Source organism: Pseudomonas sp. 01L34 (assembly GCF_056400265.1).
The window spans coordinates 972,011-1,022,101 of sequence record NZ_JBFTSX010000001.1 but is presented as its reverse complement, the minus strand read 5'-3'; the positions used below and the strand labels follow the sequence as shown (position 1 = coordinate 1,022,101).

Here is a 50,091-nt window from a genome sequence, read left to right as displayed (position 1 = left end):
GTCAGGGTTGGCTCCGTGCCAGTGGTGCTGATGCTCGGTCCGTCGTCCTTGAACACCAGGTTCTGTCCAATATTCAGGGTCGTATGAGCGCTGTCGCCATCCTTGTCGGTGATGGTTGCGGTCAGGGTCACCAGATTGTCCGAGGTCAGACTGGTCGAATCGTCCGGATTGGTTGGGTCTGGATGTACTACGGCCCGTTGCTGGTCGAGAGTGACGTCACCGTTGGCGGCGACACTGACGGTGAACACCAGCAGGTTGGTGGTGGCGGTGCGGCCTTCGACCACGGTGCCGTTGAGCGACAGGTTGACGGCCTCACCGGTGGCCGTATCGGTCAGTCCGGAGGCACCGGCTACCACGCCCAGCGCATAAGTCAGCGTGCCCGCACCGTCAGCGCCAAATGCCGAGCTGAAGTTAGCCGCGAAGCTCTGGGTGGCGTCGGTGGTCAGTACCGTTTCATCGACCGTCAGGGTTGGCTCCGTGCCAGTGCTGCTGATGCTCGGTCCGTCGTCCTTGAACACCAGGTTCTGCCCGATGTTCAGCGTGGCATGGGCACTGTCGCCGTCCTTGTCGGTGATGGTGGCGGTCAGCGTCACCAGGTTGTCCGAGGTCAGACTGGTCGAATCGTCCGGATTGGTTGGGTCTGGATGTACTACGGCCCGTTGCTGGTCGAGAGTGACGTCACCGTTGGCGGCCACACTGACAGTGAACACCAGCAGGTTGGTGATGGCGGTGCGGCCTTCGACCACGGTGCCGTTGAGCGACAGGTTGACGGCTTCACCGGTGGCCGTATCCGTCAGCCCGGAACCGCCTGCTACTACGCCTAGGGCATAGGTCAATGTGCCCGCGCCATCAGCGCCAAACGCCGAGCTGAAGTTGGCGGCGAAGTTCTGGGTGGCGTCGGTGGTCAGTACCGTTTCGTCAACCGTCAGGGTTGGCTCCGTGCCGGTGCTGCTGATGCTTGGCCCGTCATCCTTGAACACCAGGTTCTGCCCGATGTTCAGCGTGGCATGGGCACTGTCGCCGTCCTTGTCGGTGATGGTGGCCGTCAGGGTCACCAGATTGTCCGAGGTCAGCGTCTTCGAATCATCCGGATTGGTCGCGTCGGGATGCACCACGGCGCGGATCTGGTCGAGGGTGACGTCACCGTTGGCGGCGACACTGACAGTGAACACCAGCAGGTTGGTGATGGCGGTGCGGCCTTCGACCACGGTGCCGTTGAGCGATAGGTTGACGGCCTCACCGGTGGCCGTATCCGTCAGCCCGGAACCGCCTGCTACTACGCCTAGGGCATAGGTCAATGTGCCCGCGCCATCGGCGCCAAACGCCGAGCTGAAGTTGGCGGCAAAGTTCTGGGTGGCGTCGGTGGTCAGTACTGTTTCATCGACCGTCAGCGTGGGTTCCGTTCCGGTCGCACTGACGCTCGGCCCGTCGTCTTCGAAGATCATCTTGGAGCCGATTTCGGCGGTCGCGCTAGAGGCTTGGCGCAGCGAGAAGCCGCCGATATCAAAATCGGCGTGGTTATCGCCTCTGGCGTCGAGGGCCGCGCCGTTCTCGACGAGCACGCGGTTGTGATCCGATGTCGTGGTGTATTCAATCTGGTAGCCGGCTTTAACGCCGGTAATGGTCGCAACCCCACCCGTGATGCTGATGGTGATGGTCGGATCATTCACCGAACCGTCGGAATTTTCGATCACCAGCCCGGTACTATTGTTGATGACTTGAACATTGGTGATGGCAACCGGCGTGTCATTCGCATAGCCGTTGACGAAATTCGCGCCAGGTTCAGCTGCGGTGTTGAATGCGCTGACTTTTACCACGGCACTCTTGCCGCTTTGCAACTGCACGATGTCGAAATTGGCCGATGTCGTGTTGTAGACGCTGGTAAAGTCGATGTTGGACTCAACATCGGCTTCGGTCTGACTGAGGTTGGGAACGGTCACATCCTGCCGGGCACCGGTGACGAACGAAAAGCGGATGCCTTCCTGTTCCGTAATCATCTGGTTGTTGGTACCGATGGTGGTCGGCCCACCGCCCTGGCTGGTATTGATCGTGTCGCCAGTGTTTATCTTGGCGCCGCTTGACTCGTCTGCGGGGTCCTTGCCGGTGGCGATGATGGTGGGATCGGTGATCCGCATGACACCACCATCATTGACAACGGTCGGGTTCGCTTTCGTGAACATCAGGAAGAGGTTCTGACCGGAGGGCGCACCGGCCAGGCTGAATCCCAGGTCCTGAGTGACTCCGATGAACACCTTATCCTGCAGATTGAGCGAATCATCGGGGTTCGTTGCATCTGGATGCTTGAGCGGTTGGTACTCCACGGTCCAGATCTTGCCGCCCGAGACCGGTGATCCGGTTTCTTCGATATAGCCAGCGAACACTATCGCGCCGGCTGGGCCCCCGGCGCGGCCCACCACGATGTTATTATTGCTCGTATCCGTATAGAGAAGGATGCTGGTGCCATCGAGGGTATCCAGTCCGCTATCCAGGCCATTGAGCGGTGCGCCAGTGCTGTCGACGAAGCGGATATCGGTAACCCCGGACGCGTTGGTGAGGGTGAATGCATTGCTGCCGGTGTTGCCCGCGGCACCTGTATAGCCGCTCAAGGCCGCACCCGTTGCGGTACCTGCACCCAGTGCGGTCAAACGGGTAGAGAAGGCCGAGGGCAGAGACGCCAGCAGAATGTCGTTGTCGTCAGCGTCTCCCGCGGGGCTTGGCGTGGCGGTGAGGTTCTGCAGCCCGGCCGTTTCGTCCAGCGTAACGTTTGCGCCGGGCGTCACGCTCAGGGCGTTGGCTGTAATCGACGTTAAGTTGAGGGAGGTCGGATCGCTCGTTAGCGATGAGTTTTGCTCGCGAATAGTCATGACGTTCTCCTGAGCAATTACGGTCATCGAGGCCTGACCATTGACCTCTACAACTATGACTAAGCGCTGGAGATTGAACATTGGCCGATACTCCCATGCGGGATAGGAGTTTCGGCCTAGCTGTCCTCGTTGGTGGCCTGCTGCATGTCGTTCTCGTTGTTTTCTGCCGTGTTTAAGCCTTGTGGTGTTTGAGAGCCCACAGCGAATTCGATCCGTGCCGATCTCATTTTGGCACTGCAAAAACAATGCGAGGGTGGTTTTCGCCACCCTCGCATTCTTTTACGCGCACGCGCTGCCTCAGGCGCTGCCATGGACAATGTCGGTATTCAGAACATCAACCCCGACCAAGGTGATGGTCGTGATTTGTCCGCCCGTTTCGGCAATCGTCACGACGCTGTTGGCACCGCTGTTGTCGATCGACTGCACAACGGCGCTCTGGTCGCCGTTGAGCACCAGCGTGTCGCGCAGCCCTGCGCTCGCATCGAAGCCGGTGATCTGGTACTTGTTCTGGGTGAGTGACAAATCGACGTTGAAGGCATCCCGCTCACCGCTTGTGCCCACCAGCGTGAAGTCGAAGGTGGCGCCCAAGTCGTTGGCGAACAGGTTGGCGTCGAAACCACTCGTCGCCGAGTCCCCATCCTTGTCCGTCAGCGTCGCGTTGAATGCCAGCTTGATATCGCTGGCCAGGCTTTCGGTCGGCTGAATGAACTCGATCACCGGGATCTTGACATCGCCTCGGCCCATCGTGAGCTGAACCGCGTCAATCAACTTCGTGCCTTGTTGCTGAACGAGGAAGGACACCTGTCCGCCGGCCTCCGGTGTCACGGTGTTCACCTCGATCAGGTTCGAGAACGTGCCATCCTCGTAGTAGGCCCTGTAGTACAGGTCTTCGGTTGCCGTGTTGTAACCTCCCACGGAGTTATCGATGAAGATCTTCATGCCCGCCAGCAGGGTCTCCGGATTGATCACGAAACTTTCATCGGCAGCGCTGATGGCCACCAGGTTGTCTCCCTGGAGAATGTTATTGCCGACGCCGATGCCGGACGTGCTGACGTTCATGGCAGCCGGGTCGATGTACGAGGGCAGGGGGGTGGTCTGTAGCTGGGCTTCGGTGGGGTCGGGTTTCCCGACCCCGATGCCGGTCAGGATGTCCGAAGTCGACGCCGTCGCCTTCGCGGAAAAGAACACAATCTCCTCGGATGGCGAAGGAATGGTCGGCGGATTCTGCGGTGGGATCAACAATGTGCGCACTGGATCCGGGCCGCCGGCACTGAGTGAGCCGTCGGCACTGCTCAGCACGATCTGCGAACTGAAGCCTTGCACCAGATCCAGTGTATAGGTGCCATTGGTATAGGCGGTCAGCGTGTAGTCGACGCTGGTATTCGCGGTGGCGGCGTTGTTGTCGAAATCACCGGTCAACGTGCCTGCGAAATGGTAGGCGCCATTGACGTCCGGTGAGGGCGACTGCTCGGTGAGCGTGCCGGTCCCGGTGGTGGTCGTGTTGTCTGGCCGGACGAGGGTGAACTGGTTATTCACCAACGAAATATCCAGCCCGGTTGCCCCCAGCCCGTCGGCTCCGTTTGAATGATCCCAGTACCCTTGTTGTGGAAGGATGCTACCGGTCCCGATCAGGTTGCCGAAGGCAAGTGTAGGGCCATCGTCCTTGAACACCAGGTTCTGGCCGATGTTCAGGGTGGCCTGGGCGCTGTCGCCGTCCCCATCGGTCTTGGTCGCTATCAGCGTCACCAGGTTGTCCGCCGACAGCGTCGTCGAATCATCGGGATTGCTGGCGTTGGGATGCACCACCGCGCGGAGTTGGTCGAGGGTGACGTCGCCATTGGCGGCGACGCTGGCCGTGAACACCAGCAAGTTGCTGGTGGCCGTGCGGCCTTCGACCACGCCGCCGTTGAGCGACAGGTTCACCGCCTGGCCGCTGGCCGTGTCGGTCAGCCCGGAGGCCCCCACCACCACGCCCAGCGCATAGGTCAACGTGCCCGCACCGTCGGCGCCAAACGCCGAACTGAAGTTGGCGGCAAAGCTCTTGGTATCGTTGGTTGCCAGCACCGTTTCGTCCACCGTCAACGTAGGCTCCGTGCCGGTGGTGCTGATACTCGGACCGTCGTCCTTGAATACCAGGTTTTGTCCGATGTTCAGGCTTGCCTGGGCGCTGTCGCCGTCCTTGTCGGTGATGGTTGCCGTCAGGGTCACCAGATTGTCCGCGGTCAGGGTCTTCGAATCATCGGGATTGCTGGTGTTGGGATGCACCACGGCGCGGATCTGGTCGAGGGTGACCTCACCGTTGGCGGCGACGCTAGCGGTGAACACCAGCAGGTTGGTGGTGGCCGTGCGGCCTTCCACCACGCCGCCGTTAACCGACAAGTTCACTGCCTCACCGGTGGCCGTATCGGTCAGCCCGGAGGCACCCACCACCACGCCCAGTGCGTAGGTCAGCGTACCCGCACCGTCGGCGCCAAACGCCGAACTGAAGTTGGCGGCGAAGCTCTTGGTATCGTTGGTCGCCAGTACCGTTTCGTCGACTGTCAGCGTTGGCTCGGTGCCGGTGGTGCTGATGCTGGGGGCGTCATCCTTGAACACCAGGTTCTGCCCGATATTGAGGGTGGCATGGACGCTGTCGCCGTCCCCATCGGTCTTGGTCGCCGTCAGCGTCACCAGGCTGTCCGAGGTCAGGGTCTTCGAATCATCGGGATTGGTCGCGTCGGGATGCACCACGGCGCGGATCTGGTCGAGGGTGACGTCGCCATTGGCGGCGACGCTGACGGTGAACACCAGCAGGTTGCTGGTGGCCGTGCGACCTTCGACCACGGTGCCGTTGAGCGACAGGTTGACTGCCTCACCGGTGGCCGTGTCGGTCAGCCCGGAGCCACCCGCGACCACGCCCAGGGCATAGGTCAGCGTGCCCGCACCGTCAGCGCCAAACGCCGAGGTGAAGTTGGCGGCAAAGCTCTTGGTATCGTTGGTCGCCAGTACCGTTTCGTCCACCGTCAGGGTCGGTTCCGTGCCGGTGGTGCTGATGCTCGGCCCATCATCCTCGAAGATCATCTTGGAGCCGATTTCGGCGGTTGAGGTGCTGGACTGCAGCACCTTGAAGCCGCCAATGTCGAAGTCAGCATGCGTCTTGTCGCCGTTCTTGTCGGTCAGCAACCCGGCGTTCTCGATCATCACGCGGTTGTGGTCGGTCGCCGTGCTGTAGGTGATCTGCGAGTCGGTCGGAACACCGGTGATCAGCACCGTGCCGTCGGCGTTGTAGGTGATGACGGCGCCGCTGACGGTGGCGCCCGCGAACGTCTTGACGGTGACACTGCCGTTGATGATCGCGACCTTTTCGGTGCTGTCGTTGGCGTAGCTGTTGACGAAGTTGACACCGCTCTGCGACCCGCTGACGTTGTCGGCGTTCTTGACGGCGGTGAGCAAGAGCTTCGCGGTGGTGCCGCCGGTCTCCTGCACGATCTTGAAGGTCGCGGAGCGGGCGCCGAAGTACTGGGTGAAGTCGATGTTCTGTTCGACACCCGCTTCGCCCGGGCTCAGGTTGGGGACTGTGAAGTCCGCCTTGGCACCGGTGACGAAGCTGAAGCGCAGGCCTTCCTGTTCGGTGATCGCCTGGTTGTTGGTGCCCAGGGTTGTGCTGCCGCCGCCCTGGCTGCTGTTGACCGTGTCGGCGCTGGTGATGGCAGCACTGCTTGCCGACTGATCCAGTGGATCCCTGCCGGTGACGACGATCGAGACACCGGGAATCCGACCGTTCGCATCGGCCGTCGCGCCCGCGGTCGTGAACATCAGGAACAACTGCTGGCCCGACGGCGCTTTGTCCAGACTGAATTCCGCGTCCTGACCGGCGCCGATGAACACCTTGTTCAGCAGATTGACCGCATCGTCGGGGTTCGTCGCATCTGGATGCTTGAGCGGTTGGTACTCCACGGTCCAGATCTTGCCGCCCGACAGCGGCGACCCGGTTTCTTCGATATAGGCTGCGAACACGATTGCGCCGGTTGCGCTCCCGGCTCGGCCCACCAGGATGTTGTCGTTGCTCGTATCCGTATAGAGAAGGATGCTGGTGCCATCGAGGGTGTCCAGTCCGCTGTCCACACCATTGAGCAGTGCGCCAGTGCTGTCGACGAAGCTGACGTTGGTAATGGTTGCTCCGGGGTCAGCGCTGACGCTGAACGCATTGCTGCCGGTATTGCCCACGGCGCCGGTATAGCCACTCAAGGCCGCACCCATTGCGGTACCTGCCCCCAGTGCGGTCAAACGGGTAGAGAAAGTCGAGGGCAGGGAGGCCAGCAAAATGTCATTGTCGTCAGCGTCTCCCGCGGGGCTTGGCGTGGCGGTGCTGTTTTGCAACCCGGCCGTTTCGTCCAGCGTAACGCTCGCGCCAGAGGTCACAACGCTGAGAGCGTTGACCACTGAGTCGAGGGTCGGAATGTATAGGGGGGTCGGATCGCCCGTTAGCGATGAATTTTGCTCGCCGGTAGCCATGACTTTCTCCAGAGCAATTGCGGTCATCGAGGCCTGACCGTTGACCTTTGGTCGCAACTATGGAGAAGCGCCGGGGAATGCGCATCGTCCGAAACTCCCACGCGGAGTGGGAGTTTCAGACTACTTGGGAGGGGAAAGGGGAGGAGGGCGCGAAGGAGTAGCGTCGCATATTACGTTTGTGAATGAGCACAAGACGGCGGCGTTCTAAGGCCGCCCAGGCGTTAACCGTGGGCGCGCCGAGCTGAGTTTGAGTCAGCTCGGTCGGCCGGGATCACGCAATGACACGGGTATGCCGCCAGCGTCATTCAAATCTAATCCTTGTTCATGGAGGCAGGCGAACTCATGAGCTGGTTCCTCCCCGCCGAATCACGATGGGCTGCTCGATCAGCCGCAGTTCGAGCTCGCCCGAGGCCGGTACGAAGCGCGGGCCAGTGCTTTCAGGCGTTGCCCGCAACCTCCAGGTGCGCTGCACCTTCGCCAGTTTGGCGACTCCCGACGCCACGGACCAGCGCCGGCAGACCTTCTCCAGTTTGAGCGGGTAGATGGTGAGTTGGTCGCCGTTGAAGTGCATGCGCAGAAAGCATTTGTGGTCGGCGATGCGTTGCGAGGAAAAAACCACTTCGCTATGTAGCCCCCATAAAGTGTTGGCCATGACCATCCAGGCACCGAATAGCAGGCCTCCCAAACTACCACCGAGCACCAGTGTCCCCACCAGGAACAACAAGACCTGGAGCAGGTTTTCTACCTCGAACTGCAAGTAGTGGATGTTGATACGGCCCATGAGCCACAGCAGCCCGATCGCCAGTCCCAGGTGAAGCAACCCGTGAACGGCCCCGACGCCATAGGCAAGCTTTCGGGTGCGTTTGACCCCGGCGGCTGAGAGCACTGCGCAGCCCAGCACAATGGTCACGGCGAGCATCACCGACGAAGGACTGTGTGCCAGGACCAGGACCAGCTGTCGCCATACCTCGCGCAGGTTGGGAATAGAGGCTTCGAGGCCAGACAATACCTCGACCAGGCTGCGATTATCGCGCGCCGGATGGGGCACCTTGCTGGCGCTTTCTACCATCCAGTCGAACAGCAAGTACAAGATCGCCAGCATGCCGCAGAACGAGAGGTTGTGGGTGGGTAGCCGCCATGCCCGGTTACGCAGCTGCTCGGAGGTTTTTTTATCCGGGTAGGTTGCCGCCAGCTCGTAGTGCTGCGGCGTTCCGCCGACGCTGATCGGCTCCGGCGGATCTGGAAGTTGATGAGTGCCATGCAGGAAGGCGCCACCGCCTCCGCAGGTGATGCGTTGCGGTGCCTGGCTGCCGGCTTTTGGCTGGTAGCGCGCGTAGTGGTGCGAGTCTCCGGCCAGGACCACCGCCAAGTGGTCACCCAAGAGCTGTTCGATCTCGCGCAGACTGCTGAAGCGCAGGGTCTGGGTCTCGATCGAGGGCAGGGTCTTGCGCCCCACGCGTGCGAGTCGTTCGGCCTCATCCACCCAGCTCGGCTCGGGTGTACAGAGGATCACGCGGTCGCCTGGCTGCAGTTTGGCGCGCATCTCTTCGAAGTACTGCTTCTGCTGTCGGTCGATCATCGACTCCAATTGCAGGTCCAGGCCCCAGATCCACCAGCCATTGGGCAGCTGCAGCACGTAGTAACTGGTGTGTTGACGGGTTTCCCAGCCGCCGATGGGCTTCTGCTCGCAAAACAGTTGGGAGAACCCGCGCAGGCCGTCATACCAATCGTGGTTGCCGGGCGTCGCCACTATCCACGGTGCACCTGGCTGCGGCACGGGCTGGTCCTGCTCATTCGGGCGTACCTTGGGGACCGGCGCGGGAAAGGCAGCGCGGAAGGGATCGAGGAAGCGGGTGCGATAGCCGGATTGGGCCGGTGTAGGGTAGACCTGATCGCCGCCGAGCAGCAGCACGTCGCCGCGCGGCAGCGTGAGCTTCGGCAACTTGACATCCTGGCTGACGCACAGCGCCATGGAATAGGTGGAGTCCCAGCCATCGCCGGTATCCGCCAGATAGTCGATCCACACGTCACCGTCGGCAGCCACCTGGATGGGCGGGTTAGAGTCCCGGGGGTTGAGCATGGCCAACACATCGCGTGGGTCTGCGAAGGCACCCATGGTGGTGGCCGCGGCCGATTGCATGCCCGTGCGCATGAGCTGAAACGGGCCTAACCAGTTGACCATCGACTCCTGGGTGTAGAGCTCGATGCGGCTATTGGTCGTGGAAGATTGGGTGGCGTGGGTCATGGCGAGGAGCGCAGAGTGCCCCTCTTCAAAGTGTCCCTCTCCAGGGCGGAACTCAATCGATTGCTCCTTCATCGCCTAGCCTCCATTGCTGTAAAGAGTCCGGGTACATCAGGTGGGGTTTGACTTCTTGTCGGTTGATTCAGAATAGGTCAGTTATGCGATAACCGCCGGTTCATGGCAAGACGATAAAAACGATGGACCCGCCAGTATGACGGGTCCGGAAGGGGGATCAGAGTGTCGGCAACTGCCCGATGCGACCCATCATCTCGGTCACGATCTGCAGGTCCAGCAGGAACTGGTCGACGGTCTTGAACTCGTTGTCGTTGTGGCCGGTGTATTTGAGCTCGGGCCTTGCCAAGCCGAACTGCACACCGTTGGGCAGCTCATGGACCGAAGTGGCGCCGGCTGAGGTACCGAACTTGTGTTCCATGCCAAGGTTCTCGCTGGCCACCGCCAACAGTGCCTTGACCCATTCACCTTCGGGGTTGCGGTACATCGGCTCGGCGATCTTGTAGTCGAAAGCCACTGCAATGTGAGTCTTCTTGCTCCAGGCACCCAGCCTTTCGGCTATTTCAGCCTTGAGCGCTTCCGGGGACTTGCCCTTCGGCACGCGCAGGTTGACCGCAAGCTTGAAGGCTTTTTCATCCATCCCGACATAGGTCAGGGAGGTGGTCAGCGGCCCCATGAAGGCATCGGAAAAACCGACCCCCAACTTGCCGCCCAGGTAGTCCAGTCCCCAGTTGTCGACGGCATAACGGGCGGCGTCGGTAATGTGGTTGCGCTTGAGCGCGACCTTGCCGTCGAGGCTGTTGATGAAGCCCAGCATCCGTGCCACCGGATTGATGCCTGACTCGGGCTCGGAGGAGTGGGCGGAAACGCCGGTGACCGTGAGCTTGACGTCCTTGCCGACGACCTTGGCGGTCACCTCGAAGTTGCCGCCATTGCGCTTGGCATAATCGCTACCTGCCTTCTGCAGGCTGGCGGCCAGTTCGGCGGGCTTGTCAGTCACAAGGGTAGCGACCGACGTTGACGGAATCTGGTTGGTTGCCAGGCCGCCCGTCATTGAGGTGATTTCGACGCCCTTGCCCTGAGCGCTCCGCAGGGCAAAGTTCGCCATGACGGTGCCATAGCCTTTCTCGGCAATCACCACCGGGTAGCCGCCATCCAGCGCCAGGTTGTAGTTGGGTGTCGGGTTGTGTTCGAAGTAATAGGGGATGGCGTCGCCGGTGGTTTCCTCGGTGGTGTCTACCAGCAGCTTGAAATGGCGAGCCAGCGGCAGCTTCTCTTCCTTGATGATCTTCATGGCGTAGAGCGCGACCACGATGCCGTTTTTGTCATCCTCGGTGCCTCGGCCATACATACGGTCGCCGACCAGGGTGACCTTGAACGGGTCGAGGCGGGTGCCGTCTTTCAAGACCCAGTTCTCCGGCGTCACGGGCACCACATCGGCATGTGCGTGAATGCCCACGATTTCGTCGCCAGCCCCTTCGAGGGATATTTCATAGACTCGGTTGTCGATATTGCGAAAGTTCAGGTTGAAGGCCTGGGCCAGGCCCTTGAGCTTGTCGCCGATCTTGATGAATTCAGGGTTGTCGTGTTGGGCCACGCCGTCCACGCGGAAGGTCGGGATGGCCACCAGTTCGCGCAAGGTCTCGGTAGCAGCGTTGCCGTACTTCACCCGCGCATAGAGGCCAAGCAGGCGATGAATCTCGTTCTGCTGTTCAGCGGAAAGGGGCTTGTTGCCCTGGAAAGCACTGATTGCCGGGCCGAGGTTGCCGGTTTTGGCAAGCTCGCTCTTGGCCAGGCGTTCCAGGAACTGCCTGAAATCCGTTACCGATGCATCGCTGAAGGTCTTGAGGATGGTCGCGCTCTGTTGCGGGGTAATGTTGGCGTGCGCTGAGGTGGTGAACGACGAAAGGCTGGCCAGCATCAGGGTTGTCGCGGCCAGTTGCTTAAGTGAAAAGTCCATTGCTGGGGGCATTCCTTTGCAGGTGGTTGGTAGGAAATATCTGATTGATTAGTCAGAAACTTTTCCAAACTAACACCAAGAGGGAGTAGTACGGGAGTACCTGAAGTGCGATCTGTCGCACAGAAATGCAAAAGCGACGCAGAAATGAAAAAGCCTACCAACGCAACTCGAAGGCATTTTGCGCGCCCGTCTGGAGGCTGCTGCCCAAGCGTTTGCACTCGCGAGAAAGGGTGTCTTGCAGCCATTGACGGTCATCCCCTTCGGCGTGACAGAGGCGAAAGCGCTGCAGGCGAGTGGGTATCAACTCCAGCGTCTCCAGGCGTCCGTCCGGGGCCAGCGAGACAAAGTACAGAAGCCCCAGGTCGCCGCGATAATCTGCGTGGCCCTCGATGCCTTCGTAATCGTTCAGCAGATCCCCGCAGCCATAGAGAATCAGGCGCTCGCGGTACACCTCGATGCCTTTGACGTGGTGCGAGGAATGGCCATGCACCACGTCAACTCCGGCCTCATCGATCAGGGCATGGGCGAACCGGACCTGCTCCTGCGGGATCTCGAACCCCCAGTTGCCGCCCCAATGAATGGAGGCCAGCACCCGATCCCCCGGATTTTTGTACTTGAGAATCCGTTCGGCCACAGGGCGCAGGCTTTGCATCGACAGATCTTCCAGCCGCGCGACGCCCGCGCGGCTATCCGTGGCGGCCCACTGCGGTGGAATGCCGCTGTCGGGAGCGCCGAGGCCAAACACCAGCAAGCGCTGTCCGCCAGACAACGGCAGCACGGCGGGCGCTTCGGCAGATTGTCGGTTGAGCCCGGCGCCGGCACTGCACATGCCGTTGTTCGCCAGGGTGGCCAGCGTATCGGCCAGGCCAGGCACGCCCCAGTCCAACACATGGTTGTTGGCCAGCACGCAGCAATCGATGTCGGCGGCACTGATGGCCGGGAAGTTCTCCGGGCTCATGCGGTAATTGATGCCCTTTGGCTCCGGTCGTCCGCGGCGGGACACCGCTGTTTCCAGGTTGATGATGCGTGCGTGTGGCTGGCGAAGTTCGAACTCATCCAGCGCAACGCCCCAGATATAGGTGAAATCGACCGGGCGGGGAATCGGGCCATTGTGTCGTTCTGCCAACCGGACGTAATCGCCGGCTTTCTTGACGTAGTCTTCGTAAAGCCGTGGATCGCCAGGATGCGGCAGCACTGCGTCGATGCCTCGGGCGGTCATGACATCGCCGGTGAGAAACAGCTTCAGCGTATCGGTAACGGCTGCCATGGCACCCTCCGGATATCCCGAATAGCCTGGATCAACAGTAAATCTCTGTTTTAAAACAAATTAGTTTGTTTTTGGGCTTCCCAGATGCAGCGAAAGTTGATAAATTTCCGCGCGTTCTTGCAGAGGCCCTTACGGGGCTTGCAGCGTAGGGACGCAGCAGCTCGATATTGCTCGCAAGCTGCACATTCAGAAAGAGAGTGCCAGGCACTCATCGCAACAGCTACAGGGGCGTCGCCAAGCGGTAAGGCAGCAGGTTTTGATCCTGCCATGCGTTGGTTCGAATCCAGCCGCCCCTGCCATTTTCCTTACACCTATCCAGATATGACTCAGCCGGCAGTATTGCGCGAGTCCAGGATGGTCGTGTTTACGAGAAACGCCAGTGCCGATTCGGCCTGGCGTTTTTTTGTGTCGGTTAAATACCCCTCTTGGTGTAATGCTGTTCACTTAAGCAATTTCAGCCGCGACGCATTCCTTGTAGCAGCTGCCGAGCTCGCGAGGCTGCGAAGCAGTCGTAAACCCTGAATGCACGGTGCGCCTGACGGACCGCAGTGCCTGATTTTACGACTGCTGCGCAGCCGAACGCAGGCTTCGGCAGCTGCTACAGATCGCATTACGGATTAAGTGAACAGCGAGCGCGACGCCGTGGCGGCGCGCTCGCCCGTCACTCAGTGGGGCGCGCGAGGGATGGTCTTGAGCAGGTCTTCAGGGCTGATGTGCCCGACAACCTGCTGCACGCTGCCCGGTTGCGGCAGACCAAGGATGTGCCCCTTCATCTTGCCGATCACGTGCATCTCGCAAGGCTTGCAGTCGAACTTCAACGTCAATACCTCGTCACCGTGCACCAGCTGCATCGGCGCGACCTTGGTGCGCACGCCGGTGACGCCCTTGGCCTGCTTGGGGCAGAGGTTGAAGGAGAAGCGCAGGCAGTGCTTGGTGATCATCACCGGCACCTCGCCGGTCTCCTCGTGAGCCTCATAGGCCGCGTCGATCAGCTTGACGCCGTGACGGTGATAGAAGTCGCGGGCTTTCTGGTTGTAGACGTTGGCCAGGAACGACAGGTGGGACTCCGGGTACACCGGTGGTGGATTGGTCTCGGCCTTGCGACCACCCCGTGGGTGGGCTTCGATGCGGGCCGCGGTCAGCGCTTCGATGACTTCGCGGCGCAAAGCCTTGAGCTGCGAGTTCGGGATGAAATACGCCTGCGGTGCATCCAGCTTGATATCCGTGGCGTGGTATTGCGTGGTGCCCAACTGGCCGAGCAAGTCGTGCAGTTGCTCCAGGGCCTGTTCCGGCTTGTTGGCCAGGCCGAATGGACCGTCGAGGGCGACATTGGCGCTGACACCTTCCTCGCTGGTGGCGGTCAGTTCCAGGCGATCCTCACGCAGGCGAGCGACCCAGGCCAGACCCACCCGGCGCTCGGCGGAGGTCTTGAGCAGGGCTTGCTGCCAGTTGTGGTCGAGGTTGCGGCTCAGCGGGTGATTCGGCCGCAACTGGTGCAGCCCCTTCGGCATTTCGTTGGGCTCGACACGGTAGCGGTAGCGCTTTTCACCGTCCTCTTCGAACTCGCCTTTCGGCTCGGCGATGTTGGTACGCCAGCCCACCACCTCGCGCTTGACCAGCACATTGAGGCCGTCGCCGTTGGACAGCGGTTCGTGGGTGACCACCAGCAGGTCGCGCTTGCCGACTTTCTCCACCACGCCCACCGGCAGGCCGGTGAAGGTCGGCGAGTCGAAGGCGCCGATATCGATCTTGCGCTCGCTGACGAAGTAGTCGGTGCTGCCGCGATGGAAAGTCTTGTCCGGATCGGGCAGGAAGAAGTGCGCGGTGCGGCCGCTGGAAGCGCGAGCCAGGTCCGGACGGTCTTCGAGGACGTCGTCCAGGCGCTGGCGATAGTAGGCGGTGATGTTCTTCACATAGCCCATGTCCTTGTAGCGCCCCTCGATCTTGAACGAGCGTACACCGGCTTCCACCAGCGCGCGGATGTTGGCGCTCTGGTTATTGTCCTTCATCGACAGCAGGTGTTTTTCGTAGGCGATCACACCGCCTTTTTCGTCCTTGAGGGTGTAGGGCAGGCGGCAGGCCTGGGAGCAGTCGCCACGGTTGGCGCTACGGCCGGTCTGCGCATGGGAGATGTTGCACTGGCCGGAGAACGCCACGCACAGCGCGCCATGGATGAAAAACTCGATGGCCGCGTCGGTCTCGTCGGCAATCGCGCGGATCTCCTGGAGGTTCAGCTCGCGGGCCAGTACCAGCTGCGAGAAACCGGCCTGATCGAGGAACTTTGCCCGCGCCAGGGTGCGGATGTCGGTCTGGGTGCTGGCGTGCAGCTCGATCGGCGGAATGTCCAGCTCCATCACGCCCAGGTCCTGGACGATCAGCGCATCGACGCCAGCGTCATACAACTGGTGGATCAGCTTGCGCGCCGGCTCCAGCTCGTTGTCATGCAGGATTGTGTTGATGGTGGTGAACACCCGCGCGTGATAGCGACGGGCGAATTCCACCAATTGGGCGATATCGCTCACCTCGTTACAGGCGTTGTGGCGGGCGCCGAAGCTCGGGCCGCCGATGTACACCGCGTCGGCGCCATGCAGGATGGCCTCGCGGGCGATGGCCACGTCGCGGGCGGGGCTGAGCAATTCCAGGTGATGCTTGGGTAGGGACATGTTTTTTTAGTCTGGCTTGTCACGGTCAAGGTGCGCATTGTAGCGGCGAAACGCCTGACCGGCACCCATGTGCTGCCCGATGGCGTTTGTCCGCTGAGCAACACGAATAACCATCGGCTTCATCCCTTGGCCGAATCCGATGGCTGATGTAGTGAATCTGCCGCTGAGCAAGGATGGAAGGGGAAGGATCAAATTCAAAGACGCTGGATCAAGACCCGGCTATCGACCGCGCCGCCACACCTTGAGGTAGTCCACGCTGAAAGTGGAGGGCAGATCGGCGTCGTCGACAACGCCGAACCAATTCCACATGGCCTCGCTGTCAAAGTTGATTTGCATCGGGAAGAACCAGTGGGTGTTCTTGGCCTCTCGCACCAGGACGCCGTCTACGTACCAGCGCAAGGTGTCGGGTTGCCAGTCAAAACCGTAGACATGAAAGTCGCTGGCCAGGCGCCACGGGGCGATCCAGCTGCTGCCGTCGCTGAGGTGGGCGGTGCTCTGTGGCGTGGCCCAGACATGGGCGTTCATGTTGTATAGGCGGTCGAAGGCGGCGCCCTTGGTCTTGCCGCCGATCTCGAATATGTCGATCTCCGTGGCATTGTCGGCAAGCCCCGTCCACGCTAGCCAGAAGGCGCTGGAACCCGCCGATTCCATGGGTTTGGCGCGGGCTTCGTAGTAGCCGTAAAAACTGCGCTCGATCGTGCGGACCATCGCCGAGCTATAGCCTTGGTAACCCAGCCGAACGTACTTTTGCGGCACGTTTTCCTTGCGGAAAACGATGTTCAGATTGCCATCACTCAGGTAGGCATTGTTCGGCGTGAACAGCGCCGGTTTACGCCCGAGCGATTCGGTGCCCATAGCATTGTTGACGTGCCAGCGACTGGTGTTAAGGGTCGCACCGTTGAAGTCGTCGGAAAATTGGCTGTCCACCCTCCATTGGCCGACATTGGCCTGATCGGACAACGGCAGTTCGGCATTGATCCGCTGCGGTACAGCGTCCAGGGGGCCGATACGGGTCCAGGAATTGGCAGCCTTGGGGATAGCGAGGGACCACTTTTGCGCCAGATACTGAAACACGCGCTGCCGTTCCTCCAGAGAGGCCAGGTGACGGTCATACACCAACACTTCCGCGATGTCGCCACGCAAGTCTTCAGTGCTACCGACCACATTGCGCCCCACCGCAAACGGGCCTATAGGTACGTCGTTGAGTTCCAGAACAAACAGGGTTGGATCGTAGGCGGTGGGCTGTTGCACGCTGATCGCGAAATTCGGTGCCACGTTGTCGTTTTCAGCGATCCACGGGCGCGAGCTGAACAGCCGCTGCCAGGTCTCGCCGCCGCTTTGCCCGTTCACTCTGCGTGACACGATCAATAAGGTCATGGGGCCTTTTGCGGCACGAATTGTCTTGCCAAGGAACGCTGACGAGCCACTCAAACGCACCACCGAATGGCCATTCATGGCGTCCTCCACACGCAGCGGAAGTGCGGCGCCTGCGGCATCGTCTACGGTAACGTCATTGGATTTGCCGGACTTGTCGTGCCACCGCAGGAGGTGGTTCTGGGCATCGAAGGTCATTTTTGAAGCATCGGCAGCATCGAGCCACAGCACCAGGCCGTTGGCCAGCGGCGGGGGAGTGCCCCCCGACGCGTAGCACACAACCGATACCAGGGCTGCCAAAAGGATGTACCTGCTCATACCCATTGCTTTAACACAATCGATGCGGCCAATCCGGGTTGGGAGCGGTATCCGTGCGGATTACACATTTGCCATCGCCAAGTGTCGATGATCATCTGCATCAGGTCGCGCTGTGCGTACCAGCCCAGATCACGCCCTGCCTTGGTGGGGTCGGCCCAGCATTCGGCGATATCGCCGACACGGCGCGGCGCGAACCGGAACGGGATGGTAATACCGGTAATGTCCTCGAAGCTGCGGATGATTTGCAGCACGCTGTGGCCAATGCCTGTTCCCAGGTTCCAGACGTGGATACCGTTTCTGTTCTGCAACGCCCGCAACGCTTTGAGATGGCCTTCGGCAAGGTCGACCACATGGACGTAATCGCGCACGCACGTTCCGTCGACGGTGGGATAGTCGCTGCCGTATACGGTGAGTTCGGGCATTTGCCTCATCGCGACTCGTGTCAGGCAAGGCAGCAGATTGTTGGGCTTGCCATTGGGGTTTTCCCCGATCAGCCCGCTATCGTGAGCACCAATCGGGTTGAAGTAGCGCAGCACCGCAATGCTCCACTGCGGATCGGACAGGCACAAGTCGGTGAGCAACTCTTCGATCAGCAGCTTGGTGCGACCATAGGGATTGATCGGTTTGCCTGTGCCCAGATCTTCAATGAGCGGTATCTGTCGGGGAATGCCATACACGGTGGCCGATGAGCTGAACACCAGTTTGAAGACCTCGAATCGGGCCATCGCATGGCAAAGATTGAGCGTACCAATGACATTGTTGGCGTAATAGTCGAGCGGCTTTCGAATGCTTTCCTCCACGGATTTGAGACCGGCAAAGTGCACCACGGCATCGATGTCGTAGCGGCTGAAGATATCATCGAGCAGGTGGTTATCGCGGATATCACCTTCAATGAAGTCGACTCGCTTGCGAGTCAGATACTCCAGGCGCGCGAGCGATTCGCGGCAGCTGTTACACAAGTTATCGAGGACCAGCACCTGTTGACCGGCGTCAATCAGGGTCAGGGTGGTATGCGAGCCGATGTATCCGGCCCCGCCGGTAATCAACGTGGTTTTGTGCATGATGAGGCGTTCCTGTCACAAGGAAATTGCGCGAGTCAGGAGAATGTGGTCCGGGTAGGAGAAAGGTTGTCGGGTGCGTCCTCTCAGCGGGTGGTGAAAACCGATTTGAATTCTTGCAGCCAGCGCGGATGCATCACGCTGTACGCCACGGCATAGCTCAGCGCGCCAACCACGATGCTGCAGAACAGGTGCAGGTAGCCTTGAACACTCAATCGGGAAGAAACCATCAGGACGATCGCAGCCATGACCAACGAGGCAACCACGCTGCGATAGTTGGTTTCGAAAAACAGCCGCCAGTCATAGCCGATTGCGCGGTTCAATCCGCGGATTTGCAGTGGCGTGATGATCGCCATCCGGGCTAGCAGGGCGAGGGCGGCGGCCATGCCGCCATAAAGGCTGCCGAAGCTATAGACCAGCGCCAGTGCCAGTACGGAGGTTGCCACTTCGGCCTTGATGGTCAGGTGGCTGCAATTGACCGCGACCAGTGCGGTTGTGGCGTACATGGCGGTATTGCCGATGGCTGCCGTGCACGCAAGCACTTGCAGCAGGGGAATGGCCTCGGTCCATTTGGCGCCGAAGATCAACAGGATCAGGTCATGCGCCGTGAGTGCGATGCCGATGAACAGGGGCGTCAGCAGGAAGCCGCTGACGGCGGTCGAATCGCTGATGATCGCGCGCAACCGCGAGGGATCGGCGCTGCGCCGGGCAAACACCGGCAGCGCATAGCTGATCAGGCCGTGATAGATCGCCGTGCGCGGCAGATCGATGATGCGCATCGCCATGTTGAACATGCCTACCGCGTTGCTACCGGCCGTCATGCCCAGGATGACGGTGACCCCGCGCTGTAGCGTTTGCGAACTCAGCGCGTTGATGGCAACCGGTGCGCCGGCCTTCAACAGTTCGCGCAGGAGCGGGCCGTCAATGCAAAAGGCAATGCGGCGCGGGTCTGCACGCATCAATACGACAATGGACACGAACTCCATGATCAGTACCTGGGCAATGACCGCCCAGGCCCCCAACCCCCAAAGCGCGACAGCGATGCCACCTACGCCACCACACACTTTGCCCAGTAACGTGCGCGACGCCAACATCCTGAAGTTGCCGCTACGGCGCATTTGCGCCACATAGACCCGCGCCATCATGGTGAACAGGATTTTCACCGAGGCCACCGCCGTCATCCATCGCAGCACCGGGTCGGGTGTGTACAGCGTTACCGCGCCCGAGATGACGACGATGGACAGCAGGCTGACGAGTACCGACGCCCAGAAGGCTGTGGCGATGTGTTTGTCTTCCAGTCGTTCGAGTCGTACCAGCGGGTCTTCCAGAACCGAGGAATAAATCATCCCGATCAACTCGACGACGGCAATGATGACCGTGCCCACACCCAACTCTGTGGGCGACAGCAGCCTGGCATACGCGACAAAGGTAATCATCGACAGGAAAATCAGGCCGAATTTCTCGGTGAAAATCCAGATCAATTTAACCAGACGATGATTGGCCATGGCGGATGCCGGCTCAATGAGCGGTGGTGGACGCAGGTGCCTTGCGCAATGATTGGACGCATGCATAGAGGAAGCGCAATGTCGGTTTGCCGTTCCTGAAGATCAGCGCTTGCCAGGAATACTCCAGCATTCGCCGGTACACACCGATCACTTGGGTGTGCTCGCCTCTGCGGGAAAACAGTTCGAGAAAGTCGGAGAGGCTGCCCAGCGCGAAATCGATCCGTTGCTGCTTGCTGAGCTGCGCGCCAAAGTGGGCGAGGAACGCTTCGATGAACTTGATCTTGTACGGGTAGTACCGTGTCGGTTGCGCGGTCATGTTGGCGCTGTTGACCATGCGCTGCAGCAGCACCTCTGGCACCGTATGGACCTCCCAGTGTTCGGCGATCCGGGTCCACATGAAGCGGTCTTCGGAGTAACGCAGGCTGGCATTGAAGCCGCCGAGTTGCATGATCACGTCGCGTTTGACCATCGCGGAGGACACGCCATTGAGGACGTTGGCGCGGATGAAATCGTCGAAATGCCTACCGTTTTTTTGCCGGTCTTCCAGTATTCGCCTGCCATCGCTGTAGTCGTTATGCACGTAGCAATCTATCAGCCCCACCGGCCGTCCCTGACGATCCAGTTCTTCAAACAGTGCCACTTGTTGCTCCAGCTTTCGCGGATACCATCTGTCATCGGCATCGAGAAACGCCACAAGAGTCTCTTCAGTGTGCTGCAGTCCGTGGTTGCGGGCGCTGGCCTGGCCTTCGTTGGCTTGATGCAACAGCGTCAGGCGAAACGGCGCCGCGAAGTCCCTGACCCGTTGGGGTCCATCATCGGTGGAACCATCGTCGATGACGATGACGTGATCGGGCAGTCGCGTTTGCCCGGCCACGGACGCCAGTGTTTGCTCAATGCTGTCGGCGCCGTTGTACATCGCGATTATGACGCACACGGTATTGGGTGAAGGGTGGGCTTGGTCTGGCATGGTTATTTCTCCTTTCGTTACGCCTTGGCTGAATCGCGCGGCAATGCCTCGCCGGACGGACGCTGACGCAGGGTTGCTGCTGACAACACGGGGTATTTCGCGTGGTGATGCCGAAAGGACAGGGCCAGGACGCAGAACACCAGAAACTCCGCCGAGCGGTAGTTGGGCACGACATACGCTACATAGTTGGTGAGCATGAATGATCCGACGATGACCATCGCGCTGACATGAAACCGTGCCGATTGGTCCGCCATCACGGCCCGATAGTGTTTTAGCAGTGCCTCGATCAGCATGAGGAGCAGCGCTATCAACTGAACGATACCGCCGTTCAGCAAGGTTTCGATGTAGCCGTTGTGGGCATTACCGATGTAACCCCAGCGGCTGATAAAGACCTCGGCGCTGGGGCTGGACCAGAAGGCGCCGAAGCCGTAACCCTTGAGGAACTCGGCGTCGATCAGCGGTGTGAGCAGGTCCCAGATCAACGTGCGGTCGGTGAGTGATGGATCGCGACCGGTCAGCTCCAGCAGCAGCGTGTAGTTGCCGTAGAGAAAGAAACAGATCAGCAAATAGACGATCGTCGTGCCGAGGAATGCGGGCCATGAACGGTTGATGTGCAAACGGATCAGCGTGAGGAAGTACCAGTAGCTCACGGTGCCGGCAACAATCAGTGCTGTGGCGGTGGCGGATTGGGCCAGTGCAATCGCGATCAGCGAGAACAACGAGCAGATGATGGCCCAGGGATTGCCCTGACGGATCATCGGCAGCAGTAGCAAAATGGCGATCGCGTTGATCCGGGCGCCGGCATTTTTATCCGGGAAAATCCCTTTGAATGCACCCTCGCGAACACCGCCGTTAATGAAGGCGACATCGGGCCTGACAAGCGCCAGTATCAAGCCGAACAACGCAGCGGCGCCGATGAGACAGCCGAGCATGAAGGCGATTTTCTCGAGGCTGTAGTTGTAGGCGATGAAACCCGCAAAGAAGACCACGCTGATCAGCGCCACAAAACGTTTGAAACTTAACATCGGGTCGTGGGACCAACTGATCGATACCGCCAGGCAGAGCATGAACACCAGCAAGAAGGCGTTGTTCCTGTAAAAGCTTTTGCTGAGGAAGACCTTGTTGCGGATGAAGAAGAACAGCGGTACCAGCAGGGTGATCAGACCGCAAATCTGATTGACCGCGTTGCCTTCGAGGTCTTTTTCGGCCAAGTCCAGATTTGACGTATCCGCCAGCCCGGAAAAAAATCCGATCACCTGGATGTAGAACAGCACACCGAACAGCGTGAAGGCGTTGCGCAGCGTGCTGTACCTGACTTCCAGTGTGTTCATGACGACTGGCTCCCGAGTAGCGCATCGAGATAAGTTTTCGCCGCGCAAGCGCTCACGAAACGGGCGGCGGCATCGATGCGGGCCTGGCGATTTACATCACGCGGCAACGTCAGCTGCATCGTGATGGCCTGCGCCAGCGCGTCAGGGTCGTCGACGGCCACCAGCGGAGCGATCGCGCCATTATCGAGAATCTCTTGCGGCCCATAGGGGCAGTGAGTCGATACCACCGGAGTGCCAGTGGCCATGGCCTCGACCAGTGCGTTGGGGCTGCCCTCGAAACGCGACGACAGGACAAAGCAATCGGCCGCCGCCACTTCTGCCATCGGATCACTGGTATAGCCTGGTAAATCGAACCGGTCGGCCACGCCCACAGCAACCGCTTGTTCGAGCAATTGGGCCCTGAGCGCGCCTTCGCCGAAAATGATCAATCGGGCACTGGGATCGGGCAGTCGGGCGAAGGCGTCGATCAATACGTCAAAGCCTTTTTGTCGCGCCAGGCGGCCCACGGCGACAATCACCGGGGTGGACTTTTCCTGCAGCCAGCGGTGGTTTGGACGCGCCGGTGCCTTGTCGCGAAAATCGTTGTCGAGCACCGGATTGTCGGCGATGGTGACATCCTGGGGGCGGGTTATGGTGGTGTCGATCAGATCCTGGGCGACGCCGCGCGAGACGCAGATCACCGGATTAGGGATCAGTCGATACAGCAATGGTGCCAGCAGATACGCTGTGCGCACCTTCAACGCAGGGTTGACATATTTGTCATGGGAAAACGCGTTGCGCTCGCTGACATGCAGGCGCGCCAGCGTACCTGACAGCGCGGCGGCAGCGATGGCCACGACGTTGACGTGGGTGAGGGCGGCCAGTAGCGCGTCGAAGCGATTGTGGCGAAGAAAACGTGCCAGCGCCGGCACGGCCCTGGAGCTGCGCACGCTGTGCAACTCGACCTGTTTTACCCGTGGGTCGAGGTGCGCCGAGTTCACGCCGGCGCCAGTGAGCATCAGTAAAGTCACGTCATTGCCAGCATCAGTCAGCGCTCCAGCGAGGCGTGCCATCATTTTTTCGGCACCGCCTCCGCCCAAGTCCTGCAGAATAATCAGCAATTTTTTCATTGATTCCATACCTGGTAATACGCCTGCGCGGCGTATTGACTGGTGTACTGGCGGACTGCATCAGCGGCCACTTGTGCGTTTGGCGCAGCCTGGTCTTGCGAGGCCAGGCTGCGCAGCATTCCTTCGGCCAGCGCCGGTACATCATTGACCTTGACCAGTTGGCCGAGTCGGCCGTTATCAAGCAGCTCCCTGGGCCCGGTCTCGCAGTCGCAGGCCAGCACGGGCGTACCCAGCGCCAGGGCCTCGATCAGGACGGTCGGCAAGCCTTCATGAAAGGAACTCAGGATCAGCAGTCGTGCATGCCTGATCAATGGGTAGGGATTGCTCAGGAAACCAGTGAAATGCACACGGTCCTCGATGCCCAGGTGGTTTGCCTGCAATGTCAGCGCGGCGAGTTGCGGACCATCGCCAATGATCACCAGATCCGGCAGCGCGGCGCTGCTCAAGGCCATGGCATAGGCATCGAGCAGCAAATGGAAGCCCTTCGGTTCCACCAGCCGGCCCACTGCCAACCAGAACTCGGTCGGCAACCCTCTGAGCAGGGGCGTCTGCGCGGCGCTGAGCAGTTGTTCGGTGACCACCGCATTGGGGCAATAACGGATACGCTGGCGACCCCAGGGCACCAGATCGGCGAGGGCCTGATGCAGGCCTTTGGATACCGCCACCACCTGATCGTTGCCGCAGAGGTACAACCCATAGAGCAGGCGCAGGGTAGTGAGGCCTATTCTCTGCTCGCCGCAATCCAGTGCCGCGTGACGGGCGTAGATGACCTTGCATGAGCGACCCAGGGTGGCAAACCAGGTGCAGAGGTTGGCCTGTTCCTTGGCGGCGATAAGGTGGGTCACACGCTCGCGGCGGATAAGGCGACGCAGCACTCCGATCGACTTGAGCAGACCGAAGAATCCATTGCCGCCACCATTGAAGGTGGCCGCTTCTTCGTCGTCCGCGGTATCGCCGTTCATGACGAAGTAACTGACCCGCTGGCCATCCTTGAGAAACTGCCGGGCCAGGCGCTGCTGGACACGCTCCAGGCCGCCATCGGGCTTGAAGTCCTTGAGGATGAACAGGATATGCATGGTTGGCGCTCAGGGATAAGTGATATGGATCGTCACTTGGCGCCGGACGATCATCGCCAGCAGATGAACAAAATTGGTCGGGTAATCGACCAGGTAGCGCTTGATGGTGTGGGGTTCGCGGTACATCCGATAGAACGCGCGCAGATGCAGACGGTTGATCAGCTCAGGGTAGTAATGGTGTGTGGCCGTCGCCTCTTGGCGTATGAAGCCGCCACAGGTGAATGCCACACCGTTGAAGCCGGCACGCAGGGCATCCTGTTCGAACTGCTCTTGAAGCCCGGCGCCCAGACCGACGATCAGGATGTTGGCTTCACTGCGGCAGATGTCCGCCTGAATGCACGCGGCCTGCGGTGCATCGAAATAGCCGTTGTGATGACCGGCGATAAGCAACGCCGGGTAGCGCCCCTTGATCTTGTTGATGAACAGGTCCAGTTCGGTTTGCCTGGCACCGACAAAATAGATTCGCTTGCCTTGTTTCTCGGCACAACTGAAGACAGCGTCGGCGATGGACGTGAAGTCGAAGCTGACCCGACCGATCGTCCGGCCGGTGATGCGCGACATGAAGGTAGACATCAACATTCCATCGCAAAAATAGGCGATGGACGTCGGACTCCGATCGAACAGACTGCCGATGGACGCAAAGTTAATGAAGGAAAATGCTTTGTTGGCGTCCAGCAGGTTCGGTGCGAAATGCCCGATCAGTTCCAGATCTATCATGGCTGACTCCTTAATAAATGTCCTTTGAGAACAACGTGAAAGGGGTCTTGACGAGAATCTTGATGTCCAGCCACAGCGACCATTGGTTGATGTAGTTGAGGTCCTGGGCGACGCGTTGCTGCATTTTTTCCAGCGTCTGGGTTTCACCGCGATGCCCGGTGATCTGGGCCAGCCCGGTGATGCCTGGCTTGAGGCGATGACGGGCCATGTAGGCGCGTACTTTGCCGGTGTAGTAAATATTGTGAGTGACCGCGTGCGGTCGCGGGCCGACAAGGGCCATTTCACCGAACAGCACGTTGAAGAGCTGCGGTAGCTCATCGATCGAACTACGGCGCAAAAAGCGCCCGAGCGGGGTGATGCGTTCATCTTCGCGAGAGGCTTGGCGCACTTCGCTGTCGTCATGCACATGCATCGAGCGGAACTTCCAGACCTTGATCACCTCGGCGTTACAGCCGTAACGATCTTGTTTGAACAACACCGGGCCGGGCGAAGAGAGCTTGACCGCTGCCGCCACGATCAGTAGCAAGGGGCTAAGCACAATAATGGCCACGGCGGCCAGGCTACGTTCGAACAGCTCTTTGCAGAGCAGGCTGCCGGGGTGCGAACTGATGAGGCTTTCATTGAGGTAGATGGCCGGCATTCGCTCTATTTCCGAGATCGATTGATTGAGCAACACCATGCTGCCGAAATCAGGAATCCAGACCACGTCGACATTCATGTCCAGAAGGTCGATGTACAGGGCTTCAATGATGGCTGCCTGCGCCAACGGCAGGACGATGTAGACCCGGCGTACGTGCAGGTGGGTGATGATTTCGCGAATTTCGTCGATGCGGCCCAGCAGCGGCAAAATGCTCGGTGCCGGGCCGGTATGTTCGGCGGTCGCGATAAACCCCAGTACGGGTACGCGGTTCGGTCTGGACAGTTTCCTTGCAAGCCGGCATGCGGTCGGGCAAGTACCGATGATTACCGCGCGGCGTTCGTTACAGAGCTTGCGCGAGTGCAATCGAGCCAGGTAATGCAAGGGCAGGAAGCTTGCAGCCTGGATCAGGTAACCCAACACGGTCCAGACGATGATCACTTGACGCGAAAAAATCGCGCTGGTCTGGGTGACAAAGGCGATGCTGATCAGAACGGCCAGCAGAATCAGCCAGGCCGCCAGCAAACGACCGAGCCCCGACAACCATTCATGACGCTTGTGGTAAACCTGCATGACGCTGTAGATCGGAATCGAGCCGAGCACAGTGAGAACCATCAGGATGCGGTATTCACTGGTCAGGCTGCCGATCCTCCAATGCACCAGCAATATCAATAGCAGGTTGACCAGGCTGAGCGCACACACCCATTGGCCCCAGAAAGTCAGACCTCGCCGGTGCATCATTTGAGCGGTATATAGCGATGTCATCGGCTCAACCTCCAGGCATGGGTTGGACATCGGCGTCGAATTCTGCACGCCCTCGTTCCCGCACGCTGGTATCGATCGACTGGGATGAAGCAGTTTTTGGTGGTTGTTGGAAAGAAGCTACTCAAGAGACAGGCGCAAGGGTTTACCGGGTCAGATAGTCGTAGTTCTGGAACGTATCGCTATGGCTGTAGCCCTGCTTGCGCGCCTTGCGCAGGTCAACCTGATTGAGCACTACACCGAACACCGGCGCGTGGCTCTGTTGCAGAATGGCGAGGCATTTCTGCACCTGGCTGACCGGTGTGCTTTCGGCTTTGATCACGTAGATCACCGCGTCCGAATGCTTGGCCAGCAATAGCGCGTCGCTGACCATTTGCGCAGGCGGGGAGTCGATGATGATGCGCTGGTAACGCGACTTCAGCGCTTCGAGCAGGGGCGCCAGGCACGGCGAGCTAAGTAGATCAAGCGGCGGGGGCGCAAGCTTGCCGGCCGGCAACATGTCTAGATTGCCGACAGTCCGGATACAATCTTCGAGTCGGGCGGTACCTGCCAGGACATTGGCCAGCCCCGGGCTGTCTGCCGGAAAATCGAAATTGAGCGAAAGGCTGGATCGGCGCATGTCGGCATCGATCAACAGGACCCGCTCCAGCAATGCAAGCGAGTAAGCCAGGTTGTTGGCAATGGTGCTTTTACCCTCATCGGCCATGGTCGAGGCAACGAGCACTACCTGTGACGGCTTTTCTCCACTGTGCAACATCAGCCAGGTGCGCAAGTTGCGAATGGTCTCGCAAAAACGCGGATGCTCGTTGTCGTCGAACAATCGCGCCAGTTGCCGGCGGCTTCTCTTCGTGACCAGCGGCACCACACTGAGCAGGGGGATATTAAGCATGCTTTCGACCGCTTCGTCGGTCTTGAAGGTTTTGTTCCGGGCTTCGGATATTAATGCCAGCGCCATGCCGATCAGCGCGGCCGCGATGGCGACAATCACCATGATCAGTGTTTTACGGGGTTTGCTCGGTTCCAAAGGCACAATCGCTGGGTCGACGATACGCGCTTTGGTGGAATCCATGTCTGAGGTGGCCGCAGTTTCCTTCAAGCGAGTGATGAAGGTCTCATACAACGCGCGACTGCTGTCGACTTCTCGCTGTAACTCACGCAGCTGGAACTCCTTGCGCGAGATATCCTGTATCTGCGTCTTGTTGCTGTTGAATGATTTATGCAGTGAGCTTTCACTGGCCTTGGCTAGCTGGTAATCCTGTTCGATGCTGGCAACCACCTGTCGAACCTGTAGACGCAAACTGTCGGTGGCCGTACGCAACTCGGCGAGGGCGGCGATCAGGGTCGGATGTTTTGGACCGTAACGCCCGGACAATTCTTCGACCTTGGCTTGAGCCTTGGCCTGTTGTGCCTGGAATTTCTGCACCAAAGCGTTGCTCAAGACGGCGGGCACACTGGAGAGTCTGCTCAGATCGCCATTGCTCAGGGCCTGGACCTGACGGTACCGGCTCTCGGCTTCCGCCAGGTTACGGCGGGCATCGATCATGCGGTTGCCGGTCATTTCCAGTTCGTTGGCGCTGATGGTGGCGACACCGCCGACATCGACCAGGCCTTGTTCTTCCCGATAAGCCTGAAGCTTGTCTTCGGCAATGCGCAGGTTATTGCGCAATTCGACCAGGCGTGAATTCATCCAACTGGCGTTGGTCTGCGAGGACTTCAGGCTATTGTCGAACTGGCTATCAATGAAGCCTTGGGCAATCGCATTGGCGGTTGCGGCCGCCAGGTCAGGGTCGGGCAGCAACACCTCTATGTTGAGCAGTTGGCTCTTGCCGACGAATTTGACGTCGGTGCGCTTCATGAGGTTCTGCGTGACCTCATTGAAAATGTCGGTTTCAGTGGGCGTTACCTGTTGGGGTATCAAAAAGTCCAGTGCCGGCCACCACTGGCCAAGATCAAGGTTTGCCAACCATTCGCGTGGCGTAAACCATGACTGCGGTTGCTGGCGGGGATCGGTCACCGGGTTAGTGGTGAGGTTGAGCTTTTTGACGGCGCGTTCGGCCAAGTCCCGCGATTGCAGAAGCGCCAATTGCGTCTGCAAGTAATCGACGGTACCGGAGCTTGAGTCCGTGACTTGCTGGAAGGTCAGCAGTGGTGGCGTTTTTTCTTTGATCAGCAGGGTGGCGCTGCCGATGTACTGCGCGGGAATGAATGACAGAATGGCCATCGCAAGCGCACAGGCAAGCAGCACCAACCAAGCGATTTTCCAATGAGCACGCCAGATCACCCTCCAGAATTTGAGCAGGTCAATGGTGTCCTTCTCCTCGCCATGCTGCTGGTGCTGAGGCAGATGCGCCTGGAGCGGACGTTCAACGTAGATGCTTGGGCTGTTATCCATGATTTAGAAAAAGCCTTGTGCAATGGAGATGGTGTCACCGGGAGCGATGGCGGTGCTGCGCGTGACCGTATCGGTCAATGGTGGTGAGCCATCGCCGCGCACGATGGTCACTCGCTTGATCGAGGCCCGTTCGGTCAGGCCACCGCCCAGTGCAATAGCTTTTTCCAGTGTCAGCCCGGGCTCGTATGGATAGCTGCCGGGCTTTTGTACTTCGCCATTGATGTAGAACGAGCGGTAGACGATCAGGTTGAGGCTGACCTTGGGGTCGACCAGGTAACCTTGCTTGAGCCCGTCGACGATGATCTTTTCCACCTGATTGGGGGTGAGCCCCTTGGCGGAGATCTCACCCAGGAACGGATAGGAAAATGTACCGGCGTCATTGAGGCGGATTTTGTCGAAGCTTAAATCCCGTTCTCCGAATACGGTGATGCGCAATACATCGCCGGCCGCCAGTTTGTACTGGGCGCCGGTGTCCGCTGCAAAAGTCACGGGCAACAGCCACGGCACGAACAACAAGGCAAGCATTCGCGAGTTCATGGGGGGAAACCTCTTAGAGACTTACGTTGAAGCTGAGCAGGAAGATGTTGCGTTCAAAACTATGGTTGTCGGCATCGGAATTGTCGTTGCGGTGGCGATAGCCCAATTCGATATCCAGCCAGCGGCGCATCTGGTATTCCACGGCGAAGTTGTAGTCGCGAAGGTTGTCGGTGCGGTTCTGCCCCTCGTACTCATAGCGGGCCAGCCCTGCTTCGGCCACCGTTGTGATCCGCTCGGTCCAGCCATGACGCCAGCCGAACAGCGCAGAGCTGGTCTTGACGGCGTCAGCACCGTCGTCGCCCTCGGCCAGCGCCTGGCGAGCAACGAACGAAAAGGTCGAGTAGGTTCGTGGCTTCCATCGCAGGTCCACCTGCCAGGTCGGGTTACTGAGGTCTTTGACACTGCTGTCATCAAAGTTCTTACGCTCATAACCAAGGCGTACTTTGCCGGTGGTGCGTGCGGTGAAGTCCCACTCGGCACCGGCCAGGACCGCATTGGATGTGCTGTTGAGACGGCTGTCGGAGAGCAGGTAGTCGAAGACGGTATGGTCGTACTCCAGCAAGCCGCGGGTGTTGCTGCCTATACGGTGGTACCAGGTGGTGGTCAGGCCGGTGGTATTGCGCTCTTTGTCTTTATTGATGCCGTCGGAGTTGTCGTAACGAAGTTGAGCGTAACTTGCGCCCAGATCGATCTGATTGGCAGCGCTCTTGGCGCCGTAGGTATAGAGACCATTGACGCGATTAGTGCGAATCTTGTCATTGATGCCATCGACAGCAGTCGATGTCGTGCGTTCGTATTTACGCGCTTCCCCTTCAAGTTTCAGGCGATGGCGGTCGGTGAACTCCATGATGCTGTCGAGCCGCACACGTTGTGCCGTATTCGAGGCGTCCGGATGATCACGATAAATGTAGCGGGTAGGCTGCCAGATAAGTCGCGTGGCACTGTTTCGATCTTCGGCCTTGAGTTCGAAAGAGGGCGCCACCTTGGTCACCATGGAAGACTGACGTCCCCGATCTAGCTCCCGGAAGTTGTCATCGTAGCTCTCTGAAAATAACAACGTGGGTGTGAAGTCGAATCCGTAGATGTTAATGGCCTGGGGGTCGAGACTCCAGGCCGCTCCGGGATATAGAGAGATCACTATCAGTGCGAAGGGGCCATGGGTCTTAAGGGTCATATCATTGCTCCTTGGGGATGAATCCAATGACTATAGACCGGAAAAACAGGGCCGAATGTGCGCGATGTAATATCGGCTGATGTCAGTGATTTCTTCATGCGAATGGAGTCCGCAAGTGTGAGTAATCACGCGCCTGGAAACAATCCATGAAATAAAAAAAGGCATAAATTTTTGTTTGAATTTAAAGTTGGGTGAATGTGTTCAGGTTTTGTTATTGAAGTAAGTTGAATAGGGGATTATAGATGGAGGCGTGCTCGCTCAATATCAGTCAGTGGAATACGAATCGGCTGCTCTCTATTCAGAAAGTGAAGCAGGATCATAACTCGCTCGTCACCTAACATGGTCATGAAAATACCTTCGAGTGTCGACAGCGGTCCTCGGGTTATTTGCAGTTTTTCACCGGGCCTGAACGTGTGAGGTGCAAGAATTTCCGGTGGTTTATAACACCGCTCTTGCAAGTGTGTGATGACATCGTCAGGGACCATTGCCGGGCCGTGATTAAAATCGACGATTCGGCTGACGCCACGTGTAGAACGCAAAGGGGCCCACTTGTCGTCACGGCCTAGCTGAATGAAAAGGTACCCCGGGAAGAGCGGCTCAAGGGATTGATGGGGGCTACCATGTATCCTGCGTTGGCTAACGGTTTGCGGGCAAAATATGACATAGTTTTGCCGCAATAAATTGATTTTCGCCCGTTCGTCCTGACGTGGCTTGCACTGCAAAAGATACCAGTTAGAGGCTTGGGTAGTCGTCAGCATACTGGCAAGCTCCGTAACGTTGGTTTAAGCATGCCTGTTGCGTATCAGCGATGCCGTTATCCTTCCAGTGAACGCAATGAGGTTGTGGAAGTCGCGAAAGTGTTAAGCTTTTAAAACGGTGTATCAATGATGAAGCATGTAACGCCAGGGAAACGGTAAAGTGATTTCAAAGTGATTGCAAAGTGGAATGTGTAAACCTTAATTAACGCTGTGCATGATGTCGCCTTCAGGCACGAAATGAAGCCGATACTTTGCGATGGCCAAAGCTACCGCACGGTCCGAACCTTCGGCCCTTTAAAAATAAGTACTTTTGTTCGTAAGCCTTATTTGCAATGCAGTCAGCAATGGATATTCATCCACTAGATCGTCGCCTTTGTCAGGTGTCGACCCTGTTAGGTATTGATCACTCAAGGTGGCCTGTCAAATGTTACTAGTCAAAAATATAGCCTTCTGTCCAATAAGTTATTAAGGTTGTCCAACTAATTGTTTTAAAAATGTTTTATGGCAATTGGCATGATTCTGCGGCCCGACGGGTTCGCGGCCAACGTGATGACCTGCGCAAGGCGCCGGGTGGCGGACTCAATGTCTTCGGCACTGAAACCGCCCAAACCCAGAATCAATCCCGAACGGCCATTGCCACCGGCATACATCGGCGACACGGCACGTACCGATACCTGAGCTTCGGAAGCTTTGGCGGCGACCCACTGATCGTCGATACCTTCCGCCAGCCAAAGCACCAGATGCATGCCCTGATCGCTCGGTTCCAGCCATGCAAGTTCGCGAGGAATCAGCCTGGCAACCGCCTCGATGATTTGCCTGTGGATGTCTGCGTATACGCCGCGAATTCGCCGGATGTGCCGATCCAGATGTCCTTCTGCGATGAATGCTGCGAGTACGTGCTGATCGGCGTTGGCGGGATGCCGATCCATCAGGACCCGCGCACCGCAGAAGGCTTGCACCAGATAAGGCGGAACGATTGCGTAGCCGAGTCGTAACGAGGGGAACAGTATTTTGCTGAACGTCCCCAGGTAGATAACCCGGTCGGGGTCCAGCCCCTGCAAGGATGGAAAAGGGTGGCCGGCGTAACGCAGTTCACTGTCGTAATCGTCCTCGACGATCCAGGCATCGGACGCCCGGGCCCATGCCAGCAAGGCATCGCGCCTGGCCATGCTCATTGGCATGCCGAGTGGATATTGATGTGACGAGGTCACGAAGGCTGCTCGTGCCTGGGGGCATTGCGCTATGCCGTTTTCAACATTCAGCCCCTCGGCATCAACCGGGACGCGGATCATTTGATTTGTATGGCCTGCGCTTTCCAGAATTCCTGTGATACCCCGGTAGGCCGGATCCTCCACCCACGCAAAATCCCCCACATCGAGCAGCACCTGACAGGCGAGATACAGGCCCTGTTGCGTGCCGGATGTAATGATGACCTGGCTCGCTTCACAGCGCACAGAGCGTGACTTGCGCACGTAATCCGCTACCGCTTCCCGTAACTCAAGCGCACCTTGTGGATCGCCGTATCCCGAGGGCGCTCCAGCCCCTCGCGCCCTGATGCGATTGCCAAGGCGACGCCAGATATCGTCAGGCGCCGCTTTGCCAATCGGCACCGAGACCGAGAACGGAATCTGCGCAGCCGCTCTAAATTGCTGGGCCACCTGAGCGAACCGTTCGATTCGGGAAGAGGGCGTCCACGACCTGGCTTCGGTGGGCCGACCTTGCTCCTGCCGGGTGGTTGGCGACGCATCTGCCAAAGAGCGGGCCACCCGCGTACCTGCTCTGCCTTGGGATTCCAGGAAGCCCTCGGCGATCAACTGCTCAAAGGCCTCGATAACGGTGCCTCGGGCAATCGTCAGCGATTTGCCGAGAGTGCGCGTCGATGGCAGCAGCTCACCAGGCTTGAGGTCGCCCCTGCGGATCGCGGACCTAAGCGCTTGAGCAAGTTGTCGTCCCAATTGACCGGCGGTTCGATCCAGCGTGCCCAGCGATGGAATTTCAACAACGTTGGCTTTACGTGCCATCAATTCTGGCTCAGTGATTATGTTGGATATTGGCTCTATACCATGGGCCAGTTCATCCACACAATTCACACGAAGGCCACCTCACCACTGGCGCGCTGTCCCCACCCTTGAACGATTGAAGGAGTTGATATGTACGTACCTGCCCATTTTGATGAGCCTCGCGCCGAAGCCCTTCATGAACTGATCGTGCAGCACCCACTGGGCATTTTGTTTACCAACGGTGAAAGCGGACTGGATGCCAACCACATTCCTTTCGAGTTGAAGGCTGCGCAGGGGCAGTTCGGTGTTCTTCAGGCGCACGTCGCGCGCTCCAATCCGGTCTGGCAAGACGTTAAAAATGGCGACGAAGTCTTGGTGGTTTTTCGCGGCGCCGAGGCTTACATCTCGCCCACCTGGTATCCGAGCAAACACGAAACCCATAAGCAGGTTCCGACCTGGAACTACAAGGTGGTGCACGCCCATGGGAGGATCACCCTTCACGATGATGAGCGCTATGTCCGTGGGTTGGTGGCGCTCCTGACCCGAACCCACGAGTCGTCCCAGCCCGAGCCATGGAAAATGACGGACGCCCCGAAGGACTACATCGCCTCGATGCTCAAAGCGATCGTTGGGGTAGAGATCGAGATCACTCGCCTGGTCGGTAAATTCAAGCTGGGTCAGAACAAGGAAGCGAGAGACATCCGTGGTGCAGGTCAGGCACTCAAGGACAGCGGGAAAATCGTATTGGGAGAGGCAATGCTCGCGAGTGTCGATGCCGAATCCTGAGGCACCTCGTGCACCGGCTGGTCTGCGGCGCTCGCACTCATAGCGACGCCCTGACCACCAATGGACAATCAACCGGCTGGGCTCCCTCTACCTCAAGGGCTTCGATCAGGTGGCGGGCAGCCTGGCGACCGATCTCGTAGTACGGCAGTTGCACCGTGGTCAGCGGCGGGATGAACAGTTCGGCGATACCGATCATGTTGTCGTAGCCGAGCACGGCGACATCGCCGGGAATTTTCAGGCCTCGGCTCAACAACAGCTGATAGGCACAAAACGCAATCCGGTCGTTGCCACAGATCAGAATGTCGAATTGTGGGCGACCCTCAACAATGTGCCGGTCGAGGATGGCTGCGGTTTCACCGTAGGCGTCATGCTCGGAAAGGTCGTATTGCAGAAGCGCGTCAGGCGCCAGCCCGAATGCCTGACAGGCGCGCAACAGGCCTTCTTGTCGCAGCCCCCAGGCCAGGCTCTGTTTTGGCAGATTGATGCACAGCGGGCGCCGATAGCCTTGGCTCAACGCGTGATGCACGGCGCGATACTGCCCCGTTTCGTCGTCCGGTACGTAACTGACCAGGCGACTGTCATCGGCCAGGCAATTGGCGAGTACCAGCGGTTTGCTCTTCAAGCGCTCGGGAATGCTGACGTGGCGAAAGCCCATGGCGCTGAAAATCAGCCCGTCGGGGCGGTGCGACAACATCAGGTCGATGTTCTGGTCAGTGGGCGGGTTGCTCAACAGGTTAAGGATGAAGACATTCCAGCCGGCCTGTTGCGCGGTCTGTTCGATGGACAGCAGCAGTTCCACCGCGAACGGTGTGGTCGCGGTATCCAGCGCGAACACGCCGATGGTGCGCGACTGGAGGTTGTCGCCGCGCATCTTGCGCGCCGACAGGCTCGGTACGAATTGCAGTTCATCAATGGCGCGACGCACCCGCTGAAGGGTTTCGGGGCTCAGTTTTTCCGGGTTGTTGAGCGCTCGAGAAACCGTCATCAAGGACACGCCGGCCAGCTGTGCAACGTCTTTCACTGAAGTCATGCGAGGCGAGCCCGGTCAGGTTGACGCAGAATCATGACACAGGGCCCGGGTTTCTCGCGACTCGAATGACAGCGCTCATACCCAACCTGAAGCGAGAGGCCACGCCTTGGGAATCGATGCACGCCCACCACTGCCGTGGTTAAACAACTTCACGCCCAGACTGTCGGGCCGCGGATAGAGGCGACTGCTGAGGCTGAAGCGGCCGTTTTCGTCGAACACCTCGATGGACGAGCGATCGAGAAACACGCGCAGTTCCAGTCGCTCTTGTGTCGGGTCTATCGGCACGCTGCGCTGGCCGCTGACTTGCGCACCCGAGCGGCTGCGGTCCAGCACCAGGCGCTGTAATGCCGCATCGTAATAGAGCAGGGTTTCTTCTAGGCCATCGTCGCTGCAGCGCAAGGCGATGCCCAGGTGGCCGTCGGTGCAGCCGCGCAAATCCAGATGCACATGGATTTCCAGCAGGTCGCCATTCACTTCCGGTACCCAGCAGGTTCCCGACTCATCCCGCCAAGGCGTACTCGGCAATGGCGCCTCGCGCAGCGCGGTGAGCTCCCGTGCCGGATACACGCAAAGGCGATCGTCATGCAGTTCAAGTTCGCGCGGCAAACCGAGCATGCCGCACCAGTGATGGGCCTGGCTCGGCATCGGGCTTTCCCACATGTCGAGCCACGCCCACACCAGGCGCCGACCATCGGCGGCCACCAGCGTTTGCGCGGCATAGAAATCGTGGCCGTTATCCAGCTCGATAAAAGGCCCGCCGGTGAAGTGCCATTGGCTGTCGAGTTGGCCCACTCGATAACCGGTCTGGTATTTGTTGAGCCGTTCGTAACCGTGGGGTTGCATGCCCTGAGGGGAGTACAGCAGCACGTCGCGCCCGTTCAGGCGAAACAGATCCGGGCACTCCCACATATAGCCATCGCCCTCGCTGCCGCTGGCTACATAATCGAGGAACTCCCAGGTGTGCAGATCGGTGGAACGATACAGCGGCAGCAGCGGTTGATCGCCCAGACGTGCGCCGGCAATCAGGTACCAATAGTCGTCCGCTTGCCAGACCTTGGGGTCACGAAAATGCATGATCGAGTCTTGCGGCGCGGTCTCGATGACAGCGCCATGCTTGACGAAGCGAATGCCGTCGACACTGGTGGCCAGGCACTGGACTTGACGGATCGAGCTTTCATCACCCACGTCTTTCAGCCAGGTGTGCCCGGTGTAGATCAGCGCCAGGGTGTCTCCACACACTACCGCGCTACCGGAAAAACAACCGTCGCGGTCGAAGTCATCGCCGGGCGCCAGGGCAATGGGCAGATGCTGCCAATGGACCAGGTCGGCGCTCTTGGCATGCCCCCAATACATCGGGCCCCACTTGGCGTCAAAGGGGTGGTGTTGATAGAAAACGTGATACTCGCCACGGAAGTACACCACCCCGTTAGGGTCGTTCATCCAGCCTGTCGGGGGGGCAATGTGATAACCGGGGCGGTAATCGTGGATGACCCGAGACAGGCCGTCACTCAGCGCCTGTTGCGCAAGGTCAAGGGAGTCAGGCATTGGATCGCTCATGGTATTCAAAGACAAAGTCATAGGGCGCCTGCTCGTGCCGGGCGCAGAGGGACGGTTTCAATGGCATGTGGGTGACGCTTCAAGGCTGTGCCGTCAGCGTCGAACAGGTGCAGGTTGTCGATGTCCAGCAGCAGCTCGACCCGGTCGCCCACCTGCCATCCGGCGTGGACCTCACAACGACTGATCAGTGGCTCGTCCTGACCTGTCTCGAGGTGCACATAAGTTTCACTGCCCAGGTATTCGACCGCGGTCACCACGATGCCGGCGGCTCCTTCCGCTGACTTGAGCGACACGTGTTCCGGGCGAATGCCCAGGCTCAGCAGCGTGCCCGCCGCCAGGTTCGAACTGTCGAAGGGCAGGGACGTCATCCCCAACACGGGGCTGTCGACCAGGCTGGTTTCGCCCGGCGCCTGCAAGCGCGCCGGCAGAAAGTTCATTCTGGGTGAACCGAGAAAGCCGGCGACAAAGCGACTGGCCGGGCGCTCATAGAGTTCGCGCGGTGAGCCGACCTGTTCGACGCGACCGCCATTGAGCACGACAATTTTGTCGGCCAGGGTCATCGCTTCAACCTGATCGTGGGTGACGTAGATCATGGTCGAGCCCAGCCGGGCATGCAGCCGGGCGATTTCGTTGCGCATCTGCACCCGCAAGGACGCATCGAGGTTGGAGAGCGGCTCATCGAACAACAGAATGTCCGGTTCTCGCGCCATGGCTCTGCCCATGGCGACACGCTGACGCTGACCGCCAGACAATTCCTTTGGCTTGCGTTGCAGCAGCTTGTCCAATTGCAGGATTTGCGCGGTCTTCAGCACGCGCTCGCGCAGGCTGGTCTTTTCAGTCTTGGCCAGCTTCAAACCAAAACTGATGTTGTCGTAGACGCTCATGTGCGGGTACAGCGCATAAGACTGAAACACCATGCCGACGCCACGCTCGCGTGGCTCCAGGTCGTTGACCCGACGCCCGTCGATCAGCAGGTCGCCGGCGCAGATCGAATCCAGTCCGGCGATCAGGCGCAGCAGGGTCGACTTTCCGCAGCCCGAAGGGCCGACGAATACCACGAACTCACCCGCCGCGATCTCCAGGTTGACGTCGCGCAGAATCCGCGCGCCGCCCAATTGTTTGTTCACGTTATCCAGTTTCAACTTGATCACGATGCTGTTCCTTGTAGTTGTCGGGCATCAACCCTTTAACGCGCCGGTAGTGAGGCCGGAAACGATTCGGCGCTGGAAGATCAGCACCAGAATCACCAGTGGGACGGTGACCAGCACCGATGCCGCCATCAACAACCCCCAAGGCAACTCATGGGGGCTGCCGCCGGAAATCAGGGCGATGGCCACTGGCACCGTGCGTTGGGTGTCGGTGAGGGTGAAGGTCAGGGCAAACAGGAACTCGTTCCACGCCGCGATGAAAGCCAGCAAGCCAGTGGTGACCAGTGCGGGCCAGAGCAACGGCAACAGCACCCGGGTCAGCGTGACCCAGGGCGAGGCGCCATCCATGATTGCCGCTTCTTCCAGCTCATGGGGCAGTTGACCCATGAACGTGGTCAGCACCCAGACGGTGAAGGGCAGGGTGAAAATCGTGTAGCTGAGAATCAACGCCCAGGACGTGTTGTACAGGCCCAAGGCACGGATCACCTCGAACAGCCCCGACAACACCGCGACCTGGGGAAACATCGACACCCCAAGGACCATCATCAATACCGTGCCACGCCCACGGAATTTCACCCGGCCCAAGGCATAAGCGGCGGTCAGGCTGAGGAACAGCGCCAGCGTCACTACGCTAAGCGCGACCACCAGTGAATTACCGATAGCCCGCAGGAATGAGGCTTGGTTAAGCACCGCCGCGTAATTGGAGAAGTCGGGTTTTTTGATCCAGTAACTCACCTCGAACAAGGCGCTGGACGGCTTCAGCGACGTGACGATGGCGTAGTAGAAAGGGAACACCGCATACAGCAGCAACACCCCGATCAGGCACCAGAAACCGAAGCGCAACAGTGCTTTTTTCAATAGGCGAGGGCTCATGACCGGACCTCCAGTTGACGGCGTCCGAGGTAGAGATAAAGCATGGCGATCACTGCAACCACCAGAAACAGCAGGGTCGAGGCGGCGCTGCCGTAACCGACGTCCTGGAACTCCACCAGGTGTTGGCGGGCGTAGACCGACATGCTCATGGTGCTCGACGAGTTCGAGGTCAGCACATAAATCACGTCGAACACCCGCAGGGAGTCGAGGATGCGGAAAATCGCCGCCACCAGCAATGCGGGCATCAGCAGTGGCAGCGTGACCCGCCAGAACACCTTCAGTGGATGAATGCCATCGACCCTGGCGGCTTCGTAGCAGTCACTCGGCAACATCTGCAAGGCGGCGAGCATCAGCAGGGTGACAAACGGCACGGTCTTCCAGACGTCGACGATAATCACCGCCCACATCGACAGATCGGCATCTGCGGTCCAGGCCAGAGGCGCGGTAATCAGGCCGAGGCTAAGCATCAGGTGATTGATGATGCCGAACTGGTCATTGAGCATCCATGACCAGATCTTCGCCGAGACAATGGTCGGAATCGCCCACGGAATCAGAATCAACGCTCGCACCAGGGAACGGCCGGCGAACTGGATGTTCAGCAGCAACGCCACCAGCAGCCCCAGCACGACTTCCAGCCCCACCGACACCACGGTGAAATGCAAGGTGTTGCGCACTGCATTCCACCATTGCGGATCGACCAGGATGCCCGACCAGCTGGAACCGTTGTGGAACAGGTAATTGCTCAGGCCAACGAAGGTGCCGCCAGCGGTGTCCGCCAGGTTGGCGTCGGTCAGGCTGAACCAGAATGTCCGCAGCAACGGCCAGGCCGCCACCAGGGCCAGACACAGCAACATCGGCGTCAGAAATAGCCAGGCAGCGCGCACTCGGCGACGCTGTACCGGCGTTTCCCTGGTGAGCAGGAGCTCGTCACAGGGAGCATGGGCAATAGAGACAGACATGGTGATTTTCTTCCTTGTGGCTTACCAGTTCCGGTGTTTGATACGCGTGAGTTCGCCTTCCAGTTCGGTCAGCGCCTGATCGACCGGCAACTCGCCGGCCAGCACGCCATGCACTTGATCGAAGAACGCATTGGAAACCCGTGGATAACGAGCGGCGGTGATTGAAGCGGGGCGCATGACCCCATCATTGAGAATGCTGTGCAGCTGACTGTAATAAGGCATGGCCGCGAGCAGCTCGGGATCTTGGTAAAGCGACTCGATCACCGGGTTATAGGCGCCAATCAGCGCACGATGTTTTTGCTGTTGGGCACTGCTCAGGTAGCTCACCAGTTCGGCGGCAAGCTTCGGGTTGGCGCTGTAACGCGATACCGCCAAACCCCACCCGCCGAGGGTGGAGGCATGGGTGCCGGTGCTGCCGCCGCGGGGCAGGGGAGCGACCCCGACCTTGTCTTTTACCGCACTGTCCTGGCTTTGCACCAAGGCCCAGACATAAGGCCAATTACGCATGAACAACGCATTGCCCGACTGGAATACGCCGCGTCCTTCTTCCTCGGTGTAATTGAGCACGCCACGCGGGGAGATGTCGCCTACCCAGCTTTTGGCCAGGGTCAACGCCGCTCTTGAGGCCTGGCTGTTGACCACGATGTCGCCTCGTGGATTGACCAGCCCTCCGTCCGGTTGGCTGCTGATCCATTCCAGCGCATTACACGTCAGGCCTTCGTAGGCACGCCCTTGAAAGATGTACCCCCAGGCGTTGGCGTTGCCGGCATTGCGCTCGGCCTGTTGTACATCCTTGGCGGTAGCGGTCATTTCCTCCCAAGTCTGGGGGACTTGCTTGTTGTATTTCTCGAGCAAGTCCTTGCGGTAATACAGCAGGCCCGAGTCGGTGAACCACGGCATCGTCACCAGCCGTCCGTTCACCGTGGCGTTGTCCACCTGTGCCTGGAAGTAGCCTTGGGTTGCGTCGGCGGGCAGCACCTCGCGCAGATCCAGCAGATGTTTGGCCAGCATCCCCGGCCACACCATGTCGATCTGAATGATGTCGATGTCGCTGGACTGCGCACTGAGGATCTGTTGATAGAACGACAACCGCTCGGTTGCCGAGTTAGGCGTGGACACCACCTCGACGTGATTGCCGGTCTGTTGAGACCACGCCTCGACGGCCTCTTTGCACAGTTGTAATTCCGCGCCCACCGCACCGCAGGAAATCGTCAGATTGGCTGCGCTGGAGAGGGATGGAAGCCCGGCGCAAAGGGCAAGCAGTGCTGCTGGAAAGAGTGATTTGAGCTGTTTCATAAAGCCCTCTTTATTTTTGTTTTTAGAAAAGTTAACGTTAACATCGCCAAATGTAGCAGCGTATTTGCGATGAGGCATCCTTTTTTTCGTAGATTTTGACAATTAACAATTCACGAAAAAAGGTCGGTCGCAGGACAAAAAATAAAAACAAAACAGGAAATCCCCCATGCAGAAAGCATCAAGCTGGCTACTCGCAGGTGTACTCGGCACCTCGGCGGCCACCGCTCAGGCCGCGACTCTGGAAGAACGCATGGCCGCGTTTGAAGCCCGCGCCAGCGCTGCGGAAAAACGTGCAGCCGCCGCCGAACAACAAACCCAGGCGCTCGCCAGGGAATTGCAGCAGCTCAAACAGTCCACTCCCGCCTTGCAGCCTGTTGCGTCCACTGCGACCGCCACTGCGGCGCCCACTTTGGATACGCGGTTGGCAAAACTCGAAGCCCGTCAGCAAAGCCTGGAGAAGGAGGGCAGTACCGGACACCTCACCGACGGGTTCAGCTTCAAGGGCTACGCCCGCTCCGGATTGCTGATCAACGATGGCCTGGGGGGCGGGCGGGGCGGTCCTTATACAACGCCTGCCGGTTCAGTCGGTGGTGCAGTCGGGCGACTGGGTAATGAAGACGATACTTACATGCGTATAGACCTGTCGAAAGAAGCCTATGCGCAGAACGGCACTCATTCCAAATTCACGGTTTCCATCGCCGATGGAGTGGAAAGCTCCAATGACTGGACGGCCGCCGAAAGTAACCTGAATGTGCGCCAGGTATTTACGGAACTCGATCATCTCGCCGCATTCAAGGGCAATTCGACGTTCGAGAACGCCACCCTGTGGGCAGGCAAGCGATTCGACAGGGACAACTTCGATATCCATTGGCTGGACTCGGACGTCGTCTTTCTGGCCGGCACCGGGGGTGGTATCTACGACGTGCAGATGAACAAGAACTGGCGCTCGAATTACTCGTTGATCGGGCGTAACTACGGGGATTTCAGTGAGGGCGGTGTCAATGCCGATGTGGAAAGCTACATCCTCACCTCCAACCAGTTCTTCGATAATGGTCAGTGGCAGTGGATGTTCAATGGCATTGGCTCAAAGAAAAACGACTTTAGCACTCGCACCAATGAAGCGGGCCTGAAGCCTGCGGACTCCGGCTTGCACAGCATGATCGCGAATCATCAGAAAAACTTTTTCGGCAGGGAAGGCTTCTTCAAGACGGCGCTGCTCTACGGGCAAGGGTTGGGGGCCGAGGTCAAGAACATTGGCTCGGACGGCGAACTGATCGACGACGCTCGTGCGCTGCGCCTTGCGCTGTACGGCGAGACACCGATTGCACCCCACTGGCGCATCGGTCCAAGTCTGCTGGCCGAACAAAGCAAGGATCGCTACGTCAAGGGTGACGACTACCGCTGGATGACCCTGAACATGCGGTTGGCCAATGAAATCAACAGCAATTTCGAGATGGCCTACGAAATGAGCTGGCAAACCATGAACCTCGACCCCAAGGGTTACCTGCAACGTAATGCGGTGGACGGCAACTTCTGGAAATTCACCATCGCCCCGACCTTCAAACCCGACGTTGGAGACCTGCTCACACGCCCCGAGTTGCGCGTATTCGCCAGCTTCATGAACTGGTCTTCGGACCTGGACCGATACAGCTCCACAGACAACTTCGGCAAGACCGACTTCAACGCCGGCGGTGTGTGGCAATACGGGATACAGATGGAAACCTGGTTTTAATAGCCGGGGCTTGCTCCCACATTTATTCGATGCCGTTCACCAATACTGTGATCGATGCAAGTCCATTGTGCTGTCCGGTGGCCAACGCTCATTAAGCGGGGCCGCCGGATGAACTCGTGGTCAGCCCCTGCCAGGCATGTCGATGCCATGTTGATGCACCCGTCGATACAGCGTTGCCCGGGAGATGCCCAAAGCCTTGGCCGCGGGGGTGGGTTTCCAGCGATGACGCACGAGGGCATCGATGAGTGCCTCGCGTTCCGGACTGGCGCAGCGTTCCATGGTGTCAGCTGAAGCCGGATCGTTGAGTCGACGGCCGGGCAGATGCTCAGGCAAGTCACTCAATAGAATCAAGTCGGTCTCGCACACCGCGCAGGCGTAACGCAATACGTGCCGCAGTTCGCGCACATTTCCCGGCCAGCGATAGCCGAGCAGGCATTCCAGTGCGGCGCTTCCCAGTTGCATCGCCATCGCGCAGGCCGACGATTCTTCCTCGAGTATCCGGTTGATCAATGCCAGTCGATCACTGCGTTCGCGCAACGGCGGCAATTGGAATCGCGCACCACTGAGGCGGAAGTACAGGTCCTCGCGAAACTCGCCGCTGGACACCAGGGCTTCCAGATCGCGGTGGCTGGCGCAGACCACCTGAATGTCTATCGCCTTGCTTCTTGACGCTCCCAGGGGCGCCACTTCGCCCTCGGCTAAAACCCGCAGTAGGCGGGTTTGCAGGGTCAGGGGCATATCGCCGATTTCATCGAGAAACAGGGTGCCGCCATCGGCCTGTTCCAGCAGGCCTTGCATGCCTTTATTCGAAGCCCCGGTGAAGGCGCCGGCTGCATAACCAAACAGCTCGCTTTCGATCAGGTTTTCGGGAATCGCTGCGCAGTTCACCGCAATAAAAGGTCGATCACGGCGCAGACTGGCCTGGTGCAGCTGGCGGGCGAAGACTTCCTTGCCGGAACCGGTTTCGCCGTGGATCAGCACCGGCAGATTACGGTCTTTGACCCGAACCGCAAGGCGCAAACTTTCTTCCAGTCGCGGGTCGAGTTCGGCGGGTGACAGTACCCGCCGAGCCGGGCTGCGTTTCACTTGCCGTGGCGCGCTGAGTCGCCCATGCAAGACATGGCGGCCACCCCGGCAGTGAAACAGGCAGAGTGATTCGTCTTTGGCGCGATGCAATAACTGCTGATCGAACACTTGGCCGATGTGGTCCGGCAGTTGGCCACAACTTTGCGACAGCCACTGCCGCGCCGCGGGGTTGAGTGCCTGCAGTTGTCCGTCGTCGTCCCAGGCGAGCAGGTAATCGGGCTGGCTGTCGACGTAGCCTGGGCTGTTGTGGGCCCGCAGCACCCAGTAACCCTGGGCACTGTTCATGAAAAACGCTTGTTCTATTTCCCGTGCGCTCTGCACCACCATCTGCCGGATCAGATGCTGCGAACGACGGTCGTCCGGCGAACGCACCGCAGACACATCGAGCACCCCGAGCAGTTCCCCCCGAGGGTCGAAGACCGGAGCGGCGGAGCAGGTGAGTCCGATAAAAGCCGCGCGGAAGTGATCCCGTTTGTGCACCGTGACCGGTGTTCGTGCGGTCAGCACCGCAGCCACCCCGCAGGTGCCTTCCTCGCCCTCTGACCAGCAGGTGCCCAGGTACAGGCCTGCTTTGCGGCAATCATTACGGATGGAGGTTTCCACGCGATAGTCGATGGTCTGGCCCTGGGCGTCGGTGAGCAACACGCAGTAGTCGGCATCGCGCACACGACCATGGAGTCGGGCGACTTCTTCGCTGGCGATGCGCAGGAACAGTTCGGAGCGTTCTCGACACTCTTGCAGCACGTTCTGGGACAGGATCCGCGGCCCTTGTAATGAGCCAGGGTCCAAGTGGTGTTGCTCCATGGAACGGCGCCAGGAATCCAGGATCAAGTCCGGCACGGGCAGTTGCGGCAGGTGCGCTGCGTTCTTCAAAACACGGCTGACGCAATCCACATGCGCCTTCGAGTGTGCGGAAAGCATTAGGGCCTCCGGTTCGATCTTCTTTTAGTTGTGCGGGCTATTAAGCGCCGTTCACGGACGGTCGACAAGCATCGGTTCACCCCACTGCGAAGCTGAGACGCGACGTCTCAAGGTCTGACCTCTAACCCGTGCAGGCTGACATGGGACGTCTCAATCGAGCGGGATCCCATCACTTGGAAATGTAGTCAAAACCGCTCTGGAACGGGCTTTTCGGCGATCTTTTGCGATTCTGGCACCGGCCTTGCTCTAACCCTGGCAACCAGCACGACTGGCAACCCGATAATAACAAGAGGTGCCCTATGTCCTCCTGCCGAGGCTTTTACTTTGCCGTACCCGTGGTGGCGACATGAGTCGCTTGCCCCTGACCGTCGGCATCATTGCCAATCCGGCGTCCGGCCGGGACGTAAGGCGCCTGACGGCGAATGCCGGGCTGTTTTCCAGCACCGACAAGGTCTCGGTGATCCAACGGCTGCTGGCGGCTTTTGGCGCCACCGGTGTCGAGCGCGTGCTGATGCCCACCGACATGACCGGCATCGCGGCGGCGGTGAAGAAGAACAGTCATGGCCGCCAGGCGCGTGACAGCCACTGGCCAACTCTGGAGTTCCTGGAACTGACCTTGCGCCAGAGCGTGGCGGACACTCGCCAGGCCGCACGCTGGATGGCTGAACGCGGCGTGTCGCTGATCGCCGTGCTCGGCGGTGACGGTACCCACAAAGCGGTGGCTGCCGAAGTCGGCGACATTCCATTGCTGACCCTGTCGACGGGGACCAACAATGCCTTCCCGGAACTGCGTGAGGCCACCAGCGCCGGGCTGGCCGGCGGGCTATTCGCCAGCGGCCGGATCCCACCCGAAATTGCCTTGCGTCGCAATAAACGCCTGCTGGTGCGGATTCCGAGCCGCGACCTGTGCGAAGTGGCGCTGGTGGACGTGGCGGTGTCCCCGCTGCCCTTCATCGGCGCCCGTGCAATCAGCCGTGGGATCGATCTGGCGGAGGTCTTTGTCACCTTCGCGGAACCTCAGTCCACTGGCATCTCGGCCCTCTGCGGCTTGTGGTTTCCGGTCTCGCGCCAAGCCCCCAACGGTGCCTGGATGCGCCTTGATCCGCAATCGTCCGAAGCCTTGCTGGTGCCCCTGGCGCCCGGCCTGTTGCAAGGCTGCGGCGTACTCGCGGCCGCCAGCCTTGAACCCGGTGTTGCCCATCGCCTGTGCCTGAGCAGCGGCACCCTGGCCCTGGATGGCGAACGGGAAATCGAATTCAACGCCGATGACTTGCCCACCGTCACCCTCGACTCCGGCGGTCCGCTGAGCATCGATGTCAATGCGGCGCTGGCCTATGCCGCGCAAGAGCGGCTGCTGGCCATCGGTCGTGAACACCCGCAACACCCTTTGAACCTTGCACTTTGAAACTTGAGCCTCAAGACACCCTGGAGAATAAAAATGTCGACACAGCTGACTGCTGATCAATTGCTGCATGCCTATCGGGTGATGCGCACCATCCGCGTCTTTGAAGAGCGCCTGCATGTGGAGTTCGCCACCGGCGAGATTCCCGGTTTCGTCCATCTTTATGCCGGTGAAGAGGCCTCGGCCGCCGGTGTCATGGCTCACCTGAGGGATGACGACTGTATCGCCTCCAACCACCGTGGCCACGGTCATTGCATCGCCAAGGGCGTTGATGTGCACGGGATGATGGCCGAAATCTACGGTAAGAAAACCGGAGTCTGTCAGGGCAAGGGCGGCTCCATGCACATCGCCGATTTCGAGAAAGGCATGCTCGGTGCCAATGGCATCGTCGGTGCCGGTGCACCGCTGGTGGTAGGGGCGGCCCTGGCCGCCAGGCTCAAGGGGACCGACGGCGTCGCCGTGGCGTTCTTCGGCGACGGCGGTTCCAACGAAGGGGCCGTGTTCGAAGCGATGAATATGGCCTCGGTGTGGAACCTGCCGTGCCTGTTCATTGCCGAGAACAACGGTTACGCCGAGGCCACGGCGTCCAACTGGTCGGTGGCCTGCGATCACATCGCCGACCGCGCAGCCGGTTTCGGCATGCCTGGGGTCACCGTCGACGGCTTCGATTTCTTCGCCGTTCACGAAGCCGCCGGTGCCGCGGTGGCGCGCGCCCGAGCCGGTGAAGGACCGTCGTTGATCGAGGTCAAGCTGACCCGCTACTACGGTCACTTTGAAGGCGACGCCCAGACCTATCGGGCACCGGACGAGGTCAAGTATTTCCGCGAACACAACGACTGCCTCATGCAGTTTCGCGAGCGCACCACTCGGACCGGCTTGATCGATGCCAGCCAGTTGGACCAGATCGATGGCGAAGTGGACCTGTTGATCGAAAATGCCGTGCGCAAGGCCAAGTCCGACCCCAAGCCAAGCGCCGCCGACCTGCTCACCGACGTCTACGTTTCCTATCCCTGAACGCCCCCTATAACAAGAATCGAGACCTTTATCATGGCGAGAAAAATCAGTTATCAGCAGGCAATCAACGAAGCCCTGGCTCAGGAAATGCGCCGCGACCCCAGCGTGTTCATCATGGGGGAAGACGTCGCCGGCGGTGCCGGTGCTCCCGGTGAAAACGACGCCTGGGGCGGGGTATTGGGCGTGACCAAGGGCCTCTACCACCAATTTCCCGGCCGCGTGCTGGACACGCCGCTGTCGGAATTGGGTTATGTCGGTGCCGCGGTAGGCGCAGCGACCTGCGGCGTGCGCCCGGTGTGTGAGTTGATGTTCGTCGACTTCGCCGGTTGCTGCCTGGACCAGATCCTCAATCAGGCGGCCAAGTTTCGCTACATGTTCGGGGGCAAGGCTTCCACCCCGTTGGTGATTCGCACCATGGTCGGCGCGGGCCTGCGGGCCGCCGCCCAACACTCGCAAATGCTCACGTCGCTGTGGACCCACATTCCCGGCCTGAAAGTTGTCTGCCCGTCATCCCCTTATGACGCCAAGGGCCTGTTGATCCAGGCCATCCGCGACAACGATCCGGTCATCTTCTGCGAACACAAACTGCTCTACAGCATGCAGGGCGAGGTGCCGGAAGAGCTCTATACCATCCCGTTCGGCGAGGCCAACTTCCTGCGCGACGGCAAGGACGTGACCCTGGTTTCCTATGGGCGCACGGTCAATACGGCGATGGATGCAGCCCGCAGCCTGGCAGGGCGGGGGATTGACTGCGAGGTCATCGACCTGCGCACCACCAGCCCGCTGGACGAAGACAGCATTCTGGAAAGCGTGGAAAAGACCGGGCGCCTGGTGGTGATCGACGAAGCCAACCCGCGCTGTTCCATGGCCACCGACATCTCGGCCCTGGTGGCGCAAAAAGCGTTCGCCTCGCTCAAGGCGCCCATCGAGATGGTCACCGCGCCGCACACACCGGTGCCGTTCTCCGACTCTCTGGAAGACCTCTATATCCCCGACGCGGCGAAGATCGAAAACGCCGTGCTCAAGCTGATCGAGTGGAGCAAGCGTTCATGAGCCAGATCCATACCCTGACCATGCCCAAGTGGGGCTTGTCCATGACCGAAGGCCGGGTCGATGTCTGGCTCAAGGAGGAGGGGCAGGCGATCGCCAAGGGCGATGAAGTGCTCGACGTAGAAACCGACAAAATTTCCAGCAGTGTCGAAGCGCCGTTTTCCGGTGTGCTGCGCCGGCAGATCGCGCGCCAGGATGAAACCCTCGCGGTCGGTGCATTGCTCGGCATCGTGGTCGACGGCGAAGCCAGCGAGGCCGAGATCGATGCGGTGATCGAGCAGTTCCAGGCCGCGTTCGTGCCAGGTGACGGTGCCGAGGAAGACAGTGGGCCGAAGCCGCAGAAGGTCGAACTGGACGGGCGACTGATCCGTTACTTCGAGCGTGGCGAAGGCGGGGTGCCGTTGGTGCTGGTGCACGGGTTTGGCGGTGACCTGAATAACTGGATGTTCAATCATGAAGCGTTGGCCGCCGGGCGCCGGGTGATAGCTCTGGATCTGCCGGGCCATGGCGAGTCGGGCAAACAGTTGGAACACGGAGATCTGGATGAGTTGAGCAGGGTGCTGCTGGCTCTGCTCGATCATCTGGATGTTCCCGTGGCGCATCTGGTGGGGCATTCCATGGGCGGGGCGGTGTCGCTGAACACGGCGCGCCTGGCTCCCCAGCGGGTGCGTTCCCTGAGCTTGATCGGCAGCGCCGGCCTGGGTGCGGAAATCAACGGCGATTACCTGCAAGGTTTTGTCGAGGCAGCCAGCCGCAATGCCCTCAAGCCACAATTGGTGCAACTGTTCTCCGACCCCGAACTGGTCAATCGGCAGATGCTCGAAGACATGCTCAAGTACAAGCGTCTGGAAGGGGTGGATGCGGCCCTGCGCCTGCTGGTTGCGGGGCTGTTCAAAGAAGGGCGGCAACAACTCGATCTGCGTGGCGTGGTGCAAGAAAACCGGCAACCGGTGTTGCTGATCTGGGGCAGTGACGACGCGATCATTCCTGCGACCCACAGCGCTGGCCTGGCTGCTCAGGTCGAAATCCTGCCGGGTCAGGCGCACATGGTGCAGATGGAAGCGGCCGAGCAGGTCAATCGGCTGATTCTGGACTTTGTCCAACAACACTGATGCCTCCCTTGGCGGCCGGCCATTTGCCGGGCGCCAAGGCCACGATTTCAAGGAGATTCCAACATGAGCCTTCCAATTGATCCGACCCGCAGCATGCGTGCCGCTGTCTGGCATGGTCGTCACGATATCCGCGTCGAAGATGTGCCGTTGCCCGTCTCGCCACCGGCGGGCTGGGTGCAGATTCGCGTGCAATGGTGCGGTATTTGCGGCTCCGACTTGCATGAATACGTGGCCGGGCCAGTGTTCATTCCGGTGGATGCGCCGCACCCGCTGACCGGCATCAAGGGGCAGTGCATTCTCGGTCATGAGTTCTGTGGCGAGATCGTCGAAATCGGCGCCGGGGTCCAGGGGTTCAGTGTGGGCGAACCGGTGGCAGCCGATGCCTGTCAGCACTGTGGTACTTGTTATTACTGCACCCATGGGCTGTACAACATTTGCGAGAACCTGGCGTTCACCGGGCTGATGAACAATGGCGCGTTCGCCGAGTTGGTCAACGTGCCGGCCAACCTGCTTTACAAGTTGCCGGCCAACTTTCCAGTCGAAGCCGGGGCGCTGATCGAACCGCTGGCAGTGGGCATGCACGCGGTGAAAAAGGCCGGGAGTTTGCTGGGGAAAAATGTGGTGGTGGTTGGCGCGGGAACCATCGGCCTGTGCACCATCATGTGCGCCAAGGCGGCTGGCGCGGCCCAGGTCATTGCTCTGGAAATGTCGGGAGCGCGCAAGGCCAAGGCGCTGGAGGTGGGGGCAAGCCAAGTGCTGGACCCTAATGAGTGTGACGCGTTGGCTGAGGTGCGACGGCTGACCGGCGGGCTGGGGGCAGATGTCAGTTTCGAATGCATCGGCAACAAACACACGGCCAAGCTCGCCATTGACCTGATCCGCAAGGCCGGCACGTGTGTATTGGTGGG

At 59.6% G+C, this 50,091-nt stretch carries 34 protein-coding genes and 1 tRNA gene (1 of these 35 running past the window's edge); 8 read left to right on the top strand and 27 right to left on the bottom strand.

What is annotated here, in order from left to right:
- From AC1DQM_RS04465 to AC1DQM_RS04445, 5 genes are all read right to left on the bottom strand, one after another.
- On the bottom strand, positions 1-2,864 hold a 2,864-nt coding region (locus AC1DQM_RS04465), incomplete at its 3' end, for a DUF5801 repeats-in-toxin domain-containing protein (protein ID WP_477745876.1).
- 297 nt (positions 2,865-3,161) lie between these two features.
- Positions 3,162-7,358, bottom strand: a complete 4,197-nt coding sequence (locus tag AC1DQM_RS04460; protein WP_230139057.1) for a DUF5801 repeats-in-toxin domain-containing protein — start codon at positions 7,356-7,358, stop codon at positions 3,162-3,164.
- 340 nt (positions 7,359-7,698) lie between these two features.
- Complete coding sequence (locus AC1DQM_RS04455) at positions 7,699-9,675, bottom strand: metallophosphoesterase (protein ID WP_230139032.1); 1,977 nt, start codon at positions 9,673-9,675, stop codon at positions 7,699-7,701.
- Positions 9,676-9,832: 157 nt separating this feature from the next.
- Positions 9,833-11,572 (bottom strand): dipeptidase, encoded by a 1,740-nt coding sequence (locus AC1DQM_RS04450; protein ID WP_230139033.1) that lies wholly within the window; start codon positions 11,570-11,572, stop codon positions 9,833-9,835.
- A 154-nt stretch (positions 11,573-11,726) separates the two neighbouring features.
- Entirely contained in the window at positions 11,727-12,839 is a 1,113-nt protein-coding gene (locus AC1DQM_RS04445; protein ID WP_230139034.1) for a CapA family protein, read from the bottom strand.
- Positions 12,840-13,063: 224 nt separating this feature from the next.
- On the opposite strand from AC1DQM_RS04445, the gene AC1DQM_RS04440 reads away from it, so the two are divergent.
- A tRNA-Gln gene (locus tag AC1DQM_RS04440) sits at positions 13,064-13,138 on the top strand.
- Between the two features lie 366 nt (positions 13,139-13,504).
- Here the strand turns inward: AC1DQM_RS04440 and AC1DQM_RS04435 are convergent.
- From AC1DQM_RS04435 to pdxR, 15 genes are all read right to left on the bottom strand, one after another.
- Positions 13,505-15,502 carry a peptidase U32 family protein gene (locus AC1DQM_RS04435; protein WP_018928889.1) on the bottom strand — a complete coding sequence of 666 codons (1,998 nt, stop codon included), beginning with the start codon at positions 15,500-15,502 and terminating at the stop codon, positions 13,505-13,507.
- A gap of 219 nt (positions 15,503-15,721) precedes the next feature.
- Positions 15,722-17,194: a family 16 glycosylhydrolase gene (locus tag AC1DQM_RS04430; RefSeq protein ID WP_230139035.1), complete on the bottom strand. Its 1,473-nt coding sequence runs from the start codon at positions 17,192-17,194 to the stop codon at positions 15,722-15,724.
- Complete coding sequence (galE, locus tag AC1DQM_RS04425) at positions 17,191-18,255, bottom strand: UDP-glucose 4-epimerase GalE (protein ID WP_096480326.1); 1,065 nt, start codon at positions 18,253-18,255, stop codon at positions 17,191-17,193. Before galE ends, AC1DQM_RS04430 begins: the two co-directional genes overlap by 4 nt.
- 83 nt (positions 18,256-18,338) lie before the next feature.
- Positions 18,339-19,757, bottom strand: a complete 1,419-nt coding sequence (locus tag AC1DQM_RS04420) for an oligosaccharide flippase family protein (protein ID WP_230139036.1) — start codon at positions 19,755-19,757, stop codon at positions 18,339-18,341.
- 13 nt (positions 19,758-19,770) lie between these two features.
- A complete protein-coding gene (locus tag AC1DQM_RS04415; protein ID WP_230139037.1) occupies positions 19,771-20,724 on the bottom strand; it encodes a glycosyltransferase family 2 protein in 954 nt (317 codons plus the stop codon).
- 17 nt (positions 20,725-20,741) lie between these two features.
- Positions 20,742-22,055 (bottom strand): O-antigen ligase family protein, encoded by a 1,314-nt coding sequence (locus tag AC1DQM_RS04410; RefSeq protein WP_192350254.1) that lies wholly within the window; start codon positions 22,053-22,055, stop codon positions 20,742-20,744.
- The gene (locus tag AC1DQM_RS04405) at positions 22,052-23,164 is read right to left on the bottom strand and encodes a glycosyltransferase (protein WP_230139038.1); all 1,113 of its coding nucleotides are present in this window, start codon (positions 23,162-23,164) and stop codon (positions 22,052-22,054) included. Before AC1DQM_RS04405 ends, AC1DQM_RS04410 begins: the two co-directional genes overlap by 4 nt.
- The gene (locus AC1DQM_RS04400) at positions 23,161-24,240 is read right to left on the bottom strand and encodes a glycosyltransferase (RefSeq protein WP_111453159.1); all 1,080 of its coding nucleotides are present in this window, start codon (positions 24,238-24,240) and stop codon (positions 23,161-23,163) included. The genes AC1DQM_RS04405 and AC1DQM_RS04400 overlap by 4 nt, the downstream gene beginning before the upstream one ends.
- 9 nt (positions 24,241-24,249) lie before the next feature.
- Positions 24,250-24,957, bottom strand: a complete 708-nt coding sequence (locus AC1DQM_RS04395) for a WecB/TagA/CpsF family glycosyltransferase (protein ID WP_018928897.1) — start codon at positions 24,955-24,957, stop codon at positions 24,250-24,252.
- Between the two features lie 10 nt (positions 24,958-24,967).
- On the bottom strand, positions 24,968-26,359 hold the full coding sequence (locus tag AC1DQM_RS04390; protein ID WP_086945648.1) for an undecaprenyl-phosphate glucose phosphotransferase: 1,392 nt from the start codon (positions 26,357-26,359) through the stop codon (positions 24,968-24,970).
- 142 nt (positions 26,360-26,501) lie between these two features.
- A complete protein-coding gene (locus tag AC1DQM_RS04385; RefSeq protein WP_138867405.1) occupies positions 26,502-28,748 on the bottom strand; it encodes a GumC family protein in 2,247 nt (748 codons plus the stop codon).
- Between the two features lie 3 nt (positions 28,749-28,751).
- Positions 28,752-29,285 carry a polysaccharide biosynthesis/export family protein gene (locus AC1DQM_RS04380; RefSeq protein WP_026286626.1) on the bottom strand — a complete coding sequence of 178 codons (534 nt, stop codon included), beginning with the start codon at positions 29,283-29,285 and terminating at the stop codon, positions 28,752-28,754.
- A 13-nt stretch (positions 29,286-29,298) separates the two neighbouring features.
- Positions 29,299-30,459, bottom strand: coding sequence for an outer membrane beta-barrel protein (locus AC1DQM_RS04375; RefSeq protein ID WP_230139039.1), 1,161 nt, complete (start codon positions 30,457-30,459; stop codon positions 29,299-29,301).
- 236 nt (positions 30,460-30,695) lie between these two features.
- Positions 30,696-31,217 carry a transcription/translation regulatory transformer protein RfaH gene (gene rfaH / locus AC1DQM_RS04370; protein WP_230139040.1) on the bottom strand — a complete coding sequence of 174 codons (522 nt, stop codon included), beginning with the start codon at positions 31,215-31,217 and terminating at the stop codon, positions 30,696-30,698.
- Between the two features lie 488 nt (positions 31,218-31,705).
- Positions 31,706-33,238: a MocR-like pyridoxine biosynthesis transcription factor PdxR gene (pdxR, locus tag AC1DQM_RS04365; protein ID WP_230139041.1), complete on the bottom strand. Its 1,533-nt coding sequence runs from the start codon at positions 33,236-33,238 to the stop codon at positions 31,706-31,708.
- Positions 33,239-33,367: 129 nt separating this feature from the next.
- On the opposite strand from pdxR, the gene AC1DQM_RS04360 reads away from it, so the two are divergent.
- On the top strand, positions 33,368-34,003 hold the full coding sequence (locus AC1DQM_RS04360) for an FMN-binding negative transcriptional regulator (protein WP_230139042.1): 636 nt from the start codon (positions 33,368-33,370) through the stop codon (positions 34,001-34,003).
- 37 nt (positions 34,004-34,040) lie between these two features.
- Here AC1DQM_RS04360 and AC1DQM_RS04355 read toward each other — a convergent pair whose 3' ends face one another.
- The 6 genes from AC1DQM_RS04355 to AC1DQM_RS04330 all read right to left on the bottom strand — a co-directional run bounded on the left by AC1DQM_RS04355 (position 34,041) and on the right by AC1DQM_RS04330 (position 40,866).
- A complete protein-coding gene (locus AC1DQM_RS04355; protein ID WP_019651691.1) occupies positions 34,041-35,033 on the bottom strand; it encodes a LacI family DNA-binding transcriptional regulator in 993 nt (330 codons plus the stop codon).
- Positions 35,034-35,108: 75 nt separating this feature from the next.
- Positions 35,109-36,611, bottom strand: a complete 1,503-nt coding sequence (locus AC1DQM_RS04350) for a glycoside hydrolase family 32 protein (RefSeq protein WP_230139043.1) — start codon at positions 36,609-36,611, stop codon at positions 35,109-35,111.
- Positions 36,608-37,741 carry an ABC transporter ATP-binding protein gene (locus AC1DQM_RS04345; RefSeq protein ID WP_230139044.1) on the bottom strand — a complete coding sequence of 378 codons (1,134 nt, stop codon included), beginning with the start codon at positions 37,739-37,741 and terminating at the stop codon, positions 36,608-36,610. The genes AC1DQM_RS04350 and AC1DQM_RS04345 overlap by 4 nt, the downstream gene beginning before the upstream one ends.
- A gap of 27 nt (positions 37,742-37,768) precedes the next feature.
- Complete coding sequence (locus AC1DQM_RS04340) at positions 37,769-38,611, bottom strand: carbohydrate ABC transporter permease (protein ID WP_018928908.1); 843 nt, start codon at positions 38,609-38,611, stop codon at positions 37,769-37,771.
- On the bottom strand, positions 38,608-39,570 hold the full coding sequence (locus tag AC1DQM_RS04335) for a carbohydrate ABC transporter permease (RefSeq protein WP_019578674.1): 963 nt from the start codon (positions 39,568-39,570) through the stop codon (positions 38,608-38,610). Before AC1DQM_RS04335 ends, AC1DQM_RS04340 begins: the two co-directional genes overlap by 4 nt.
- Before the next feature lie 21 nt (positions 39,571-39,591).
- Positions 39,592-40,866, bottom strand: coding sequence for an ABC transporter substrate-binding protein (locus AC1DQM_RS04330; protein WP_086945639.1), 1,275 nt, complete (start codon positions 40,864-40,866; stop codon positions 39,592-39,594).
- Between the two features lie 166 nt (positions 40,867-41,032).
- Between AC1DQM_RS04330 and AC1DQM_RS04325 the strand changes: the two genes are divergently transcribed.
- Positions 41,033-42,598: a carbohydrate porin gene (locus AC1DQM_RS04325; protein ID WP_028940758.1), complete on the top strand. Its 1,566-nt coding sequence runs from the start codon at positions 41,033-41,035 to the stop codon at positions 42,596-42,598.
- Positions 42,599-42,718: 120 nt separating this feature from the next.
- On the opposite strand, the gene AC1DQM_RS04320 is transcribed toward AC1DQM_RS04325, so the two are convergent.
- Positions 42,719-44,605 carry a sigma-54-dependent Fis family transcriptional regulator gene (locus AC1DQM_RS04320; RefSeq protein ID WP_442114961.1) on the bottom strand — a complete coding sequence of 629 codons (1,887 nt, stop codon included), beginning with the start codon at positions 44,603-44,605 and terminating at the stop codon, positions 42,719-42,721.
- Between the two features lie 346 nt (positions 44,606-44,951).
- On the opposite strand from AC1DQM_RS04320, the gene AC1DQM_RS04315 reads away from it, so the two are divergent.
- The 5 genes from AC1DQM_RS04315 to AC1DQM_RS04295 all read left to right on the top strand — a co-directional run.
- Positions 44,952-46,010 carry an ATP-NAD kinase family protein gene (locus AC1DQM_RS04315; protein ID WP_230139046.1) on the top strand — a complete coding sequence of 353 codons (1,059 nt, stop codon included), beginning with the start codon at positions 44,952-44,954 and terminating at the stop codon, positions 46,008-46,010.
- Positions 46,011-46,043: 33 nt separating this feature from the next.
- Complete coding sequence (locus AC1DQM_RS04310; protein ID WP_018928914.1) at positions 46,044-47,021, top strand: thiamine pyrophosphate-dependent dehydrogenase E1 component subunit alpha; 978 nt, start codon at positions 46,044-46,046, stop codon at positions 47,019-47,021.
- Positions 47,022-47,054: 33 nt separating this feature from the next.
- Entirely contained in the window at positions 47,055-48,074 is a 1,020-nt protein-coding gene (locus tag AC1DQM_RS04305) for an alpha-ketoacid dehydrogenase subunit beta (RefSeq protein ID WP_018928915.1), read from the top strand.
- Complete coding sequence (locus AC1DQM_RS04300) at positions 48,071-49,183, top strand: acetoin dehydrogenase dihydrolipoyllysine-residue acetyltransferase subunit (RefSeq protein WP_064617509.1); 1,113 nt, start codon at positions 48,071-48,073, stop codon at positions 49,181-49,183. The genes AC1DQM_RS04305 and AC1DQM_RS04300 overlap by 4 nt, the downstream gene beginning before the upstream one ends.
- A 93-nt stretch (positions 49,184-49,276) precedes the next feature.
- Positions 49,277-50,091: the 5' portion of a 2,3-butanediol dehydrogenase gene (locus AC1DQM_RS04295; protein ID WP_230139058.1), read on the top strand. The gene runs 271 nt beyond the window's last position; 815 of the gene's 1,086 nt are visible here — the first part of the coding sequence; it begins with the start codon at positions 49,277-49,279; the stop codon falls past the right edge of the window.

Bases quoted from the DNA above. Each gene is read 5' to 3' on its own strand.
- AC1DQM_RS04450 (WP_230139033.1), bottom strand. From the start codon at position 11,572: ATGGACTTTTCACTTAAGCAACTGGCCGCGACAACCCTGATGCTGGCC.
- AC1DQM_RS04400 (WP_111453159.1), bottom strand. From the start codon at position 24,240: ATGCATATCCTGTTCATCCTCAAGGACTTCAAGCCCGATGGCGGCCTG.
- AC1DQM_RS04390 (WP_086945648.1), bottom strand. From the start codon at position 26,359: ATGACATCGCTATATACCGCTCAAATGATGCACCGGCGAGGTCTGACT.
- AC1DQM_RS04315 (WP_230139046.1), top strand. From the start codon at position 44,952: ATGAGTCGCTTGCCCCTGACCGTCGGCATCATTGCCAATCCGGCGTCC.
- AC1DQM_RS04340 (WP_018928908.1), bottom strand. From the start codon at position 38,611: ATGAGCCCTCGCCTATTGAAAAAAGCACTGTTGCGCTTCGGTTTCTGG.
- AC1DQM_RS04310 (WP_018928914.1), top strand. From the start codon at position 46,044: ATGTCGACACAGCTGACTGCTGATCAATTGCTGCATGCCTATCGGGTG.
- AC1DQM_RS04420 (WP_230139036.1), bottom strand. From the start codon at position 19,757: ATGGCCAATCATCGTCTGGTTAAATTGATCTGGATTTTCACCGAGAAA.
- pdxR (WP_230139041.1), bottom strand. From the start codon at position 33,238: ATGGCACGTAAAGCCAACGTTGTTGAAATTCCATCGCTGGGCACGCTG.
- AC1DQM_RS04455 (WP_230139032.1), bottom strand. From the start codon at position 9,675: ATGAAGGAGCAATCGATTGAGTTCCGCCCTGGAGAGGGACACTTTGAA.
- AC1DQM_RS04375 (WP_230139039.1), bottom strand. From the start codon at position 30,459: ATGACCCTTAAGACCCATGGCCCCTTCGCACTGATAGTGATCTCTCTA.
- AC1DQM_RS04335 (WP_019578674.1), bottom strand. From the start codon at position 39,570: ATGTCTGTCTCTATTGCCCATGCTCCCTGTGACGAGCTCCTGCTCACC.
- AC1DQM_RS04320 (WP_442114961.1), bottom strand. From the start codon at position 44,605: ATGCTTTCCGCACACTCGAAGGCGCATGTGGATTGCGTCAGCCGTGTT.
- AC1DQM_RS04350 (WP_230139043.1), bottom strand. From the start codon at position 36,611: ATGACTTTGTCTTTGAATACCATGAGCGATCCAATGCCTGACTCCCTT.
- AC1DQM_RS04325 (WP_028940758.1), top strand. From the start codon at position 41,033: ATGCAGAAAGCATCAAGCTGGCTACTCGCAGGTGTACTCGGCACCTCG.
- galE (WP_096480326.1), bottom strand. From the start codon at position 18,255: ATGCACAAAACCACGTTGATTACCGGCGGGGCCGGATACATCGGCTCG.
- AC1DQM_RS04460 (WP_230139057.1), bottom strand. From the start codon at position 7,358: ATGGCTACCGGCGAGCAAAATTCATCGCTAACGGGCGATCCGACCCCC.
- AC1DQM_RS04355 (WP_019651691.1), bottom strand. From the start codon at position 35,033: ATGACTTCAGTGAAAGACGTTGCACAGCTGGCCGGCGTGTCCTTGATG.
- AC1DQM_RS04360 (WP_230139042.1), top strand. From the start codon at position 33,368: ATGTACGTACCTGCCCATTTTGATGAGCCTCGCGCCGAAGCCCTTCAT.
- AC1DQM_RS04380 (WP_026286626.1), bottom strand. From the start codon at position 29,285: ATGAACTCGCGAATGCTTGCCTTGTTGTTCGTGCCGTGGCTGTTGCCC.
- AC1DQM_RS04445 (WP_230139034.1), bottom strand. From the start codon at position 12,839: ATGGCAGCCGTTACCGATACGCTGAAGCTGTTTCTCACCGGCGATGTC.
- AC1DQM_RS04415 (WP_230139037.1), bottom strand. From the start codon at position 20,724: ATGCCAGACCAAGCCCACCCTTCACCCAATACCGTGTGCGTCATAATC.
- AC1DQM_RS04435 (WP_018928889.1), bottom strand. From the start codon at position 15,502: ATGTCCCTACCCAAGCATCACCTGGAATTGCTCAGCCCCGCCCGCGAC.
- AC1DQM_RS04430 (WP_230139035.1), bottom strand. From the start codon at position 17,194: ATGAGCAGGTACATCCTTTTGGCAGCCCTGGTATCGGTTGTGTGCTAC.
- AC1DQM_RS04395 (WP_018928897.1), bottom strand. From the start codon at position 24,957: ATGATAGATCTGGAACTGATCGGGCATTTCGCACCGAACCTGCTGGAC.
- AC1DQM_RS04305 (WP_018928915.1), top strand. From the start codon at position 47,055: ATGGCGAGAAAAATCAGTTATCAGCAGGCAATCAACGAAGCCCTGGCT.
- AC1DQM_RS04405 (WP_230139038.1), bottom strand. From the start codon at position 23,164: ATGAAAAAATTGCTGATTATTCTGCAGGACTTGGGCGGAGGCGGTGCC.
- AC1DQM_RS04300 (WP_064617509.1), top strand. From the start codon at position 48,071: ATGAGCCAGATCCATACCCTGACCATGCCCAAGTGGGGCTTGTCCATG.
- AC1DQM_RS04330 (WP_086945639.1), bottom strand. From the start codon at position 40,866: ATGAAACAGCTCAAATCACTCTTTCCAGCAGCACTGCTTGCCCTTTGC.
- AC1DQM_RS04410 (WP_192350254.1), bottom strand. From the start codon at position 22,055: ATGAACACACTGGAAGTCAGGTACAGCACGCTGCGCAACGCCTTCACG.
- AC1DQM_RS04385 (WP_138867405.1), bottom strand. From the start codon at position 28,748: ATGGATAACAGCCCAAGCATCTACGTTGAACGTCCGCTCCAGGCGCAT.
- rfaH (WP_230139040.1), bottom strand. From the start codon at position 31,217: ATGCTGACGACTACCCAAGCCTCTAACTGGTATCTTTTGCAGTGCAAG.